Source organism: Sphingomonas sanxanigenens DSM 19645 = NX02, assembly GCF_000512205.2.
Taxonomy (GTDB): Bacteria; Pseudomonadota; Alphaproteobacteria; order Sphingomonadales; family Sphingomonadaceae; genus Sphingomonas_D; species Sphingomonas_D sanxanigenens.
Genome location: NZ_CP006644.1, coordinates 1,748,425 through 1,804,298 on the forward strand (window position 1 = coordinate 1,748,425; position 55,874 = coordinate 1,804,298).

The 55,874-nt window shown below is 67.5% G+C and carries 55 protein-coding genes (1 of these 55 running past the window's edge); 29 read left to right on the forward strand and 26 right to left on the reverse strand.

The genetic code is table 11. From position 1 onward, the window contains the following. Nucleotides 1-51 precede the first annotated feature (51 nt). The 4 genes from NX02_RS08005 (at nt 52) to NX02_RS08020 (ending at nt 2,881) form a co-directional block, all read left to right on the forward strand. Nucleotides 52-942: a branched-chain amino acid aminotransferase gene (locus NX02_RS08005; RefSeq protein WP_025291672.1), complete on the forward strand. Its 891-nt coding sequence runs from the start codon at nt 52-54 to the stop codon at nt 940-942. Nucleotides 943-980: 38 nt separating this feature from the next. Continuing rightward, the gene (locus NX02_RS08010; RefSeq protein WP_053000612.1) at nt 981-1,298 is read left to right on the forward strand and encodes a hypothetical protein; all 318 of its coding nucleotides are present in this window, start codon (nt 981-983) and stop codon (nt 1,296-1,298) included. An 82-nt stretch (nt 1,299-1,380) separates the two neighbouring features. After that, the gene (locus tag NX02_RS08015) at nt 1,381-2,169 is read left to right on the forward strand and encodes a nucleotidyltransferase family protein (protein WP_025291674.1); all 789 of its coding nucleotides are present in this window, start codon (nt 1,381-1,383) and stop codon (nt 2,167-2,169) included. Further along, complete coding sequence (locus NX02_RS08020; RefSeq protein ID WP_025291675.1) at nt 2,153-2,881, forward strand: metallophosphoesterase family protein; 729 nt, start codon at nt 2,153-2,155, stop codon at nt 2,879-2,881. The genes NX02_RS08015 and NX02_RS08020 overlap by 17 nt, the downstream gene beginning before the upstream one ends. On the opposite strand, the gene NX02_RS30635 is transcribed toward NX02_RS08020, so the two are convergent. Next, nucleotides 2,878-3,504: a TetR/AcrR family transcriptional regulator gene (locus NX02_RS30635; protein ID WP_025291676.1), complete on the reverse strand. Its 627-nt coding sequence runs from the start codon at nt 3,502-3,504 to the stop codon at nt 2,878-2,880. The genes NX02_RS08020 and NX02_RS30635 overlap by 4 nt on opposite strands. A 111-nt stretch (nt 3,505-3,615) precedes the next feature. Here NX02_RS30635 and NX02_RS08030 point away from each other — a divergent pair, with 111 nt between their 5' ends. The 10 genes from NX02_RS08030 to trxA all read left to right on the forward strand — a co-directional run bounded on the left by NX02_RS08030 (nt 3,616) and on the right by trxA (nt 18,306). Then, nucleotides 3,616-4,758, forward strand: a complete 1,143-nt coding sequence (locus NX02_RS08030; RefSeq protein WP_025291677.1) for an LLM class flavin-dependent oxidoreductase — start codon at nt 3,616-3,618, stop codon at nt 4,756-4,758. 14 nt (nt 4,759-4,772) lie between these two features. Beyond that, nucleotides 4,773-5,699, forward strand: a complete 927-nt coding sequence (locus NX02_RS08035; protein WP_025291678.1) for an alpha/beta hydrolase — start codon at nt 4,773-4,775, stop codon at nt 5,697-5,699. Then, nucleotides 5,696-6,838, forward strand: a complete 1,143-nt coding sequence (locus NX02_RS08040) for an epoxide hydrolase family protein (protein ID WP_025291679.1) — start codon at nt 5,696-5,698, stop codon at nt 6,836-6,838. The genes NX02_RS08035 and NX02_RS08040 overlap by 4 nt, the downstream gene beginning before the upstream one ends. A gap of 88 nt (nt 6,839-6,926) precedes the next feature. Further along, nucleotides 6,927-9,275, forward strand: a complete 2,349-nt coding sequence (locus NX02_RS08045) for a sensor histidine kinase (protein WP_025291680.1) — start codon at nt 6,927-6,929, stop codon at nt 9,273-9,275. After that, nucleotides 9,272-9,715, forward strand: coding sequence for a tRNA (adenosine(37)-N6)-threonylcarbamoyltransferase complex ATPase subunit type 1 TsaE (gene tsaE, locus NX02_RS08050; protein ID WP_025291681.1), 444 nt, complete (start codon nt 9,272-9,274; stop codon nt 9,713-9,715). Before NX02_RS08045 ends, tsaE begins: the two co-directional genes overlap by 4 nt. After that, a complete protein-coding gene (locus NX02_RS08055; protein WP_025291682.1) occupies nt 9,712-10,704 on the forward strand; it encodes an aminoglycoside phosphotransferase family protein in 993 nt (330 codons plus the stop codon). The genes tsaE and NX02_RS08055 overlap by 4 nt, the downstream gene beginning before the upstream one ends. Continuing rightward, nucleotides 10,701-11,462: a nucleotidyltransferase family protein gene (locus NX02_RS08060; protein ID WP_025291683.1), complete on the forward strand. Its 762-nt coding sequence runs from the start codon at nt 10,701-10,703 to the stop codon at nt 11,460-11,462. The genes NX02_RS08055 and NX02_RS08060 overlap by 4 nt, the downstream gene beginning before the upstream one ends. A gap of 16 nt (nt 11,463-11,478) precedes the next feature. Continuing rightward, nucleotides 11,479-14,448 carry a double-strand break repair protein AddB gene (gene addB, locus NX02_RS08065; RefSeq protein ID WP_025291684.1) on the forward strand — a complete coding sequence of 990 codons (2,970 nt, stop codon included), beginning with the start codon at nt 11,479-11,481 and terminating at the stop codon, nt 14,446-14,448. After that, nucleotides 14,441-17,935, forward strand: a complete 3,495-nt coding sequence (addA, locus tag NX02_RS08070) for a double-strand break repair helicase AddA (RefSeq protein WP_025291685.1) — start codon at nt 14,441-14,443, stop codon at nt 17,933-17,935. Before addB ends, addA begins: the two co-directional genes overlap by 8 nt. 50 nt (nt 17,936-17,985) lie before the next feature. Next, the gene (gene trxA, locus NX02_RS08075) at nt 17,986-18,306 is read left to right on the forward strand and encodes a thioredoxin TrxA (protein WP_025291686.1); all 321 of its coding nucleotides are present in this window, start codon (nt 17,986-17,988) and stop codon (nt 18,304-18,306) included. Nucleotides 18,307-18,364: 58 nt separating this feature from the next. On the opposite strand, the gene NX02_RS08080 is transcribed toward trxA, so the two are convergent. Further along, entirely contained in the window at nt 18,365-18,592 is a 228-nt protein-coding gene (locus NX02_RS08080) for a hypothetical protein (RefSeq protein WP_025291687.1), read from the reverse strand. A gap of 114 nt (nt 18,593-18,706) precedes the next feature. On the opposite strand from NX02_RS08080, the gene NX02_RS08085 reads away from it, so the two are divergent. Next, nucleotides 18,707-19,216, forward strand: coding sequence for a 2'-5' RNA ligase family protein (locus tag NX02_RS08085; protein WP_025291688.1), 510 nt, complete (start codon nt 18,707-18,709; stop codon nt 19,214-19,216). 255 nt (nt 19,217-19,471) lie between these two features. On the opposite strand, the gene NX02_RS08090 is transcribed toward NX02_RS08085, so the two are convergent. The 6 genes from NX02_RS08090 to NX02_RS08115 form a co-directional block, all read right to left on the reverse strand. Continuing rightward, a complete protein-coding gene (locus NX02_RS08090; protein ID WP_025291689.1) occupies nt 19,472-19,876 on the reverse strand; it encodes a VOC family protein in 405 nt (134 codons plus the stop codon). After that, the gene (locus tag NX02_RS08095) at nt 19,873-20,382 is read right to left on the reverse strand and encodes a helix-turn-helix transcriptional regulator (protein WP_245648802.1); all 510 of its coding nucleotides are present in this window, start codon (nt 20,380-20,382) and stop codon (nt 19,873-19,875) included. Before NX02_RS08095 ends, NX02_RS08090 begins: the two co-directional genes overlap by 4 nt. Before the next feature lie 34 nt (nt 20,383-20,416). Continuing rightward, nucleotides 20,417-21,412, reverse strand: coding sequence for a DUF2891 domain-containing protein (locus NX02_RS08100; RefSeq protein WP_025291691.1), 996 nt, complete (start codon nt 21,410-21,412; stop codon nt 20,417-20,419). Further along, entirely contained in the window at nt 21,409-22,353 is a 945-nt protein-coding gene (locus NX02_RS08105) for a DUF979 domain-containing protein (RefSeq protein WP_025291692.1), read from the reverse strand. Before NX02_RS08105 ends, NX02_RS08100 begins: the two co-directional genes overlap by 4 nt. After that, nucleotides 22,350-23,009, reverse strand: a complete 660-nt coding sequence (locus NX02_RS08110) for a DUF969 domain-containing protein (protein ID WP_025291693.1) — start codon at nt 23,007-23,009, stop codon at nt 22,350-22,352. The genes NX02_RS08105 and NX02_RS08110 overlap by 4 nt, the downstream gene beginning before the upstream one ends. Nucleotides 23,010-23,120: 111 nt before the next feature. Then, nucleotides 23,121-23,312 carry a hypothetical protein gene (locus tag NX02_RS08115; RefSeq protein WP_025291694.1) on the reverse strand — a complete coding sequence of 64 codons (192 nt, stop codon included), beginning with the start codon at nt 23,310-23,312 and terminating at the stop codon, nt 23,121-23,123. 188 nt (nt 23,313-23,500) lie between these two features. Between NX02_RS08115 and NX02_RS08120 the strand changes: the two genes are divergently transcribed. The 3 genes from NX02_RS08120 (at nt 23,501) to NX02_RS08130 (ending at nt 25,276) form a co-directional block, all read left to right on the forward strand. After that, on the forward strand, nt 23,501-23,830 hold the full coding sequence (locus NX02_RS08120) for a hypothetical protein (protein WP_025291695.1): 330 nt from the start codon (nt 23,501-23,503) through the stop codon (nt 23,828-23,830). A gap of 63 nt (nt 23,831-23,893) precedes the next feature. Continuing rightward, the gene (locus NX02_RS08125; protein ID WP_025291696.1) at nt 23,894-24,223 is read left to right on the forward strand and encodes a YnfA family protein; all 330 of its coding nucleotides are present in this window, start codon (nt 23,894-23,896) and stop codon (nt 24,221-24,223) included. 498 nt (nt 24,224-24,721) lie between these two features. Next, entirely contained in the window at nt 24,722-25,276 is a 555-nt protein-coding gene (locus NX02_RS08130) for a Ros/MucR family transcriptional regulator (RefSeq protein WP_025291697.1), read from the forward strand. A 150-nt stretch (nt 25,277-25,426) separates the two neighbouring features. Here NX02_RS08130 and NX02_RS08135 read toward each other — a convergent pair whose 3' ends face one another. From NX02_RS08135 to NX02_RS08155, 5 genes are all read right to left on the reverse strand, one after another. After that, complete coding sequence (locus NX02_RS08135; RefSeq protein ID WP_025291698.1) at nt 25,427-27,334, reverse strand: hybrid sensor histidine kinase/response regulator; 1,908 nt, start codon at nt 27,332-27,334, stop codon at nt 25,427-25,429. Between the two features lie 278 nt (nt 27,335-27,612). Beyond that, a complete protein-coding gene (locus NX02_RS08140) occupies nt 27,613-28,182 on the reverse strand; it encodes a TMEM165/GDT1 family protein (RefSeq protein WP_025291699.1) in 570 nt (189 codons plus the stop codon). A gap of 229 nt (nt 28,183-28,411) precedes the next feature. Beyond that, nucleotides 28,412-29,854 (reverse strand): efflux transporter outer membrane subunit, encoded by a 1,443-nt coding sequence (locus tag NX02_RS08145; protein ID WP_025291700.1) that lies wholly within the window; start codon nt 29,852-29,854, stop codon nt 28,412-28,414. After that, nucleotides 29,851-33,039 (reverse strand): efflux RND transporter permease subunit, encoded by a 3,189-nt coding sequence (locus NX02_RS08150; RefSeq protein ID WP_025291701.1) that lies wholly within the window; start codon nt 33,037-33,039, stop codon nt 29,851-29,853. The genes NX02_RS08145 and NX02_RS08150 overlap by 4 nt, the downstream gene beginning before the upstream one ends. A 7-nt stretch (nt 33,040-33,046) precedes the next feature. Beyond that, nucleotides 33,047-34,264: an efflux RND transporter periplasmic adaptor subunit gene (locus NX02_RS08155; RefSeq protein ID WP_025291702.1), complete on the reverse strand. Its 1,218-nt coding sequence runs from the start codon at nt 34,262-34,264 to the stop codon at nt 33,047-33,049. A 248-nt stretch (nt 34,265-34,512) separates the two neighbouring features. On the opposite strand from NX02_RS08155, the gene NX02_RS08160 reads away from it, so the two are divergent. Beyond that, complete coding sequence (locus NX02_RS08160) at nt 34,513-34,845, forward strand: hypothetical protein (RefSeq protein ID WP_025291703.1); 333 nt, start codon at nt 34,513-34,515, stop codon at nt 34,843-34,845. 28 nt (nt 34,846-34,873) lie between these two features. Here NX02_RS08160 and NX02_RS08165 read toward each other — a convergent pair whose 3' ends face one another. Beyond that, nucleotides 34,874-35,206, reverse strand: a complete 333-nt coding sequence (locus tag NX02_RS08165) for a hypothetical protein (protein WP_025291704.1) — start codon at nt 35,204-35,206, stop codon at nt 34,874-34,876. A gap of 155 nt (nt 35,207-35,361) precedes the next feature. On the opposite strand from NX02_RS08165, the gene NX02_RS08170 reads away from it, so the two are divergent. Then, nucleotides 35,362-35,649, forward strand: a complete 288-nt coding sequence (locus tag NX02_RS08170) for a hypothetical protein (protein ID WP_025291705.1) — start codon at nt 35,362-35,364, stop codon at nt 35,647-35,649. Nucleotides 35,650-35,664: 15 nt separating this feature from the next. Here the strand turns inward: NX02_RS08170 and argE are convergent, their stop codons facing one another. From argE to hemN, 3 genes are read right to left on the reverse strand one after another with little or no spacing between them, the layout of a single operon-like run. After that, the gene (gene argE / locus NX02_RS08175; RefSeq protein WP_025291706.1) at nt 35,665-36,852 is read right to left on the reverse strand and encodes an acetylornithine deacetylase; all 1,188 of its coding nucleotides are present in this window, start codon (nt 36,850-36,852) and stop codon (nt 35,665-35,667) included. A gap of 49 nt (nt 36,853-36,901) precedes the next feature. Then, nucleotides 36,902-37,552: a Crp/Fnr family transcriptional regulator gene (locus NX02_RS08180; RefSeq protein ID WP_039997287.1), complete on the reverse strand. Its 651-nt coding sequence runs from the start codon at nt 37,550-37,552 to the stop codon at nt 36,902-36,904. A gap of 43 nt (nt 37,553-37,595) precedes the next feature. After that, nucleotides 37,596-38,918, reverse strand: coding sequence for an oxygen-independent coproporphyrinogen III oxidase (hemN, locus tag NX02_RS08185; protein WP_025291708.1), 1,323 nt, complete (start codon nt 38,916-38,918; stop codon nt 37,596-37,598). Nucleotides 38,919-39,051: 133 nt separating this feature from the next. Between hemN and NX02_RS08190 the strand changes: the two genes are divergently transcribed. Further along, on the forward strand, nt 39,052-39,741 hold the full coding sequence (locus tag NX02_RS08190; protein WP_084717648.1) for an OmpW/AlkL family protein: 690 nt from the start codon (nt 39,052-39,054) through the stop codon (nt 39,739-39,741). Between the two features lie 100 nt (nt 39,742-39,841). Then, nucleotides 39,842-40,243 (forward strand): GFA family protein, encoded by a 402-nt coding sequence (locus NX02_RS08195; RefSeq protein WP_025291710.1) that lies wholly within the window; start codon nt 39,842-39,844, stop codon nt 40,241-40,243. Here the strand turns inward: NX02_RS08195 and NX02_RS08200 are convergent. The 3 genes from NX02_RS08200 to NX02_RS08210 are packed head-to-tail and all read right to left on the reverse strand — an operon-like array spanning nt 40,234 to nt 43,723. After that, complete coding sequence (locus tag NX02_RS08200; RefSeq protein ID WP_025291711.1) at nt 40,234-41,244, reverse strand: aldo/keto reductase; 1,011 nt, start codon at nt 41,242-41,244, stop codon at nt 40,234-40,236. The two genes, NX02_RS08195 and NX02_RS08200, sit on opposite strands and share 10 nt — an antisense overlap. Further along, a complete protein-coding gene (locus tag NX02_RS08205) occupies nt 41,241-42,083 on the reverse strand; it encodes an amidohydrolase family protein (RefSeq protein ID WP_211258304.1) in 843 nt (280 codons plus the stop codon). Before NX02_RS08205 ends, NX02_RS08200 begins: the two co-directional genes overlap by 4 nt. After that, nucleotides 42,080-43,723, reverse strand: a complete 1,644-nt coding sequence (locus tag NX02_RS08210) for a rhamnogalacturonidase (RefSeq protein ID WP_211258305.1) — start codon at nt 43,721-43,723, stop codon at nt 42,080-42,082. The genes NX02_RS08205 and NX02_RS08210 overlap by 4 nt, the downstream gene beginning before the upstream one ends. A gap of 120 nt (nt 43,724-43,843) precedes the next feature. Here NX02_RS08210 and NX02_RS08215 point away from each other — a divergent pair, with 120 nt between their 5' ends. From NX02_RS08215 to NX02_RS08230, 4 genes are all read left to right on the forward strand, one after another. Beyond that, complete coding sequence (locus tag NX02_RS08215; RefSeq protein ID WP_025291714.1) at nt 43,844-44,698, forward strand: fumarylacetoacetate hydrolase family protein; 855 nt, start codon at nt 43,844-43,846, stop codon at nt 44,696-44,698. A 31-nt stretch (nt 44,699-44,729) separates the two neighbouring features. Then, entirely contained in the window at nt 44,730-45,458 is a 729-nt protein-coding gene (locus tag NX02_RS08220) for an SDR family oxidoreductase (protein WP_025291715.1), read from the forward strand. A 176-nt stretch (nt 45,459-45,634) separates the two neighbouring features. After that, complete coding sequence (locus tag NX02_RS08225) at nt 45,635-47,638, forward strand: right-handed parallel beta-helix repeat-containing protein (protein ID WP_025291716.1); 2,004 nt, start codon at nt 45,635-45,637, stop codon at nt 47,636-47,638. Continuing rightward, the gene (locus NX02_RS08230; protein ID WP_025291717.1) at nt 47,635-50,841 is read left to right on the forward strand and encodes an alpha-L-rhamnosidase; all 3,207 of its coding nucleotides are present in this window, start codon (nt 47,635-47,637) and stop codon (nt 50,839-50,841) included. Before NX02_RS08225 ends, NX02_RS08230 begins: the two co-directional genes overlap by 4 nt. Nucleotides 50,842-50,895: 54 nt before the next feature. Here NX02_RS08230 and NX02_RS32295 read toward each other — a convergent pair whose 3' ends face one another. From NX02_RS32295 to NX02_RS08240, 3 genes are all read right to left on the reverse strand, one after another. Further along, a complete protein-coding gene (locus NX02_RS32295; RefSeq protein ID WP_158013961.1) occupies nt 50,896-51,033 on the reverse strand; it encodes a hypothetical protein in 138 nt (45 codons plus the stop codon). A gap of 148 nt (nt 51,034-51,181) precedes the next feature. Beyond that, nucleotides 51,182-51,655, reverse strand: coding sequence for a Cys-tRNA(Pro) deacylase (gene ybaK / locus NX02_RS08235; RefSeq protein ID WP_025291718.1), 474 nt, complete (start codon nt 51,653-51,655; stop codon nt 51,182-51,184). Between the two features lie 226 nt (nt 51,656-51,881). Next, complete coding sequence (locus tag NX02_RS08240) at nt 51,882-52,160, reverse strand: hypothetical protein (protein ID WP_025291719.1); 279 nt, start codon at nt 52,158-52,160, stop codon at nt 51,882-51,884. Between the two features lie 101 nt (nt 52,161-52,261). Here NX02_RS08240 and msrB point away from each other — a divergent pair, with 101 nt between their 5' ends. Next, on the forward strand, nt 52,262-52,711 hold the full coding sequence (msrB, locus tag NX02_RS08245; protein ID WP_025291720.1) for a peptide-methionine (R)-S-oxide reductase MsrB: 450 nt from the start codon (nt 52,262-52,264) through the stop codon (nt 52,709-52,711). Beyond that, nucleotides 52,708-53,211, forward strand: a complete 504-nt coding sequence (gene msrA / locus NX02_RS08250; RefSeq protein ID WP_025291721.1) for a peptide-methionine (S)-S-oxide reductase MsrA — start codon at nt 52,708-52,710, stop codon at nt 53,209-53,211. The genes msrB and msrA overlap by 4 nt, the downstream gene beginning before the upstream one ends. A 10-nt stretch (nt 53,212-53,221) precedes the next feature. Here the strand turns inward: msrA and NX02_RS08255 are convergent, their stop codons facing one another. Continuing rightward, nucleotides 53,222-53,701, reverse strand: a complete 480-nt coding sequence (locus NX02_RS08255; protein ID WP_025291722.1) for a PaaI family thioesterase — start codon at nt 53,699-53,701, stop codon at nt 53,222-53,224. Nucleotides 53,702-53,718: 17 nt separating this feature from the next. After that, the gene (locus NX02_RS08260; RefSeq protein ID WP_025291723.1) at nt 53,719-54,531 is read right to left on the reverse strand and encodes an SDR family NAD(P)-dependent oxidoreductase; all 813 of its coding nucleotides are present in this window, start codon (nt 54,529-54,531) and stop codon (nt 53,719-53,721) included. Nucleotides 54,532-54,599: 68 nt separating this feature from the next. Here NX02_RS08260 and NX02_RS08265 point away from each other — a divergent pair, with 68 nt between their 5' ends. Beyond that, nucleotides 54,600-55,070 (forward strand): winged helix-turn-helix transcriptional regulator, encoded by a 471-nt coding sequence (locus NX02_RS08265; RefSeq protein ID WP_025291724.1) that lies wholly within the window; start codon nt 54,600-54,602, stop codon nt 55,068-55,070. A 166-nt stretch (nt 55,071-55,236) separates the two neighbouring features. On the opposite strand, the gene NX02_RS08270 is transcribed toward NX02_RS08265, so the two are convergent. After that, nucleotides 55,237-55,874, reverse strand: the 3' portion of a protein-coding gene (locus tag NX02_RS08270; protein WP_162232667.1) for a response regulator. The gene runs 871 nt beyond the window's last position; 638 of the gene's 1,509 nt are visible here — the last part of the coding sequence; its start codon lies off the right edge, out of view — the gene reads right to left on this strand; the stop codon is at nt 55,237-55,239.

Consider the following 55,874-nt stretch of genomic DNA (forward strand, 5'->3'; position numbering starts at 1 on the left):
ATCCGCTCAAGCCCGAAACGGGCGCGCATTCGGATTCGGTAAGGATGGACGATGGTCGATACCCGCACCTATGACGACCGTGATGGTTGGATCTGGTTCGACGGCAAGCTCGTGCCGTGGCGGGAGGCGAACATCCACGTACTGACGCATGGGCTGCATTATGCCTCCTCGGTATTCGAGGGGCAACGCGCGTATGGCGGCACCATCTTCGCGCTGGCCAGGCATAGCGAGCGGCTGGTGAATTCGGCGCGCATCCTGGGGTTCGACCTGCCGTGGAGCGTCGCCGAGATCGATGCGGCCTGCATCGCGGTGATGCAGGCGAACGACCTGACCGACTGCTATCTGCGCCCGGTGGCGTGGCGCGGATCGGAGCAGTTGGGCGTCGCCGCGCAGGCGACGAAGCCGCATCTCGCGATCGCAGCGTGGCCATGGGGCGCCTATTTCGGCGAGGATGCGTTGGCGAAGGGGCTGCGGCTCGACATCGCCCCCTGGCGCCGCCCGGCGCCGCACACCGCCCCGGTTCATGCCAAGGCGTCGGGCCTCTACATGATCGCCACCATGTCCAAGCATCATGCCGAGGCGCGCGGCTTCAACGACGCGCTGATGCTCGACTGGCGCGGGCAGGTGGCGGAGGCGACCGGCGCCAACGCCTTCTTCATCCGCGACAATGTGATCCACACGCCGACACCCGATTGTTTTCTGGATGGCATCACCCGCCAGACCGTGATCGAGATCGCGAGGAAGCGGGGCATCGCAGTGCAGGAACGCGCGATCTGGCCGGAGGAACTCGAGACGTTCGAGCAATTCTTCCTGACCGGCAGCGCCGCCGAAATCGCTCCGGTGGGGTCGGCAGGGCCATGGACGTTCGAAGTCGGCGCGCTGACCCGGCAGATCCAGAAGGACTATTCGGATCTCGTCAACGGCCGCGTCTCGAACGGGTAAGCGGGGCACAATCGAAGATGTCGGCCGTTATCGGGTGGATGACCGATGCTCTCGTCCATGTGCCGATCGCGGTCGGCGTGCAGCTTGCAAGCTGGGGCATCGGCCGCGCGATGGGCGTGCCCACCCGCGCCGGGCTGTGGCTCGGCGCCTTTGCCGGTGGCGCGGTGTGCGTCATGCGCGAAATCACCCAGCACGAATATCGCTGGATCGAGGCGTTCGGTGACGGGCGCCGCGCGAACATGGCGGGCTATGAGGGGTTGAAGGTCTGGGACTGGAACCGTCACTCGATCGAGGAGACGGTGCTGGCGGTCGCGGCCGTCGCCGCGGTGGCGCTGGTGGCCGGTCGCGGGCGCTGAGCGGCGCGCGCGGAACAACCGGCCGCTCATTCCCGTTATCCTCGTTCCCGCGCCAAGCAGTCGCGGCAGCCCAGCGAGGATCATGTCGGACCTGCCAGCCCCCATCGACTGCAGCATTTTCGATCCGCCCGAAGACGCCGTCGCATTCTACGCCGAAAGCCTCCGCCTGCTGAACGGCTGGGATGTGCCGTTCCTGCTGTCCGGCACATATGCGCTCACCTGCCACACCGGCGTGATCCGGCCGACCAAGGATATCGACATCTTCTGCAAGGCGGGCGATGCGCCGCGCCTGCTCGCCCATTTCAAGGAAGCCGGTTACCGCATCACCGTCGAGGACGACCGCTGGATCGGCAAGGTGTGGGACGGCGAGAATTTCTTCGACGTCATCTACAACATCTCCTCCGCCTCGATCCCGGTCACCGACAGCTGGTTCACCGAGGTCTATGAGGCGGACGTCTATGATCAGCGCGTGCGGATCACGCCGCCCACCGAATTCATCCTCTCCAAGCTCTTCATCCAGGATCGCTACCGCTATGACGGCGCGGACGTCGCGCATGTGATCCTGCGCAAGCACGACGAGATCGATTGGCAGCGGCTGCTCTCGGCGATGGAGTTGCACTGGGAGGTGCTGCTGATCCATTTGCTGAACTTCCGCTTCATCTACCCCACCGAACGCGATCTGGTGCCGCGCTGGCTGTTCGACACGTTGATCGAGCGCGTCCGCGCGCAGGCGGAATTGCCGCCGGCCAATGTGAAGGTCTGCCGCGGCCGTCTGCTGTCGCCGCGCGACTATGTGGTCGACATCACCAATTGGGGTTTCGCCGATGTCGTCGGCAAGGGCCTGGAGGAAAAGCATGAGCGACATTTCTGAGCCGCTCCGCCTCGCGGCGATCGGCGACCTGCACGTGACCGAGGACTCGCACCAGCGTTATCGCGCGCTGTTCGAGGAGATCTCGGAGAAGGCCGATGTGCTTGCGCTGTGCGGCGATCTCACGAATTTCGGCAAGGCGAGCGAGGCGGAGGTGCTCGCCGAGGATTTGCGCGGCTGCACCATCCCCACCGTGGGCGTCCTCGGCAATCATGATTATGAATGCGGCGCGCCGGAAGAGGTCGTCCGTATCCTCCGGCAGGCGGGCGTGACCATTCTCGACGAGCAGGCGGTCGAGATCCAGGGTGTCGGCTTTGCCGGCGTGAAGGGGTTCGTCGGTGGCTTCGGCCGCGGCGAACTGGGCGGGTTCGGCGAGCGCGCGATCAAGGCGTTCGTCGAGGAATCGGTCAACGAAGCGCGCAAGCTGGAAAACGGCCTGCGCTCGCTGCGCACCGATCGCGCGGTGGCGGTGCTGCATTATGCGCCGATTCCGGAAACCGTGGCGGGCGAGCCGGCGGAGATCTTCCCCTTCCTCGGCTCCTCGCGCCTGGCCGACGCCGTCGATCGGTTCGACAATGTGAAGGCGGTGGTCCACGGCCATGCGCATCGCGGCACCTATGAGGGGCGTACGCGGCGCGGCGTGCCGGTGTTCAACTGCGCGCAGTTCGTGGTGAACGAGCGGTTCGACCGTCCCTACGCGCTGCTGGAAATCTAGGCGACGACCAGCCGGCGGTGCAACGCCGCCAGCGCATCGTCCGCCGCCACCGGCAGTGCGAGCAGCGCAAGGCCGTGCGCAGTGACGGCGCGCCAGCCTTGCGCGTCGATGCGCTGTTCCGACCAGTCGAGCATTGCCCCCGTCAGCAGGTGGACGAAGCAGCGCGCGAACGTCGCGACATTGGCATCCGCGCGGAACCGGCCGCTGGCGTCAGCCGCCGCAACCGCAGTGCGCCAGAAATCGATGCCGGGGTCGGCGTCCGGCTCGGCGTCTCTCTCGTCGGCCGAGGAACGATAGACCGCACCATAAAGCGCGCGATGGAAATGCGGATGGCGATCGAGGTCATCCGCCAGCAGGTCGACCGCGTCGAACAGCCTCAGCAGCGGATCCGCCGACCCGTGCGCGCGCAACCGCGACTCGAAACTCTCGCGCTGGTCCGCATAGAGCGCGGCGATCACACCGCGCTTCGATCCGAACAGATTATAGGGCGTGGCTTCCGCCACGCCCGCCTCTTCGGCCAGCCGCCGCATCGAAATGTCCGACGTCGCGAGGATCCGCCGCGCCGCATCGAGCAATGCCGCCCGCCGCTCGCTCTTCGCCTGTTCGCGCCGGCCCTGATTCATCTGAGTTGCCACGTGGCAACTTTACCCAATCATCGCGCCTTGCAAAATATTATAGCGCGCTATAAAAATATGACGATGCCGGCACAGACCGGCCGCAGGTGGAGAGGGCAGATGAAATTCTCGGCATGTTTCGAGGCGCAGATGGTCGATACCTCGCGTGAGAGCGAGCAACGGACCTTTCATGAAGCAGTGGAGCAGGCGGTCTATGCCGAGGACATGGGCTTGGATGGCATCTGGGCCGTCGAGCACCACGCGCTCACCCAATATTCGCACATGTCCTCGCCGGAGACGTTCCTGGCGTTCGTCGCGGGCAAGACCGATCGGATCCGCATCGGTCATGGCGTGATCTGCCTGCCGCCCGCGATGAACCATCCTGTGAAGGTGGCCGAACGCGTCGCGACGCTGGACATATTGTCGCGCGGACGCGTCAATTTCGGGATCGGCAAGGGCGGCACCCAGCAGGAGGCGGGTACCTTCGGCTATGACTTCGCCGAGCTCCAGCCGATGATCGACGAGGCGATGTATCTGATCCCCAAGATCATGGTCGAGGACGAGATCGAGCATCACGGCAAATATATCGATATTCCGCGCCGGCCGATCCATCCCAAGCCGTGGCAGCAGCCGCACCCGCCGATGTTCATGGCGGCGACCCGCGAGGAATCGTTGATCAACGCCGCGTCGCGCGGGTTGGGCGGCATGATCCTGGGGTTCAGCAAGCCCGACGACACGGCGCGGCTCAACGCCGCCTATCGCGCCGCCTTCGCGCGCCGCGATCCGGCGCAGCAGGTGCCCTATGTCCCCAACGAATATCTCGCGGTCGGCTGCCCGATCATAGTCAGCGACGATCGCGAGAAGGCGCGCCGCATCGGCTTCCGCGGCCAGCGCTTCTTCGCTCAGGCGATCCATTACTGGTATGGCGGCGGCACCAAGCCCGAGGTCGAGGAACTCAGTTCGGAGGAACATGCCGCCGAAGTGAAGAGGGTGGAGGCGGCGACGATCGCCTATCTCAACGAGGCGCAGATCCCGGTCACCCCGGCCGCGACCGACATGTACAATCTCGACCATGCCTATGGCACGCCCGCCGACGCGATCGCGCATATCGAGCGGCTGGAAGCAGCGGGGGCGGACGAGGTGCTGATGCTGATGCAGATGGGCACCGTGCCGCACGAGGCGATCATGGAGACGCTGCGCCACCTGGGCGAGACGATCATTCCGCACTTCAGGGCGAAAGAAGCGCGGGCGAAGGCGGCCTGACGGAGCGCGGCGCGATGTCGCTCACCCCCGCCGCACGCGCGATGCTGGACCAACTCACCGCGCAGAAGATCGACTGGAGCCGGATCGGCGCGGTCGAGTTCCGCCAGATGTCGGCGGCGATGGCCCAGCCAGCCGACCCGGCCGATGGCGTCGAGACGCGGGATCTGGAAGCGGACGGCGTTCCCGTCCGCCTCTATCGCCGAACCGAGGCCGGCGATGCGCCCGAACCCGTGCTGCTGTTCCTCCACGGCGGCGGCTACATCGCCTGCTCGATCGACAGCCATGAGCGGCTGTGCAGCCGGCTTGCGCGGCTGGCGGGCTGCACGATCGTCTCGGTCGAGTATCGGCTCGCGCCCGAGCATGTGTTCCCGGCGGCGGTCGACGATGCGTGGACGGCGCTGAACTGGCTGGCGCGAGAGGCGGTTGCGCTCGGCGTTGATCCGGCGCGCATCGCAGTGGGCGGTGACAGCGCCGGCGGCACCCTGGCGACGGTCGCGGCGATCCGCGCGCGCGACGCGGGCGGGCCGGGACTGGTCCATCAGTTGCTGATCTATCCGGGGGCCGATCTCGTCGAGCAAACCGAATCGCGCCGCGCCTTCGCCGAGGGCTATTTTCTCGACGCCGATTTTTCCGAACTCTGCCTCAACGCGTATCTGCCTCGGCGCGAGGACCGCGCGCACCCCTGGGTGTCGCCGTCACGCACGGCATCGCTCGCCGGGCTGCCGCCGGCGACGATCCTCACCGCCGAATGCGATCCGCTCCGCGACGAAGGGCGGGACTATGGGTTGCGGCTGCGCGCCGCCGGCGTCGCAGTGGATGGCCGGACCTATCCCGGCATGTTCCACGGCTTCGTCAGCATGTTCGGCGTGTTGCCGGAAGCGGATGCGGCGGTGGCCGATGCCGCCGCGGCGCTGGCCCAGGCCTTTGGAGACCGCGCATGACCGTCCGGCCGTTCCGCATCGACATGCCGCAGCAGCGGCTGGACTGGATCACCCGTCGGATCGACGAGGCGGCCTGGCCCGACGAAGCGGCGGGCGATCCGTGGGCGTATGGCACCAGCCCCGCTGCGCTGCGCGACCTCGTCTCCTATTGGCGCGATCATTATGACTGGCGCGCACGCGAGGCGGCGATCAACCGCTTCGATCAGGTGTTGGTCGATGTCGAGGTCGATGGCGAACGCTATAGCGTCCACCTGATCCATGCGGTGGGGAAGGGCCCCGCACCGAAGACCGTGGTGGTCAGCCATGGCTGGCCCGGCTCCTTCGTCGAATTCCTCGACATCATCGGCCCGCTCACCGACCCCGCCGCTTATGGCGGCGATCCTGCGGACGCGATGACGGTGCTGGTGCCGTCGCTGCTCGGCTATGGCTTTTCGTCCAAGCCCAGCCGACCGATCGGCCCGCGCACCATTGCCAGGGCCTTCGACCGCGCCGTCGCCGCGCTCGGCTATACCGATTATGTCGCGCAGGGCGGGGACTGGGGATCGTCGGTCTCGGGCTGGCTCGGCTATGAGGGCGCGGGCTGCTCGGCCATCCACATCAACTTCGCCTTCGGCTGGACCAATCCGGATGCGCAGCCCGAAACCCCCGGAGAGATCGCCGCGATGCAGTCGCTCGGCGAGGTGTGGCGCACCGAGGGCGGCTATATGGTGGTGCAGTCGACCAAGCCGGTCTCGCTGTCCTACGCGATGGCGGACAGTCCGCTGGGCGTGGCGGCGTGGATCCTCGAGAAGTTCCACGGCTGGTCGCAACTGCCCGATGGCGACCTCTGGGCAGTCCATTCGCGCGAACGCATCCTCGACAACATCATGGTCTATCTGGTGACGGACACGTTCGGCACCGCATCCTGGCTTTATCGCGGCGTGCTCGACGAACCGGTGCCGGCGGGTGCGCGCGTGGAAAAACCGGTGTCGGTCGCGAACTTTCCGGGTGAAGGCGCGCTGTTCCCGCGGTCCTGGGTCGAGAAGAGCTACAACGTCGTGCGCTGGACCGAATTGCCGCGCGGCGGCCATTTCGCGGCGATGGAGCAGCCGGGGCTGTTCGTGGAGGATCTGCGGGGGTTCGTGCGAACGCTGCGCTGAACGCCGAACGCGCCGCCTGCTTCTCTCCCTTCCGCTCCCGCACGGCTCCGCCTAGAAGCCGGGCGATGCAAACGACGATGCGGGCGACATGGGCGGAATGACGGCGGAAGTGGCGGCGGTAATCGGTGCCGTCCTGGCCCTGTGGCTTGGGCTCGCGGGCTGGGCGATGTTCAGCGGCATGCGGATGCGCGCGCGGGCACGCGCCGCGGCGTCGCAGGCGGATCGGCTGAAGCTGTTGCTCGACAGCGCGCCGGCGCTGCCGCTGGTGGTGCGTGCCGATGGCCGCGTCGAGGCGCCCGAGCGGCTCGCCGACTGGCTCGGGCTGCCGCGCCTGCCCAGCTTCATCGGCGATATTGCCGGCGACGAGGTCGGCCTCAGCGCCGACGATGCGGCGCTGCTCGTCAAGGATATCTCCACGGCCCAGCGATCGGCGGGCAGCTTCGTGCGCACCGTGCGCGCGCAGGGCTCGACGCGCACCCTGATGATCCGCGGCGCCGCGGCGGGTGCCGGGCTGTCGGCTGCCGGCGGCGTGATATTGTGGTTCTTCGACGCCACCGAGAGCGAGACCGAGATCGGCCGGCTGGGGCGCGAGGCGGCGCGGCTGGCAAGCGCGTTCGACGCCTTGTCAGCGCTGATCGACACCGCGCCGATGCCGATGTGGCACCGTGGCGAGGGGCTGGGGCTGACCCTGGTCAATCAGGCCTATGTCCGCGCCGTCGAGGGCGGCAGCGTCGCCGCGGTGGTCGAACGCGGCATCGAACTGGTCGACAGTGCCGCCGAACTCAGCCCGACCGCGACCGCGGCGACCGCGCGCGACGAGAATCGCACGATCGTCCGCACCGCGCCGGCCACGATCAACGGCGAACGGCGGATGCTGCGCATCGTCGATGTGCCGCTGGGCGACCTCGGCGTTGCCGGCTACGCGATCGACATCGAGGATGAGGAGCAGGCGCGCGGCGCGATGCGGCGCTTTGCCGCGACCCAGCGCGACATGCTCGACCGGCTGTCCGGCGGCGTCGCGCAGTTCGGCCCCGATCGCGCGCTGGTGTTCTCCAACCAGCCGTTCCGCCGCATGTTCAACATGAAGTCCGAATGGCTGGCCGACGCGCCCGAATTCGATCGCGTGCTCGAACGGATGCGCGAGGGCGGGCGCCTGCCCGAAGTGCGCGACTTCCCCGGCTGGAAGGCCGAGCGGCGCGACTGGTTCCGTGCCGCCGACGGCGCGATCGAGGAGAATTGGCTGCTGCCGGCGGGCGCGCATATGCGCGTCGTCGGCCACCCGCTGCCCGATGGCGGGCTGCTGCTGATCTTCGAGGATCGCACCGAGCAGATCCAGCTCGCCAGCGCGCGCGACACGCTGCTGCGGGTACGCGCCGCGACCTTCGACAATCTGTTCGAGGGCGTGGCGGTGTTCGCCGCCGACGGCCGGCTGCAGCTGTGGAACAACCGTTTTCGCGCGATCTGGGGCTTCGACGAACGGCTGCTCGACGCGCATCCGCGGATCGACCAGCTTGCCGATGCGGCGGGGCAGGCACTTGCCAACCCGTCGCGCGCCGGGCTGATCCGCGAACTGGTCCGCGTCGCGACCGTCGAGCGCGGCCAGCGCAGCGGGCGCGTGGCGTTCGCCGATGGACGGCATTTCGATTTCGCCGCGGTGCCGCTGCCCGACGGCAACGCGCTGTTCACGATGCTCGACATCTCCGACAGCCGCCGCATCGAGCAGGCGCTGCGCGACAAGAATGAGGCGCTGGAGGCGGCGGGCAGGGAAAGCGCCGGCTTCATGGGCAATATGAGCTATGAGTTGCGCACCCCGCTGACCGCGATCGCCGGCTTCGCCGAGATGCTCGCGGGCGGCTTCGCCGGCGATCTGCCCGAGGCGGCAGAACCCTATGTCGTCTCGATCCGCTCCGAGGTCGCGCGGCTCGGTACGCTGATCGACAATATGCTCGATCTCGCGCAGCGCGGCGCCGGCGGCATCGCCATCGACAAGGCACCTTTCGATCTCGCGACCGCGATGCAGGCTGTCGCCGAGACGCTCGACATGTCGGCGCGCGCCCGCGCGATCGACCTTGCGGTGCAGACCGAGGAGTCGCTCGGCAGCATCGAGGGGGACGACCGGCGCATCCGCCAGGCGCTCGACCATCTCGTGCGGCTTGCCATCGCGAGCATGCCCGAGGGCGGGCGCGTGCTGCTGCATGGCGATGGCACCCTTGCCGGCGCGCGGCTGATCGTTTCCGACGACGGTCCGGGCATGGACGAGGCCGCGCAGGCGCGCGCGTTCGAACGGCCGGAGGATAACGGCGCGGCCGGCGAGGGTCAGCCCGCGAGCGCGCTGCTGATCGCGCGCGACATCGTCGAGGCGCATGGCGGCACACTCAACCTCGTGTCCGAACCGGGCGAGGGTACAATGATCACGATCGTGCTGCCACGCCGATGAGGCTTGTCGACGCCGAGGCGACCGCGGCGGCGGGGGCGGCGCTCGCCGCGCTGCTGCGCCCGGGCGACATCGTCGCGCTCAGTGGCGGTCTGGGCGCGGGCAAGACCACCTTCGCGCGCGGGCTTTTGTCAGCGCTCGGGCTCGAGGAAGAAGCGCCGAGCCCCAGCTTCGCGATCATCCAGCCCTATGAGCCGCCCGAAGTGCGGCTGCCGGTGCTCCATGTCGACCTTTATCGCCTCGACGCGCCCGAGGAAGCCGAGGAGCTTGGGCTCGACGACGCCCTGCTCGATGGTGCGCTGCTGATCGAGTGGCCCGAGCGGCTGGGGGATCGGCTGTGGCCTGAAACCTTGCGCCTGAGCTTTGCCGTGGAGCCCGATGGCGCGCGACGCTTGACAGCGGAAGTGCCCGGGGCTTGGGAGACGCGATGGCCGCCATCATGACTCCGCCCCCAGCCGCACCCGATTTCCTCCACCGTCATGGCTGGGGAGGGGCGGATATTCGCCCGCTCGCCGGCGATGCCTCGTTCCGGCGCTACTTCCGGGTGATCGAGCCCGGCCGCCAGAGCGTGCTGATGGATGCGCCGCCGCCCAACGAGGATCCGCGCCCCTTCCTGGCGGTTGCCGATCATCTGTTGTCGCTGGGATTCTCGGCGCCGCGCCCGCTCGCGATCGATCTCGACCACGGCCTCGTCCTGCTCGAGGATTTCGGTGATGCGCGGATGCGCGAAGTCGTCGATGCCGCGCCCGAAAGCGAGGCGCGCGTCTACAGCCAGGCGGTCGATCTGCTCGCCGCCCTCCACAGCCACCCGGCCGCGGGCGGCCTGCGCGCCTATGACCGCACCGAGCTGCAGCGCGAAGCCGGGCTGTTGACCGAATGGTTCTGCCCCGCCGCGGGGCTCACCGTCGACATCGACGGCTATCGCGCGGCGTGGGACGAAGTACTCCGGCCGATGCTCGCGGACGGTCATCTGCCCGTCACCGTGCTGCGCGACTACCATGCCGAGAATATCATGCTGCTCGAAGGGCATCAGGGCGTGGCAGGGCTTGGATTGCTGGACTTTCAGGACGCGCTGGCCGGTCACCCCGCCTATGATCTCGTCTCGCTGCTGCAGGATGCGCGGCGTGACGTCGCGCCCGATCTCGAGGCGGCGATGCTGGAGCGCTATCGCGCGGCCGCCAGGCCGATCGCCGGGTTCGACACCGCCTATGCGGTGCTCGGGGCGCAGCGCAACGCCAAGATCGTCGGCATCTTCACCCGGCTGTGGAAGCGCGACGGCAAGCCGCGCTACCTCGCCTTCCTCCCGCGCGTGTGGACCTATCTGGAGCGCGATCTCGCGCATCCGGCGCTGGCGCCCGTCGCACGCTGGTTCGCCGGGAATGTGCCGGCCAAAGCGCGCTGGACGGCGCTTCGCGATTCGGCCGGCGCATGACCCGCAATGCCAAGCCGCTCAGCCTGCGGCCAAACGCCGGTGGGCCGCCGCTGAAGACGGCGATGGTGATGGCCGCCGGGCTCGGCAAGCGCATGCGCCCGCTGACCGCGACGCGCCCAAAACCGCTCGTCGAGGTGGCCGGCCAGCCGCTGATCGATCATGCGCTCGACCGCCTGCGTGCGGCCGGCATCGAACGCGCCATCGTCAACGTCCATTATCGCGCCGACGCGCTCGAGGCGCACCTCAGGGCAAAGGCCGGCGGGCTGGAGATCATCATTTCCGACGAGCGCGACCTGTTGCTGGAAACCGGCGGCGGGCTGGTGAAGGCCGGCCCGCTGATCGAGGACGATCCCTTCCTCGTCGTCAACAGCGACAATCTGTGGGTGGACGGGCCGACCGACGCGATCCGGTTGCTCGCCGCGCGCTGGAACGACGCCGAGATGGATGCGCTGCTGCTGCTGGTGCCGCTGGCGCGCGCGCATTGCCACAACGGCCGCGGCGATTTCCACATGGACGCGCTCGGCAAGATCCGCCGCCGCGCGCATGGCCGCGTCGCGCCCTTCGTCTACACCGGCATCCAGCTGATCAGCCACCGCCTGCTTGCGGATGCGCCGGCCGGGCCCTTTTCCACCAACCTGTTGTGGGACAAGGCGATCGAGGCGGGCCGCTGCTATGGCTTCGTCCATCAGGGGCTGTGGTTCGACGTCGGCACGCCGCCGGCGATCGCGCGGACCGAAACGCTCCTTGCCGACGGCTGAGCAACTTCCCCTCGCATTGAGTGCCGCGGCTCGCCCCGCGGTCTTCACCATCCCCGCGTATCGCGCCTTTGCCGATGCGCTGGCGGCGGGAATCATTGCGCGGTGGGGCGGTTCCCCGCTGGAACTGGCGCGGGGCATCGTCATCCTGCCGAACAACCGCGCGCAGCGGGCGTTGACCGACGCCTTCGTGCGTCGCGCGGAGGGCGGGTTGCTTTTGCCGCGGCTGATCGCGATCGGCGACGATGATCTCGACGAGCGGATCGGGCCGCTGTTCGATCCGGCCGAGGGCGAATCGCCACCGCCGCCGGCGATCGAGCCGCTCGATCGGCAGATGCGCCTGGCGCGGCTGGTGCAGGTGGCGCGACGCGACGCCGGCGTGCCCGTCGATGCGGCAGAGGCGGTGCGCCTCGCCGCCGATCTCGCGCGCACGCTCGACCAACTGATCATCGAGGAGGTCGATCCGCGCCGTCTCCGCGAATTGGAGATCGCGCCCGAACTTTCGGCGCACTGGGCGCGCGCGCTCGATCTGCTGGCGGTCATCCTCGATCGCTGGCCGCGCGAACTTGCGGAGATCGGCCGGATCGACCGCGCGACCCGCCGCAATCTGCTGCTGCGCCAGACCGCCGAGCGCTGGAAGCGGGAAGCGCCGCCGGGTTTCGTCGTGGCCGCGGGCGTGACGGTGGCGGCGCCCGCGGTCGCGGCGCTGCTCAAGAGCATCGCCTGGCTGAAACGGGGCATGGTCGTGCTGCCCGGTTTCGATCAGGCGATGCCCGCGGACGAATGGGAGGCGCTGGGGCCTTTCCCCGCGGACAGCGGCCGCCGCGCGGTGGAGACACACCCGCAGTTCAACCTCAAGCTGCTGCTCGATCGCATGGATATCGCCCCCGGCGAGGTCGAGCGTTGGCGCTGGGGCGGCGGCCATGATGCCAGCGCCGCGCGGGGGCGCGCGGTCAATAACGCGCTCAAGCCCGCGCGCTTCACCGGCAAGTGGCACGAGCTCGAGGCGCCGGAGCGGCTGCTGACCGGGGTGCGCACGCTGGAAGCCGCCACCCCAGCGGAGGAAGCGCAGGCGATTGCCATCGCTTTGCGCGAGGCGCTGGAAACACCCGAACGCACGGCTGCCCTGGTAACGCCCGATCGCGGTCTCGCGCGGCGGGTGTCGGCGCTGCTGCGCCGCTGGGAGATCGCCGCCGACGACAGTGCCGGCGTGCCGCTGTCGATGACGCCGCCGGGCGCCTTGCTGCTCGGTCTGGCGGATGCCGCCGCCCAGCGCCTCGCGCCGCCCGCCTTGCTGGCCGTGCTCAAACATCCGCTGGTGCGCGCGGGAGAGGGGCGGCTCGCTTGGCTGGAGGGCGTGCGCGCGCTCGATCTCGCGCTCCGCGGGCCGCGGCCGGCGGAAGGGAGCGCCGGCCTTGCCGCTTTCCTGCTCGAAGGGGACGCGCGCACGGCGATGCTGCGCGAAAGTGCGCGCCCGTTCTGGGATGAGGCCGCGCCCTTGCTGGCGCCGCTGGAGGCCACGTTCCGCGACGCCGACGGCGGCCGGCTCGAACCGCTGCTCGCGGCGCTGCGCGATGTCGCGACCGCCCTGTGCGGCGACGCGATCTGGTCGGGGCCCGCCGGCCGCGCCGCCGCGGATCTGCTCGCCGACGCCGAGCGCTGCGCCGCCAACGGCCCCCGCGACGTCAGCGCCGAGGGCATCGGTCCCTTGCTTCGCCGGCTGATGGACGATGTCGCGGTGCGTCCGCCACAGGGCGGCCATCCGCGCATCGCGATCTGGGGGCTTATCGAGGCGCGGCTGCAGCAGGCGGACCTGGTGATCCTCGGCGGGCTCAACGAGGGCACCTGGCCCTCGGTGCCGCCGCCGGACCCCTGGTTGGCGCCGCGCATCCGCAGCGAGCTCGGTCTGCCCGGACTCGACCGCCGCATCGGCCTTGCCGCGCACGACTTCGCCGGCGCGCTCGGCGCGCCCGATGTGATCGTCACCCGGGCGCATCGCGACACTGCGCCCACCGTCGCCTCGCGCTTCTGGCTGCGCCTCGCGGCGATCGATCCACCCGACCGCGAGCATCGCCGCGCCGACCGCTTCGTGGCGCTCGCCCGCCGGCTCGACCGCGCATTGCATGAGCCCGCCCGGCGACCCGCCCCGGTGCCCCCGGTCGCCGAGCGGCCGACGCGGATCAGCGTGACCGAGGTCGATCGGCTGAAAGCGGACCCTTACGCGTTCTACGCGCGGCGGATGCTGCGCTTGTTGCCGCTCGACATGATCGATGCCGATCCCACACCGGCTTGGCGCGGCACCGCGATCCACGCGGTGCTCGAAGCCTGGGCGCGTGACGATGCCTGCGCGCCCGAAAAGCTGCGCGACCGCGCCCTGGCGATGCTCGCCGGCCCCGGATCGCATCCGCTGGTCCGCGCGCTCTGGGAACCGCGGCTGATGGAGGCGGTCGGCTGGATCGCGGAGACCATCGTCGAGATGCGAAGCGAGGGGCGCATCGTTGCGACGGTCGAGGCGAAGGGCGCGGTCGAGATCGGCGGCATCACGCTCGACGGCCGTGTGGATCGTATAGACCGGCTCCCCGACGGCAGCCTTGCGATCGTCGACTATAAGACGGGTACGCCACCCAGCGCGCGCGCGGTGCGTGCCGGCTATTCGCTGCAACTGGGGCTGCTCGGGTTGATCGCGGAACGCAGCGGCTTCGGGGAGGTCGGCGGCAAAGCGGGTGCGTTCGAATATTGGTCGATGGCGCGACGCAAGAAGGGGCAAGGGTTCGGCTACATCGAAACCCCCGTCGCGCCCGATGGCGCGCGCGGCAAGATCCCCACCGACCAGTTCGTCGGCATCGCCGCTGCCAATTTCATCGAGGCGGCGGAAAAATGGCTGACGGGCGAGGCGGCCTTCACCGCCAAGCTCCACCCCGAATTCGCGCCCTATGCCGAATATGACCAGTTGATGCGACTGGACGAATGGTATGGCCGCGATGGCTAGATCGATCACCCCGCTCAGCGAACTCAAGGATGCGCAGAAGCTCGCCTCCGATCCACGCGAGCATATCTGGCTCTCCGCCTCGGCGGGCACGGGCAAGACGCACGTGCTTTCCGCGCGCGTGCTGCGGCTGCTGCTGGGCGGCGCGCGGCCCGAATCGATCCTGTGCCTCACCTTCACCAAGGCGGGCGCCGCCGAAATGGCGGAGCGCATCCACGCCCGGCTCGCCTATTGGGTGCGGCTGAGCGAGAAGGAGCTGCGCAAGGAATTGTTCGCGCTGGGCGAGAATCCGCGCGACGACGTGCTCGTCGCCCATGCCCGCACCCTGTTCGCCAGCGTGATCGATGCGCAGGGCGGCGGCCTGCGCATCCAGACGATCCACGCCTTTGCGCAGGCGCTGCTTGCCGGCTTCCCGTTGGAAGCCGGGCTGATCCCCGGCTTCCGGCCGATGGAGGGGCGTGAGGAAGCGGTTCTCCAGCGCCGCGTGCTCGCCGAACTGCTCGTCGAGGCGGAGGCGGGCGTGCTCCCCGGCTTCGTCGCCGCGATCCAGGCGCTGAGCCTGCGGCTGGGCGAGGGCGGGGCGGAGGGTTTCCTCCAGCAATGCGCGCGCGCCCCAGATGCGCTCGAACAACTGCCCACCGGAATCTCCCCCTTCGTCCGACGCGCATTCGAGGTACCGGAAGGCGATATCGAGGCGGCGCTGGCCGAGGCGTGCAGCGACACCATGTTCGACCTTGTCGGATTGCGCCGAATCTCCGCCGCCAATGCGGCCTGGGGCACCAAGACCGCGCTTGCCCATACGGATATCATCGCGGCATGGCTGGGCGCCGCTCCGCCCGGACGCGTCGCCATGCTGCCCGATCTGATGTCGGTGCCCTTCACCGCGAAGGGCGAGCCCCGCAAATATAGCGACAAGCTCATTGCCGCCGAGCCCGACTATTCGGGGCTGGCGCAGCGGCTGGGCGAAGCGTGCCGCGACCTGATCGACCTCAGGACGCGCGCCGCCTTCGTCGCGCTGCTCGGCCCCGCGCTGGAGGCTGGACGCAGCTATGCGCGCGCCTATGCCGAGGCGAAGCGGCGCAGCGGGCTGCTCGATTTCGACGATCTGATCCGTCGCACCGTCGCCCTGCTCCAGACCGAGGGCATGGGGGAATGGATCCGCTACAAGCTCGATCTTTCGACAGACCATGTGCTGGTCGACGAGGCGCAGGATACCAATGCGCAGCAATGGGCGATCGTCCGCGCGCTCGCCGACGAGTTCTTCGCCGGCGAGGGCACGCGCGACGGGCGCATCCGGACGTTGTTCGCGGTGGGCGACTTCAAGCAGGCGATCTACGGTTTCCAGGGCACCAATCCGCTGATGTTCGAGGCGGCGGCGCAGCATTTCGCCCGGCAGGCGGCGGATCCCGCGCATGTCGCGCGGCTGGAGGCGGAGGGCTATCGCCCGCGCCCGCTGCATCGCCTGTCGCTCAACCAGTCCTTCCGTTCGACCGCGCCGGTGCTCGAACTGGTCGACATGCTGATCGACCAGCTCGGCCATGATCAACTCGGCCTGCTCGATCCCGCCGAACCGCACAAGTCTGCCGTTACGGGACCGGGCATCGTCACGCTCTGGCAGCCGATCGCGCCGGCGATCGACAGTGGCGAGGAAGGGGAGGACGCCGAGGGCGAGGAGGAATGGCTGGCGGACAGCACCCGTGCCTTCGCCACGCGCCTCGCCCGCCAGATCCGCGAATGGCTGGCCGAGCCGCTCTGGCTGGAAAGCAAGGGCCGGCCGCTTCGCCCCGAGGACATCATGATCCTCGTGCGCAAGCGCGGTGACCTCGCCTCGCTGATCGTCGCGCGGCTCTATGCGGAGAATGTGCCCGTCGCCGGCGTCGACCGGCTGCGGCTCGATGCGCCGCTTGGTGTCCAGGATCTGCTCGCCGCCGTCCGCTTCGCGCTCCAGCCCGGCGACGATCTCAACCTCGCAGCCTTGCTGGTCTCGCCCCTGATCGGATGGACGCAGGACCAACTCTACGATCATGGCCGTCGCCAGGCGGGCACGACCTTGTTCGAGCGCCTGCGTCAGCAGCAGGCGATGATCGGCGATACGCTCGCGGCGTTATCCGCGATCCTCAACGCCGCCGACTTTTCGACGCCCTATCGCTTTCTCGAGGATATGCTGTCGGGGCCGCTCGATGGGCGCCGCAAGCTGCTCGGGCGGCTGGGCGAGGAGGCGCGCGATCCGATCGAGGAATTGCTCAGCACCGCGCTGGCGTTCGAGGCGGATGCGGTGCCCTCGCTGCAGACCTTCATCGACTGGTTCGATCGCGGCGAGGTGGAGATCAAGCGCGATCCGGCGCAACCGCAGGCTGCGGTGCGGGTGATGACCGCGCATGGCGCCAAGGGCCTGCAGGCGCCGCTGGTCATCCTGGCGGATGCCGCCACCGATCCCGACGCCGCGCCCGCGCGCGCGCTGGCATGGAATGCGGTGGAGGGCGGCGATCCCGTGCCGGTATTCCGCGCGCGCAAGGACGAGATGTGGGGTGGGCTCAAGGCCGATGCCGAGGAACTCGCGAAGCGCGATCGCGAGGAGCATTGGCGGCTGCTCTATGTGGCGCTGACCCGCGCCGAGGAGCGACTGGTGATCGGCGGTGCGCTCGGCCGGCGGGCGAAGAACGGGCCGCCCGAACGGAGCTGGCACGCCGCGGTCGCCGCGGCCATGGATGGGCTCGGCATCGAGCCGGTCGAAGACGTGCTCTGGGGCGGTGCCCAGCATTTCCGAGGCACGAAGCCGGTCGACGCTGCGCGTCGCGCGCCGGACGTGTCCGAGGATTCCAGGGCCGCCGAGGGTCTGCTGCCAGACTGGCTGCTGCGCCCCGCGCCGGAGGAAGCGCGCCCGCCGCGGCCGCTCGCGCCCTCGTCGATCGGCGAGGATCGCGATGCCGATCCGCCGCCCGGCCCGGCGATGCGCGCCGCTGCCGAGCGCGGTCGCCTGCTTCATGCACTGTTCGAGCGGCTGCCAGCGCTGCCGCAGGCGCGGCGAGAGGCGGCGGGGCTCGACTGGCTCGAGGGGGCCGCAGGCGTCGCCGATGCGGACGACCGCAGGAAGCTGGTCGGCGATGTGCTCGCGGTGATCGGCGATCCGCGCTTCGCCCCGCTGTTCGTGCCGGAGGCACTGGCCGAAGCGCCGGTGGCGGCGGTGGTGGATGGCGAGGTGATCGCCGGCACCGTCGACCGGCTGCTGGTCACCGACGCCGATGTGCTGATCGTCGATTTCAAGACCGGTCGGCGCGCGCCCGCGACGGTCGACTCTGCGCCGGTGCATCATCTGCGCCAGATTTCAGCCTATGCCGCGGCGTTGAAAGTGATCTTTCCCGATCGCCAGATCCGCGCCGGCCTGCTCTACACGGCAGCACCCGTGCTGCTGGAACTTACCCCAGCGCTCATTGCGGCGCACAAGCCGCGCTTCGCAGGCACGGAGCAAAGCTTGATCGAGCCCCGTTGAGGCGGAGCGGCGCACATCCTAGATACGTCCCGAAACAAGGAGATTCCCCCATGGCGACCAAGGCGATCAGCGATACCTCGTTCGACAGCGACGTCCTGTCTTCGGACAAGCCGGTGCTCGTCGATTTCTGGGCGGAGTGGTGCGGCCCATGTAAGATGATCGGGCCTGCGCTCGAGGAGATTTCGGAAGAATTGGGCGAACAGGTGACCATCGCCAAACTCAACATCGACGACAATCCCGATGCCCCGGCCAAATATGGCGTACGCGGCATCCCGACGATGATCCTGTTCAAGAATGGCGAACCGGCAGCGACCAAGGTCGGTGCGGCGCCGAAGAGCGTCCTCAAGGGTTGGCTGCAGGGCGAGCTCTGATCCGGTTCGTCGCAACAGGCAGAACGCCCGTAGCGGAAACGCTACGGGCTTTTTTTGGTCAACACGGACGACCGTACCGCGGCCCGCACTGGTTATCGTTGCGATAGTCGCGCTTCGTCTTGCGCAGATCGCGCCGGGCGTCGCGCTGGTCGCGGCGGTCGCCATAGCGCTGGGCATCGCGGACATCGCGGCGTGCCTCGCGCACATCGCCGCGCGAGGTGGTGGCGCAGGCCGAGGTCATCATCGTGGCCGCGGCGAGGCTGGCGAACAGCAGGGCATGTCTCATCGTGCGATCCTTTCTGGTCTGGTTGAGTGCGATGAACGCCTCGAGGCGGCGTAAGGCTCCCCGCCACGGTCAAACGACTTGATCCGACGGGTTTTTGCGGCGCATGCCGCGCCGATGCCCTCGTCCGATCCCCTTATCGTCACCGCGCTGTTCGGCGATCGCGATTTCGCGTGGCTGGATGGTCTGCGCCGGCAACATTTCCCGCCCGAGCGCAACCAGGTGCCCGCGCATCTCACGCTGTTCCATCAGTTGCCACCGATGCTGGCCGAGGAGGTGGCGGCCGTGTTGAAGACGATGGTGCGCACGCACCCGCGTCCGCCCGCGCAGGTCTCGGCGGTGATGCATCTCGGCGGCGGCGTCGCCTTCCGTGTCGAGAGCGATGCGCTGGCCGCGATCCGGGAGGATATCGCCGAGCGCTTCCACGGCCTGCTCACCACGCAGGACCAGCAGGGCTGGCGCGCGCACGTCACCATCCAGAACAAGGTGACCGCAGCCGAGGCGAAACGACTTCAAGCGACGCTGGCGGCGGACTTCGCGCCGCGCCCGCTGGTGATCGCCGGGCTTGCCGCCTGGTGGTATCGCGGCGGACCGTGGGAGAAGCTCAGCGAGGCGCGGTTTCGCTAGGTGCCGAGGCGCATGACGGGCATAGGGCAGCCAGAACAGATAGAGCCCGCTTGCCAATAACAGCGCCAGCGGCAGGAGTGGGGCGTAGACCATCGCCGGCGGCGGTGGTCCGAACGCCATCGCCACGAAGTTGGCGACGACACTCAGCGTCAGGATCATGCCAAGCCAGCGATGCCCCTGCCGGATCCGGTTCGGAAAATTCATAGCGGCCTCCTTCGAAGAACAGCCAGGACGGGATCTGGCACATCGCCGGCCTCAGCGGGCCTGAACCAGCTTCCAGCCATTGCCGGAGGGATCGCGGAAGCTCGCATCGACCGAGCCGTAGCGCGCGATCGGTATCTGGGTGAATTCCACGCCGCGTGCTTGCATCGCGTGATACGCCGCCTGGCAATCATCCACGACAAGCACGAGCGGCGGCATCGAACCCTTGGCGACAGCTTCGAGCAGCGTCTTCGCCGTAACCTCGTCAACTGTCGGCGGCTGGGGTCGGAACAGGCCCAGTTGAAAGCCCGGCTGATCGGGATGCTGCACGGTCAGCCAGCGATAGTCGCCGTTGCGCGCGTCGGTATGGACGCCGAACCCCAGACCGTTGACGTAGAATTGCAGTGCTTCGTCCTGATCGTGGACGTAGATGCCGATGACTTGAACAGCCTGCGTCATGGAACCTCCGTTTCGGTTGGTCCGCTGGTATCGCCATTCTTTCGGCGCCGCTTCTCCGAAACTGCCATTCTGAGGTCGGGACGCTGCGCCGCGCGGATGAAGCAATGCGGTACGCGATCCAGTTCGGCCGGCGTGGCCTGCGTTCTCTGCCGCAGCTCTCCGGGGCTTTCGCCGGTCACGTCCCGAAAGGTCCGTCCGAACGTACCCAGACTGTTCCAGCCCGTCTGAAATGCGATGTCGATTATGGGCAGATCCGTGTCGCGCAACAGCGCGGCGGCGCGTTCGACGCGGCGAGTGAGCAGATAGCGATGAGGCGGGATGCCGAACGCGTCTCGAAACGAGCGGGCGAAATAGGCCGGGGACGTGCCGCTGACCTGTGCCAGCCGCGATACCGGCCATTCCTCATGCGGCGCGGCGTCCATCCGATCCTTGGCGCGCAGGAGGCGGCGGAGCCGCTTCAGGTCCCGATCTGCCGCGCCCATGGCTGTCTTGCTGGCGATGCTCATCGATCCTGCGCCCTCTATCCAGCAATGCCTGGTTCTACGCCTCAAGCGCGAGCAGTGCGAAACTGCACAGCCAGTGGCTGCCCATATAATCATCCGCGACGTGCGGCAGGCTCGCGGTGATATGGCGCACGGCGGCCTCTTCGGCGATCGCGGTCACGCCATGGTCCGCGCCCAGCGCGGCGGCGATGCCGCGCCAGCACCATGCACGCGCGAAATTGAGACCGTCGAGATGGGCGATCTTGCCGTCGGTGCGGTCGGAAACGTGCGCGGGGACGAACAGGGTTTCGGGCTGTCCCGATGCGGCTTCGGGCAGGAACGCATCGAACCAGGCGCGAAAATCGGCCTTGTGCAATATAGTGCTCATCAGCAGCGCCTCGGTCAGTGCCGGTGACAGAAACTCGTCGCCGCAGGGCTCCCAGGCCTGGCAGGCGCGGTCATCGGCGAACCAGCCGATCGCGGTGCGATCGATGAGGCCGGTCAGCGCCGTGTCGCGCGTGAGCGCCCAGCGGCGCGCGTGGAACAGCGAAAAGGCGCTGTTGGCATGGGTGCCGACGCGGATCGGATAGGTGAGGCGGGGGAGATAGTCGGCGAGCCGGTCAGCAAAGGCGCGCGCGAGCGGTGCCAGCGCCTCGGCCCAGCGCTGCTCGTCGTGGCGGGCGAGTTCGTCGTGCAGCGCCAGCAGCCACGCCCAGCCATAAGGGCGCTCGAACCCGCCGGTCATCGGCCGATCGAGATAGGCGCGTTCGCCGGCCACCTTCTCGGGCACCAGCATGGCGTCTGCACGTGCCCGGGCCTGCGCGGCATAAGGCGCGTCGGGGAAGAGGCGGGCGAGGCGCATCACTTGCCACCAGCCATGGACGCAGCTGTGCCAGTCGAAGCTGCCGTGGAAGATCGGGTGAAGGTCGATCGGTGCGGCGACATCGGCGGGGCCGGTCAGCACCTGATCGAGCTTGTACGGCCATTGCCGGCCGAGGTGGCTCAACGTCACCTCGGCAAAACCGGCGGCGATATGTTGCGTAAGATGGGTCATGAACGAAAGCCCAGCACGTAGATCATCAGGATGTTGAAAGCGAGCAGCGGCAGCGCGGTGCCCACCTGCTGGCGGATCACGGCGTTGCGATCGCGCAGTTCGAGCAGCGCCGCCGGCACGAGGTTGAAGTTCGCCGCCATCGGCGTCATCAGCGTGCCGCAGAAGCCGGCAAGCATGCCGATCGCGGCGATCACCGCCGGATCGCCGCCATAATGGCGGATCAGCAGCGGCACGCCGATCGCCGAAGCCATCACCGGGAAGGCGGCGAAGGCATTGCCCATCACGATCGTGAACAGCGCCATGCCGAGGCCATAGACCAGCACCGCCCCGACCAGGCTGCCCTCGGGGATCGCGTGGCCCGCGATGATCCCGACCGCCTCGCCGACGCCGGCAAGTGCGAAGACCGCGCCCAGCGCCGCGAGCATCTGTGGCAGCAGCAGCGCCCAGCCGACCCCGTCGATCAGCCTCCGCCCCTCGTCGTGGGGACGGGCGAGGGACGGGCGCAGCCAGGTGAACAGCACCCCAAGCGCAAGCAATACGCCCAATGTCAGCGCAACCAACGTCGCCTGCTTCGGATCGACGATCGCCGGGATTTCGCGGAAGATCAGCGCGCCGGCGAGCGCCGTTGCCGGAATGATCAGCGCGGGCAGGAACAGCCGGTTGCCGCGCCGCTCCGCCTCGATCCGGCGTTCGTCACCGGTGGTCGTGGCCGCGGCACCACGTCCCATCAGGCCGGTGCCGGCGATGGCGACCAGCGCCAGGACCAGCATGCCATTGCCGAGATTGCCGAGACGATCGCCGGCGAGGAAGCTCAGCGCGATCAACCCGTGGAAGGCGGCGTTGCCGAAGCGCTTCGGGTTGCTGCGATCGCGCAGGCCGAGCAACGCATAGGCAAGGAACGTCAGCCCGGCGATGGCGTAGACGAAATTCAACCCGATCATCGGTGGCGGCCGATCCGGCGGTCCATCAGCCACAGCCGCGTGCCATGGATGAGGAAGGCGGCGATGGCCGTCGGGATCGCCCACATCGACAGGTGGAGCGGCTCGATGATGATCCCATAGCCTTCGAGTACGCCCTTCATCAGCAGGATCGAACCGATCGCGATGAAGATGTCCTCGCCGAAGAACAGGCCGATATTGTCGGTGGCCGCCGCCATAGCCGGCACGCGCTCATCCGCGCGGTCGCGGTCTGGTGCCTGCGCGTCGGCAGCAGCCTCCGCCATGGGGGCGACCAGCGGCCGCACCGTCTGCGCGGGCCCGGCGATCGAGTGCAGGCCAAGCGCCGCGGTGATCTGGCGGAACAGCAGATAGGCGATCAACAGCCGGCCTACAGTGGCCCCGCGCAGCCGCGCGATCATCGTGCGCGCGCGTTCCTGCAGGCCATGGCGTTCCAGCAGCCCGATCACGGGCAGCACGATATAGATCGCGGTGACATAGCGGCTATCGTTGAACGCCTTGCCGAACGCCGCGGTCAGCACGATCGGGTCGATGCCGGCCGCCAGTCCGGTCACGAGTGCGGCGGTGACGACAACGAGCAGCGGATTGAAGCGCAGCAGGAAGCCGGCGACGATCACGCCGATACCGGCCAGCACGAGCATCAGTGGGGCCGGCCGGACGTGGCGCGCGCAGGCGTCTGGATGGTGTGGGGCATCGCCCGATCCTTAGAGGCGCCGCGTGGCCGGAATCAAGCGGTCGAAGGCGGGTTTCGGTCAGTTGGACGAAGGGAAATGCGGCGGCGACGGCGGCGGTTGCTGGCGGCGCGCGATCTCGTCGATCAGCGCATGGATCAACTGGTCGAGTTCGCGCATGCGCGCCTCGCCTGCCGCGAGCATGGCATGCAGCGCGCCATCGTCCTGCTGCCGGAGCAGTTCCCTGAACGTCGCGATCGTCGCAGGATCCATGGGCGGTCCTCCCCGCGCAGATCATAGCAGCGGGGATCGGGCGCCGCGCCGGAAAGGTCCACGATGGAGCAATCTGCCTGATCCGGGTGGATCGGCCGATTGTTACGCCGTGTTCATGTTGGCAACAATGCCGCCGAAGAACATGGCCCGGGTCATGATCGAAGCCGCGGCTTCTGTGGGGCGGTCGAATGGCGGAACGGGTTTACTGGATCAGTTTCAGACTGGCGGATGATGGTGCGGCTGGCGTGCGAGAAGAAGCGCTCGTCGGCGTCGTGCGCAAGCTTGCCGCAACCAGCGGACCTTGCTGGCAGAGCAACCCTTCGTTCCTGATGTTTCGATCGGCCTATCCGTTGGGTACCGTCGCCTCGCGCGTCGCCGGCGCGATCGATCCGTCGCGGGATACGGCAGTGGTCGGCATTGTCGATCAACGCGGCGGCTGGGCGATCGGCGTGCTCGAGGATCGCGACATCCTCGAACTGGTGCCCGGCATGAAGCGCGCGGCGGGCGCCATCAACTGATACGCCCCGGCCAGCAGCGCGGATCTGCTTTCCGGTATCCGCGTTGCGTGCCAGTAGCGTGCAATGCCGTATCTGATCTACTTTGCTGCAGCCTTGGCCGAAATCGGCGGTTGCTTCGCTTTCTGGGCGTGGTTGCGCCTCGGCCGGTCGATCCTGTGGATCCTGCCCGGCATGGTCTGCCTGACGCTGTTCGCGTGGCTGCTGACATTGGTGGACACGCCGGCGGCGGGACGCGCTTATGCAGCCTATGGCGGGATTTATGTGTGTACCGCGCTGCTCTGGATGTGGAGTGTCGAACGGATCCTGCCCGATCGCTGGGATCTAGCCGGCGGTCTTCTGTGCCTTGCGGGCATGTCGCTGATCCTCTTGGCCCCGCGTTCGGCCGGCGCCTGAAGAAAAATCATCGAATGGTGAAAGGCGTGATCTGCAGCACAGCGCTCCGCCTGCGCCGCGGCTAACAAGGCGATGCGACCCGACGGTGGCTTAGCCACCATCCACTAGCGGCCGGAGCTTCCCGCTCCGGCCGCTATTTTTTTAGCAATCGCAACTCTTTGAACGATGTATGCGATATCGATGATTATGGCTGGCACCGGCCCGCACGACAACTCCATCGCACTATTTTATAAAGCGCGATTTCATGGACATACCACGGAAACAAACATGGTTTCGCGCATTGGTTCTGTGCTGATTCAGGAGGGCGCTATTATCGGCAAATCGGGGTTGGTCGCGGCGACCACCGCGAGCCTCTGCCGCGACCGATTCTCACCGTTTGGGTAAGGAATATTCATCCAATGCTAATCCGAAAAAGGGCATTGTAAGATGCTTTATTGATTTCTATCAGGACATTTGGCATTTGGATGTCAAAATGGATCTACTTATTGGAGGAATTGCGTGTCCGACACCTCGACCCTGACCCAACTCACAGCCGACATCGCGGCGGCATTCGTTTCAAACAACCGGGTTGCGGTGGGCGAGATCGGCGGCCTCATCGGCTCGGTGCACGATGCGCTTTCGAAGCTCGGCGGCGAGTCCGCGCCGGCGGAACCGGAATATGTTCCGGCCGTCACCGCCCGCAAGTCGCTCGCTGATCCCACCCGGATCATCAGCATGATCGACGGCAAGCCCTATAGTTCGCTCAAGCGCCATCTGAGCAGCCACGGTCTGACGCCGGAACAGTATCGTCAGCGCTATGCTCTGCCGCCGACCTATCCGATGGTTGCGCCGGCCTATTCGGAACTGCGCAAGACTCTGGCCAAGAAGCTCGGCCTCGGCCGCAAGCCGAAGGCGGTGGAAGCGGCCCCGGCCGAGGTGACGGCGCCTGCGCCGGCTGCCAAGCGCACGCGCAAGCCGCGCGCGGTTGCGGCCGAAGCCGCTGCCACGCCCGCGATCGAGGCGCCTGTGGCGCCGAAGAGCACCCGCAAGCCGCGCGCGAAGAAGGCCGACTAAGCCAGATATCGCGTAAGTATCGGTGCGAATGTGCCGGCACTTTCCAGCCTTCCCCGGAAAGCTGAAAGGTGCCGGCCTTTTCCTTTGCGATGTCGTGTGGGGCGTTGTCGAGTGAGCGTCGCCGCGCCGACATCGCTTTCTATGCAACGATCATGGGGTCAGCACGCCGGCCAGCGCGCGCGACAATGTTTCCCGGCTATAGGGCTTGGCGAGGATGTCGAAGCCGTCCGCATTGCCGCCGGCGATCTCTGCGCTATAGCCCGTCGCAAGCAGGATCGGCAGGTTCGGCCAATGATGCCGCGCCATTCGCGCAAGTGCGATGCCGCCGAGCCCGGGCATGACGATATCGGAGAACAGGAGGTCGGGGCGGGTGCTTTGCATCTGTTCCCAGCCATCTTCGCCGTTCGACGCACGCGTGGTGCGAAAACCCATATGTTCGAGCAGGTCGGCAGCGAAATCGCGCACCTGGTCATTGTCTTCGACGATGAGGATATGTCGCCCGGCGGGCAGCAGTTGGCGTTCGTCGCCAGACGTTGCGATCTCGCTGGTCCGGCCGGTCGAGCGCGGCAGGATAAGGCGTACTGTGGTGCCGATGCCCGCCTGCGAATCGATCTCCGCGCGTCCGCCGGACTGGGCGGCAAAGCCGTGAATTTGCGACAGGCCCAGCCCGGTGCCCTTGCCAATCGCCTTGGTGGTGAAGAAGGGTTCGAACGCGCGTGCGAGCACGTCCGGCGACATGCCGGATCCGGTATCGCTGATCGACAGGCTGACGTTGTCGCCGATACCGTCATCGCCGGGGCGGTTGGCGGTGGCAAGCGTCAATACGCCCCCCTCGGGCATGGCATCACGCGCGTTGAATGCCGCGTTGAGCAACGCGGTTTCGAGTTGCGCGTCGTCGACGTCGATCGCCCAGAGACCATCGGCGAGATCCAGGCGGACGGCGATCCGCGGGTCGAGCGTCCGTGACAGCACCTCGCCTAGCGCGTCGAGCCGGAGGTTGAGATCGATGCGGCGCGGATTGAGCGATTGCCGCCGGCCGAAGGCGAGCAGATGCCCGGTCAGGTCGGACGCGCGATCGACCGTTTCCATGATGGCATCGAGATAGCGCTGACGCTTCGTTGCTGGCAGGTCGACTGTCGACAGCAATTCGGCGGACCCACGGATCACCGTCATCAGATTGTTGAAGTCATGTGCGATGCCACCGGTCAACTCGCCCAGTGCCTGCAGCTTTTGCGCCTGAAACAGGCTGATGCGCGCCTGCTCCAATGCTTCCTGGGCCTCTCGACGTTCGGTGATGTCGCGCGTGATCTTTGCGAAACCGGCGAAACGACCCTCATCGTCGAGGATCGGATCGATGATGACATGCGCGAAGAAGCGAGTGCCATCCTTGCGGACGCGCCACGCCTCGGTTTCATATTTTCCTTCCGACAGCGCCGTGGCGAGCGCGCGGGCGGGCTCGCCCGCGGCGCGATCCTCTTCGGTATAGAAGCGTGAGAAAAGGCTGCCGACGACTTCCTCGGCGCGATAGCCCTTGATCGCTTCGGCACCCGCATTCCAGTTGGTGATGCGGCCCTCGGCGTCGAGCATGTAGATCGCATAGTCACGCACGCCCTGAACGAGCAGGCGGAAGCGCTGCTCGCTCTGATACAGCGCGCGCCCGGCGGCGCGGCGATCGGTGATGTCGCGGGTGACCTTGGCGAAGCCGAGCAACGCGCCATCATCGGCGCGGATCGCGTCGAGAACGGCATTGGCCCAGAAGCGCGTGCCATCCTTGCGCATTCGCCACCCCTCGACCTCGAACCGTCCTTCGGCGGCAGCGGTCGCCAGCGCGCGGGCTGGGGCCGCCGCCGCGCGATCCTCTTCGGTGAAGAACATCTCGAAATGGCGGCCGACGACCTCGCCTGCCTCATAGCCCTTGAAGCGCTGCGCACCGGGGTTCCAACTGGCGATGATGCCGGCCGGATCGAGCATGTAGATCGCATAATCGGTGATCGCGTTGACGAGCAGCCCGAATCGCTGCTCCGCAAGGTCCGTCTGCGGTTGCGCGCCGTCCGCCATTCCCACCCTGCAAATATCGCGTCCCCACGCCGAGACCGCCGATCCTAGCGCCGGACGGGGCAGGCGCAAGCGCGGTGTGATCCGCCGCGGCTGCATCGCAGCGCGGGAAGGCGTCTGCCGAGCGACAGGTATAGCACTGGAAAGCCCTAAAAACTTCATTCGGTGACGCGCAGCACAGCGGCGGACGAGTCGGCCGGCTAATCCGGCTTCGCGACCCGAGGGTGGCTTCGGCCACCGTCCACCTGGGCGGCCGGAGCTTGCTCCGGCCGCCGCTTTGTTCAGAAGATGGCGGCGGTCCGGACGAGCATTCCGACACCCAGGATAAGGAAGGATGCGGCCGCGACGATGCGGATCGCTGCCATCGGTACGCGGCGCAGCACGGCCTCACCCAGCAGGACGGCGGGGACATTCGCAACCATCATGCCGATCGTCGTGCCGACCGTGACCCAAAGCAGGGTGCGAAACTGCGCCGCGAGCACCACCGTGGCGATCTGCGTCTTGTCGCCCATTTCGACGATGAAGAAGGCGATCAGGGTCGTGGCGAACGCGCCGGCGCGGCGGTCCGGCCGGTCGATGCCCTCGTCGCTGTCCGGCACGAGCGTCCAAGCCGCCATGATGACGAACGAGATGGCGATGGCATAACGGAACCAGTCCGCGTCGATCAGCGCGGCCATTTTGCTGCCGACGAGCGCGGCGAGGGCGTGGTTGGCAAGCGTCGCGACGAAGATGCCCGCGATGATCGGCCAAGGGCGCTTGAAGCGGGTGGCAAGCAGGATCGCGAGCAGCTGCGTCTTGTCGCCGATCTCGGCCAACGAGACGACCATCGCGGAGGTGAGCAGAGCTTCCAAAAAACGGTCTCCGGGCCGGGCGACAGCGAATCCAACGACATCGCAAATCCCGCCCGGCCCGAGCGGAGATGCGATGTCATTGGTCTCGCCCGAACGGTGCCCCCGTTCCCGCTGCGCCACGGCCTCTCGACCGAGTATGTTGACGCGGCAGCCCGGCGTGATGCGCCGGTCGGCTACTCCCCAGATGACCTGGCGGGGGTAGGCAAGGCGGCCCGGGTTGGCAAGCGCCTTATGGTTGCGCCGCTGCTTCCTGCGGACCGCGGTCGGTAACGGTGAGCAGCGCATCGCCGCCCAGCGCGCGATAGAGTGCGACGCGGTTGCTGGCGCCGGTCAGCCGCACATTCGCCAGCGCCTGCCGCGCCGAATAGAGCGTGCGCTGGGCATCGAGGCTCTGGAGGAAGGAGTCGATGCCGCCGCGATAGCGGGCATCGGCCAATATGTAGGTGTCGGACGCCGCCGCTACCTGACGCTCATTGGCACCGACCTGCGCCTCGATGGTGCCGCGCCGCGCGAGCGCATCAGAGACTTCGCGAAACGCGATCTGGATCGCGCGCTCATAGGCGGCGAGCGCGGCGTCGCGCTGCGCCTTGCTCAGTGCGACGCCCGCACGGCCGGCGCCGGCGCGGAAGATCGGGTAGTTGGCATCGGCGCCTGCGGACCAGGCGAAGGAGCCGCTGTCGAACAGCGAGGAGAGCGCGTTGCTCGCGAAACCGAGCAGGCCGGTCAGCGAGATCGTCGGGAACAGGGCTGCGCGCGCCGCGCCGATCTCGGCATTGGCGGCGCGCAGTTCATATTCGGCCTGAACGACGTCGGGCCGGCGCAGCAGGATATGCGAATCGAGCCCCGCCGGCAGAACGCCGATCGTCGTCGCGGCTTCCTCGATCGACTTCGGCAGAAGAGCCGGATCGATCGGCGCGCCGATGAGAAGTTGCAGCGCATTGACGTCCTGCGCGAGTGCAGTGGTCTGCTGCGCGATATCCGCGCGGGCGGTTTCGAGTATCTGTTCGGCCTGCCGCACGTCCGATCGCGGGGCAATGCCGCCCTGCAGCCGCGCGCGGGTCAGCCCCACGCTGCGCTCCGCATTGGCGGCGGTATCCGTCGCGATCGCGAGCAGGCTGGCGTCGGCGCCATAGGCCAGCCAGGCGTCGGCGATATCTCCGACCAGGGTCAGCCGCGTCGCGCGCGCTGCCGCTTCGGTCGCGAAATAGCGGTTCTGCTCGGCGCGGCTCAGCGAAGCGAGGCGGCCGAACAGGTCGACCTCGAACGCATTGATGCCGGCATTGGCCGAATAGCTGCTGCGCGGGCCGCTGTTGACCTGAATATTGTTGTTGCCGCCATTGTCGCTGCGCGTCACCCCGCCGCCGACATCCAGCTGTGGAAAGCGCGCGGCGCGCTGGATGCGATACTGCGCGCGTGCGGCGGCAATGTTGGCGGCAGCGATGCGCAGGTCGCGATTGTTGATCAGCGCCTGTTCGACAAGGCCCTGCAAGCGCGTGTCGGTGAAGATCTGGCGATAGCTGATGGTGGGCAGTGCCGCCTCGCTCTCGCGCAGATACGCGTCGCCTGCGGGCCATGACGGCGGGACCGGCGCTTCGGGCGTTACATAATGTGGCGCCATCGAGCAGCCGGCTGCGAGCAGGGCAGCGGCGAGGGCGAACGAACGGCGGATCATGCCGACGCCTCCGCGGCGGGCTTTCTGCGCCAGCGCGCGAATGCATCTCGTGCGGTGCGGCGTACGATCACGAAGAAGAGCGGGATGTAGAAAATGGCGAGCAGGGTCGCGGTCAGCATGCCGCCGATCACCGCAGTGCCGATCGCGACGCGGCTGTTGGCACCGGCGCCGGTGGAGATCGCCAGCGGCAGGACGCCGAAGATGAAGGCCAGGCTCGTCATCAGGATCGGGCGCAAGCGGATCCGCGCCGCCGCGATCGCAGCCTCGATCACCCGCTTGCCCTTGCGTTCCTCTTGCTCGGCGAATTCGATCATCAGGATCGCATTTTTGGCGGCGAGACCCATCGTCGTCAGCAGGCCGATCTGCAGATAGACGTCGTTTTCCAACCCACGCAGCGTGACCGCGAAGATCGCGCCGACCAGGCCGAGCGGAATGATCAGCAGCACCGCGATCGGGATGCTCCAGCTTTCATAGAGCGCGGCAAGGCACAGGAAGACGACGAGGATCGAGAGGCCGTAGAGCAGGGGCGCCTGACCCGAGGACAGCCGCTCCTGATAGGAAAGGCCGGACCAGGCGACGCTGGTGCCTGGTATCTCGGCAGCGAGTTGCGCCATCCGGTCCATGGCGTCACCCGAGCTGTAACCGTCCGCCGCCTGCCCCTGGAATTCGAACGAGGGCAGGCCCTGGAAGCGCGAAAGCGTGCTGGGCGCGGTCGACCAGGAGGTGCGCGCGAACGCGGAGAAAGGAGCCATGCCGCCGCTGCTATTGCGCACGAACCACTGGTCGATGTCCGAAGGCTCGTTGCGATAGGGCGCGTCCCCTTGCACGAACACGCGCTTCACGCGACCGCGATCGACGAAATCATTCACGTAGCGGCCGCCCCAGGCGGTTGAGAGCGTGGAGTTGACGTCCCCCTGCGCGAGGCCGAGCACCGCCAGCTTCTGATGATCGACATCGACCTTCAGCGTCGGATTGTCCGGCAGTTCGCTGAGACGGACATTGCTGAGCATCGGATCGCGCGAGGCGGCGGCGAGCAGCTTTTCGCGCGCTGCGATGAAATCCTCGGTGGACATGGAACTGGCATTTTGCAGCTGCATCGAGAAGCCGTTGGACTGGCCGAGGCCGCGGATCGCCGGCGGCACCAGCGCGAAGACCTGCGCATCGCGGAAGCCGCGGAACGCCGCCGAGGCGCGCGCGACGATCGCGTCCGCGCCGTTCTTCGCGCCCTTGCGCTCGGCCCAGTCAGTGAAGTTGATGAAGCCCTGGCCGGTGTTCTGGCCGGCCGCGGCACCGCCGCCGCCGCCCGAGACGGTGAACAGCGTCTGGATATTCTTCGCTTCATTCTCGCTGAAATAATTCTCGACCTGGCGCGCGACCTCGTTGGTGCGGCCCAGCGTCGAGCCCGGTGGCAGGCGGATCTGCAGCGAGGCTGCGCCCTGGTCCTCGGTGGGCAGGAAGCCGGTGGGCAGCCGCAGGAACAGAACCACCAGAAGCGCGACGATCGCTGCATAGACGAGCAGGAACAGCCATTTGCGCTCGACGGTGACGGCGACCGCGCGGGTATAGCGCGCGACGCCCTGATCGAAGCGGTGGTTGAAGCCGTCGCGCAGGCGCGTCGTCCACTGGCCGACGCGGGGGAAACGGCGTTCTATCCAGCCGTCGCCGGTCTCGCCTTCCTTCACGCGGCGCTTGAGCATCGTCGCGGTCAGCGCCGGGCTGAGGATCAGCGCAACGAGCACGGACAGCACCATCGCCGCAACGATCGTCAACGAAAATTGCTTGTAGATGACGCCCGTCGAGCCGCCGAAGAAGGCCATCGGCATAAACACCGCCGACAGCACCAGCGCGATCGCGACCAGCGCCACCTGGATTTCCTTCATCGATTCGATCGTCGCCTCGCGCGGCGTCATCTCGGGATTTTCGTCGAGAAGCCGCTCGACATTCTCGACGACGACGATCGCGTCGTCGACGAGCAGGCCGATCGCCAGCACCAGCCCGAACAGGGTCAGCGTGTTGATCGAGAAGCCCACGAGATAGAAGATCGCGAAGGTGCCGAGGAGCACCACCGGGACCGCGATCGCCGGGATCAAGGTCGCGCGCCAGCTTTGCAGGAAGATGAACATCACGATCACGACGAGGATGATCGCCTCGATCAGCGTGTGCACGACCTCATCGATGGAGAGGCGGATGAAGGCGGTGGTGTCGTTGGCGTAGCCGTGCTTGAGGCCCGGCGGGAAATTCTTGGAGAAACGGTCGATCTCGGCCTTCACCAACTCCGACGTCGCAAGGGCGTCGGCACCCGGCGCGGTCGAAATGGCGATGCCGGCGCCAGGGTGGCGGTTGAAGCGGGTGAAGGTCGAGTAATTCTCCGCGCCGAGCTCGACATTGGAAACATCCTTCAGCTTCACGACGGCGCCATCGCTCTGCGATTTGAGGACGATGTTCGCAAATTGATCGGGCGTCTGGAGCCGCGACTGCGCGGTCACCGTCGCGTTGAGCATCTGTTCCAGAGGCTGCGGCTGGCCGCCGACCTCGCCCGCCGCGACCTCGGTGTTCTGGTTCTGGATCGCGGTGATCACGTCCGACGGCATCAATGCATAGCTCGCGAGCCGATCGGGGTTCAGCCAGATGCGCATCGCATAGGGCGCGCCGAACACGTTGGTATCGCCCACGCCCGGAATGCGGGCGAGCGAATCCTGCAGGTTCGACGAGAGATAGTCCGACACGTCCCGATTGGTCATCGTGTCGGTCTCGTCATACACCGACACGATCATCAGGAAGTCAGGGTTGGACTTGGTGACGCGCAGCCCTTGCTGCTGCACCTGCTGCGGCAGGCGGGTCAGCGACTGCTGCACCTGGTTCTGGACCTGCACCTGCGCGATGTCGGGGTCGGTACCCTTCTCGAAGGTGGCGCTGATCGTCACCTGGCCGCGCGAGCTGGACGTCGAACTGAAATAAAGCAGCCCGTCGATGCCGGTCAGCGTCTGCTCGATGATCTGGGTGACGCTGTTCTGGATGGTTTCGGCCGACGCGCCCGGATAGGTCGCACGGATATTGACCTGCGGCGGCGCGACGTCCGGATATTGTGCCTTGGGCAACAGCATCAGCGCGCCGATGCCGGCAAGCATCACGATGATCGCCAGCACCCAGGCGAAGATCGGCCGATCGATGAAAATGCGTGACATCGCTCCGTCAGCCGCCCTGTGCCCGGCCGCCGGCGGCCTTTGCGCCATCGCCTTTCGGTGGGGCGATGCGCTGCGGCGCCGATGCCGGCACCGGCTTGATCGGCGCGTTGGGACGCAGCTTGTTGATGCCCTGCGTGATCACCTTGTCGCCGGGGTTCAGGCCGCTGGTCACGACCCAGTCGGTGCCCTGGGTCTGCACGGCCTTCACCAGCTTTTGCGTCGCGACATTGTTCGGACCGACGACATAGACCGTGGCCTGGCCTTTGGCATCGCGCGCGAGCGCCTGTTGCGGCACGAGGAAGGCGCGGGTGTCGATCGACTGCGCGAAGCGTGCGCGCACGAACATGCCGGGCAGGAGCAATCCATCCGGATTGGGGAAGCGCGCGCGCAGCGTGACGGTGCCGGTGTCGGGATCGACCATCACCTCGGTGAATTCGACCGTGCCCGGGCGCGAATATTGGCTGCCGTCTTCCAGCGAGATCGTTACCTGCGCACTCCCCGGTGCGGTGCCGCCATCCGCGAGCGAGCGGCGCAGCGCGACCAGTTCTGCGCTCGACTGCTGGATGTCGACGAAGATCGGATCGAGCTGCTGGATGACCGCGAGCGGATCGGCCTGGTTCGCGGTGACGAGCGCCCCGACCGTGAACAGCGACCGCCCGATGCGGCCGGTGATCGGCGCAGGGACGGTGGTGAAGCCGAGATTGACGTTGGCAGTGGCGAGCTGTGCCGATGTCTGCGCGACCGAGGCCTGCGCCTGCCGTGCGGCAGCTGCGGCATCGGTATAATCCTGCGCCGCGACGGCCTCCATCTCTGCAAGCGGCTTCAGCCGCTCGGCGCGTAGCCGGGTCGCGTCCGCATTGGCGCGCGCGCTCTGCACATTGGCGCGCGCTTCATCCGCCGCGGCGCGATAGAGCCGCTGGTCGATCTGGTAGAGCGTCTGCCCGGCACGCACGATGGTGCCTTCGGTAAACAAGCGGCGCTGCAGCACGCCCGAGACCTGCGGACGGACCTGCGAGACCTGAAACGGATTGACACGGCCGGTCAGTTCGGTGGTGAGCGGCACGCTCGTCGGCTGGATGGTGACGAAGCCGACTTCGACCGGCCCGCCGGCGTCGCGCCGCTGATCCTCCTGCTCGCCACCGCTGGAGCAGGCGGAAAGGCAAAGCGCGGCGATGAGAACCCGCCAACGGACGCGGCGGCTGCACGGCAGACAGCGATGATTCATCAATTCCCTACGACCGGTCTAGGAGCCGGTCGAATACGCCGGCGGTTGGATCTGATCGCTGCCATGATCCGCCGTGCCCCCAGCGTCGATCCATGGTGCGCTGCAACGGCTTAGACCAGATTTTCGTGCAAGCCAATCGCAGCGTGCATCAAAGGGATATGGAAATGTCGGCGTTGCAATAAGCCATCCTGCAGATGCGAAATAGCAAGGCGTTCCGGTCGCATCACCGATGCGCTAGGGGCGGGTTTATGCTCGATGGCTATCGTGAGATCATAATCTGGATCAAACATGGATCAGGACTCAGCGATCCGGTCCTGCATTTTCATGCCGGGATGCTGGTTCTTGTCGCCGCGCGCGTCTTCTGGCGACGGCCGCTTGCCAGCTTCGTGCCATTAGCGGTGACGATCGCGGCGGCGCTGGCCAATGAGGCGCTCGATCGCATCATCCTGGGGTCGTGGCGCTGGACGGACACGCGCGGCGACCTGTTCCATACGCTGGTCTGGCCTGCGCTGCTGAGCCTCGGCGCGTGGTTGAAGTCACGCTGGCCCGCGCTTGGCCGGCCCCGCCGCAGGCGACGCTGACCCGCGGGCGGGTTGGGCGTGGCCGCGCTCAGCGCGCAGGAGGGTCGCTTGCGGGGAAGGATTCATCGGAGGCTTCGTCGGCGGCGTCCCAATCGCCGACATCGCCGTCGCGCATCGCGGCCGGGCCGGCGTTGCGCGTCTGATCGAGATTCTCGGCGTCAGTCTCGCCATCGGCGAAGGCCGCGCCATGCTCGCCCCGTTTCGGCGCGCGGCGCAACAGGCCCTTGGCCGCGCCGACGATGCGGCCGCCATACCAGGCCAGCGCAATGCCCGCGCCGATGCCCGCCGCGATGCCGGCGGCGGTACCGATGCCGATCCGCGTCCTGGCGTCCGCCTCGTCCGAGGTCTGCTTCTTCACCATGTCCGCTCTGCCTCCCGTTAACGGTGTCTGTTCGGCTGGTGGGCCTCCTCTGCCGCACCCGCGTCGAATCGGCCAGCGCCGAGGTTGCCCAGGGTGTTAGCGCTGCGCTAGGGAAAGAGCATGGCTTTTCCGATGCACGCCGGCCGCCGCCGGGCATGACTCCGCTTCTCATCGGAACCGCGCTGATCGCCTTCATCGTCGGCACCGTCGCGGCGCTGCTGTCCCTGTCGGACCGGCAGCGCGGGCGCACCTGGATGTGGTTCATCCCGCTCTGGTCGGCGCCGATCGTGCTGACCTTGATCATCGTCCTGCGCGCGACCTTGGGCGATGTGCCATCCGGCGACGACGCGCGCGTGACCTTCGCCTTCCTGCTGAGCATCGTCTGGGTGCCGGCGGCGCTGGTCGGGTGGACGTTCGGCCGCGGCATCTGGCGCCCGAACTGACGCGGCACGCCTGCCTCAGCGCGCGAGGAGGTCTGCCAGGCGTAGCATGAAGGCCGCGCCGCGTTCGATCTGCGCGATGTCGACATATTCGTCGGGCTGGTGCGCCTGTTCGATCGATCCGGGGCCGCACAGGATGGTGGGAAAGCCTGCCTGCTGGAACTGCCCGGCTTCGGCGGCATAGGCGACCGCGCGCAGCGGACCATTGTCACCGGCCAGCCCGCGCGCGAGCCGTTCGGCGGCACCGTCCGGATCGGGCGCCATCGCCGGCGTCCCCGACAGCCGCTCGACCTTGACGCCGGTTCCGGGGAAGCGTGCGCGGAGATCCCGGTCGGCGGCGTCCGCCTCGGCGAGGAAGGGGGCGAGCAGCGCCGCGGCATCCTGCCCGGGCAGGGTGCGCAGGTCGAAAACGAAGCTGCAGCGGCGTGCAAGGATGTTGACCGCGGTGCCGCCCTCGATCATCCCAACCGTCAACGTCGCATGCGGCGGCGTGAAGGGTGAACCCGGATCGCCGGCGGCCTGCAGCTCTGCGGCCAGCTGGGCCAGCCGTGCCATCAGCCCGATCGCGACCATGTTCGCCGACACGCCGAGATGGGTGAGGCTGGAATGCGCCTCATGCCCGGTCACCGTCACGCGCCACGCCGAAATGCCCTTGTGCGCGCCGACCACCTGCATGCTCGTCGGTTCGCCGACGATCGCGGCGGCGGGGCGGGGCAGCGTTTCGGCGATCCGCTCGATCATCGCGGGCGCGCCGAGGCAGCCGACTTCCTCGTCATAGGAAAACGCCAGGATCACCGGGCGCTTCAGTCGGCCAGGCTCGGCGAACAGCGGGGCCGCGGCGAGCGCGAGCGCGAGGAAGCCCTTCATGTCGCAGGTGCCGCGGCCGAACAGCCGCTCGCCGCGGCGGGTGAGCGCGAACGGGTCGCTCGACCAGTCCTGCCCGGCCACCGGCACCACGTCGGTATGGCCGGAAAGCACGACGCCGCCCTCTTCGGCAGGGCCGATCAGCGCGAAGAGATTGGCCTTGGCGCCGGTCGCATCGGCAACGCGCGTCGAAGCGATACCGAGCGCGGCGAGCTTCGTCTCGACATAGCCGATCAGTGCGAGGTTGGAGTGGCGCGACGTGGTGTCGAAACCGACCAGATCGGCGAGGAGCGCCGTGGCGTCGGCGGCGAGGCGGGTGGCGTCGGGCAGGGCGTTGGTCATGGGGTTCACCCTAGGGACGAAGCGTGGCCGACGGAAGCGGGAGCGCCGATCAGCCGGCCAGCGCCCGCAGCCCGTCCCGGTCCTTGAGCTGCACCGCGCGCCCGCCGGGCAGCCCGATCAGCCCGGCGCGCGCCAGCGCGGTCATCTGCCGGCTGACCGTTTCGATCGTCAGCCCCAGTAGTTCGCCGATCTCGCTGCGGCCCATCGGCAGCATCAGCATATCGTCGCCCGCGCGGGTGGTGCGTCCGGCCATGTCGAGCAGGAAGCCGGCGACCTTCTCGCGCGCATCCCGCCTGGCGAGCATCAGCATGAAGCGGCGCGCATCGTTGAGCGTGTCGAACGCGCGGCGCAGCAACTGGCGCACAGCGGCGGGATGATCGTCGAGCAAGGTGGCGAGCGCCTCGCGCGGATAGACGCACAGCTCAGCGTCGGAAAGGACGATGATCGTATCGCGCGCGCCGGGCTCGAACGGCTCGCCGACCAGATCGCCCGGGAAAAGCAGCCCGGCGATATGCGATCGGCCCGCCGCATCGTCCCTGACGATCTTGAGGACGCCGCTGACGACGGTGGCGCAGATCGCGGCGGGATCGCCCGCCCAGGTCAGGATCTGGCCCGCGCGCGCCATGCGCTGGCGGGCGATGGCGTGGAGCGGGGCGATCTCGCTGTCGGAGAACGCGGCGCACAGCCCGGTATCGCGCACGACGCACGCGCTGCAGCGCGTCGGCGCGCTGGGCGCGTGCCCGTCACACCGCGGTGCTGAACCGTCCTGCATCTGTCTGCCGATAGCGATCGAAGGTGGCGGCGATGGTGCGCGCATAAGGGCGCGCATCGTCGGCGAGGATCAGCCGGGACCCCTGCCAGCGCACCAGCCCTGCGGCCTCGAATGCGCGCAGTCGATGGCGGGCCGTGGCGGGCGTTTCGATGTCGGCGACGTCGGCCGTTCCATGGGATAGGATCGCGGCGATCGTACGGCCTTCGCGCTGCTCGGCGGCGCAGCGGTGCAGTCCGCGCGCGATGGGCAGGCGGCCGGCGGCGATGTGCGCGCGGTAGAGCCCGCTGTTCTTCTCGTTCTGCAACAGCCGATCCGGGAACGCGCTGATCGCGCTGGCGCCCATGCCGATCAGCACCTCCGCCGCATCCTCGGTGAAGCCCTGGAAGTTGCGGCCCAATGTGCCGGCGGCGGCGGCGCGCGCGAGCGCATCGTCGGGTCGCGCGAAATGATCGAAGCCGACCGCCACATAGCCCGCATCGACCAGCATCGCATGCGCGCGTTCGGCCTGGCGGAAACGGGTGCGCGCATCGGGCAATGCTGTCGCGTCGATGCGGCGCTGGCGTGGCACCATATGCGGCACATGCGCATAGCCGAACACCGCGAGCCTTTCCGGGGCGAGCGCGATCGCGGTCTCCAACGTTGCCCTGAGGCTGGCGTCGGTCTGCCCGGGCAGGCCGTACATGAGGTCGACATTGATCGATCCGATCCCGGCATCGCGCAACATCCGCACCGCTTCCGCGACCAACGCCGTCGGCTGGACGCGGCCGATCGCGGCCTGGATCGCGGGATCGAAGGTCTGCACGCCAAGGCTGGCGCGCGAGACGCCGCTTGCCGCCAGCGCGGCGGCGAAATCGGCATCGAAGCCGCGCGGATCGAGTTCGACCGAGAGCACCGGCGCATCGCAGGTGAAAGATGTTCGCACTTTTTCGACGAGCGCGCTGAAGGTGGCTGCGGGCACGACATCGGGGCTGCCGCCGCCGAACGCGATCCGCGTCACCCGGCCGCGTCCGCCAAGCCGGCCTGCGATCATGTCGACCTCGTCGGCCAGCGCATCGAGATAGGCGGAGAGGCGCGCGGTGCGGTTGGCGGCGCCGGTGTTGCAGCCGCAATACCAGCAGATCTCGCGGCAATACGGAACATGCAGATAGAGCGAGACGGCATCGTCGGCGCCGATCGCGTCGAGCGCCCCCGCCATGTCCGCCGGGCCGACGCGATCGTGGAATTCCACCGCCGTCGGATAGCTGGTGTAGCGCGGCACCGGGCGCGCCAGCAGATCTTCATGATAGGTCCACATGCCACGTGGCGTGCCCGCTTATGCCACGGGATACCTTGACCGGCGTCAAATCCGCGGCCGGCATCGGTCAATGCCGGCGGGCGGGCCGACTCCTATCGCCACATCTGTTCTGACGAGGAAGGGAAGAGAACAGATGAAACATGCAGCCGCAGCCGGCATAATCGGGGCCATGCTGGCGGCCATCGCCGCGTCGCCCGCCGCCGCCCAGTCGGAAGAACGCACCGGCATCCAGGCCGGCGACGTGCTGCTGCGCGCCCGCGCGATCATCGTCGCCCCCAACGAAACATCGGGCAGCGTGCTGCCGGGCTTCCCCGGCGAGAAGGTGAGCGTCGACAACAGCGTGATGCCCGAGGTGGACATCACCTGGATGGCAACCGACGCGATCGGCTTCGAGTTGATCGCCTCCACCACCAAGCACAGCGCCAGCGGGCGCACCGGCACGACCGGATCGATCGGCAAGCTCGCCTCCACATGGGTACTGCCGCCGACCCTGACCGCGCAATATCACTTCAACCCCAAGGGCCCTGTGCGGCCCTATGTGGGGGCCGGCGTGAACTACACGATCTTCTGGAACGAGAAGGCGTCGAGCGGGCTCGAGGCGGCGGTCGGCAAAACGCGCGTCCACATGAAGGACAGCTTCGGCTGGGCGGCACAGGCGGGCATCGACATCGATCTATCGCCCCGGGTGTTCGTGAATGCCGATGTCAAATATATCGATATCGACACCACCGCGCGGCTCGATACCACCGCGGCCGGCGCGCAGCGGGTGAAACTTCATCTCGATCCGCTGGTGTTCGGCATCGGCGTCGGCATCCGGCTTTAAGAGCAATTGGCATCGCCCGGAACAACCGCTAGGAGCCGCACCAGCCGCGTCCCATCAAATGGGATGCGGCTGGTGTGGTCGTTCTGGGGAAGGGGTTGTCATGGGCTTGACCGGGGGGTGCCAGTGCGGCGCGATCCGCTATGAGGTCGAAGGCGATCCGCTGACCCACGCGCTGTGCCACTGTATCGATTGCCGCCGCTCGGCGGGGGCGCCGATGGTGGCATGGACGATGTTCCCCACCGAGGCGATCCGCATCACCGGCGCGCCAACCACCTATGCCTCGTCGACGCATGGTCGCCGGATGTTCTGCAGCACCTGCGGCACCGGGCTGTTCTACACCAACGACCAGAACCTGCCCGGCATCACCGACATCCAGAGCGCGACCTTCGACGATCCGGATGCGGTCCCCGCGCAGGCGCATGTCCAGACCGCCGACCGGATCGGCTGGATGGAAAATGCGCACGAACTGCCCAGCTTCGAGCGCTACCCACCTCAGGACTGAGCGGCGGGGAGCGGCGCGTCGGCAGGCAGCAGTGCCTCGGCGACCATCGCCGCCCAGAACGCCTCCGGAATCTCTTCTTCCACCATCGCCAGCGCATCGGCCACCTGCGAAGGGCGCGCCATGCCGGGGATGACGCTGTCGACCACCGGATGCGCGAGCGGGAATTGCAGCGCGGCGGCGCGCAACGAGACGCCGAAGCGCGCGCACAGATCCTCGATGCGGCCGACGCGCTCGACGATCTCGGCGGGCGGCGGGCCATAGTCGAAATGGGCGACGCGGCCCGAGCGGACGCCGGTGGCGAGGATGCCCGAGTTATAGGCGCCGCCGATCACCAGCTTCACCCCGCGCGCATCGCACAGCGGAAACAGGCTGGCGAGCGGGGACTGGTCGAGCAGCGAATAGCGGCCGGCGAGCAGGATGACGTCGAGATCGCCATGCGCCAGCATTTCCTCGCACACCGCGACCTCGTTGACGCCGAGGCCGATCGCCGAGACCGCGCCGCCATCGCGCAACTCACGCATCGCGCGATAGCCGCCGTCGAGGAAGGTGCGGAACAGGCTCGCATGCTGCGCGCCATGCGCGAAACTGCCGATGTCGTGCGCGTAGAGGATGTCGATGCGCGTGCGCTGCAGCCGCTTGAGGCTGCTCTCATAGGAGCGCATTACCGCGTCATAGCTGTAATCGAACACGCTCTCATAGGGCTCGGGCGAGACGAACGCCTGGCGCGGCTGGGTGAGGTCGGTACCTGGCGCGACCGGATCGAGGCGGCGGCCGATCTTGGTAGAGATGATCGCTCTCTGCTCCGGATCGAGCTTTGCCAGCGCCGCGCCGAGGCGTTTCTCGCTATGGCCGAAGCCGTAATGCGGCGCGGTGTCGAAATAGCGGATGCCGGCGTCCCATGCCGCGGTCACCACCGCTTCGGCGTCGGCATCGGAGACGGCGCGATAGAGATTGCCGATGCCGCCGGCACCGAAGCCGAGGCGGCTGAGAGAAAATGTCACGCGGTCTGCTCCAATCCGTAGAAATCATTGGCGGCGCCGAAGAACAGGCGCTCCGCGGCGTTTCTATCGAGCGCGGCGAGGGCGTGGACGGTGGCGATCCAGTCCGCATAGCTGTCCCCGGCATGGAGCAGCACCGGCCAGTCGCTGCCGAACATCAGCTTGCTGCCGAAGCTCTCGATCAGATGCGAAACATAGGGCGCGAGTTCGGCGGGGGGCTGGTCGGGCGCCTGTTCGGTTCGCAGGCCGGAAAGCTTGCACCAGACATTGGGGCGTGCAGCGAGCGCAGCGATGCCTTCGGCCCACGGTTCGAACTGGTTGTTGCGCGCTGCCGGCTTGGCGCCGTGGTCGATCACGATCGGCAGGTTGGGCCAGCGATCGGCGAAGGTCGCGATGGCCGGCAGGTGGCGCGGCTGGATCAGCGCGTCGAAGCGCAGCCCGCCCGCGATCATCGCCTCGATCGCGGGATCGAGCGCAGGCTTCAGGATCCAGTCGGTATCGTCGATGCCCTGCAGCATCGGCCTGAGCCCGACCAGCTTGGGACGGGCGGCGAGGGTGGCGATGCGCTGCGACGCGTCCGCCGCATCCAGCGCCGCCCAGCCGACGATGCCGAGCACCAGATCATCTTCGGCGGCGGTCGCCTGCATCCAGTCCGTATCGCGATCGTCGGGCTGCGACTGGACCAGCACCGCGCCGGCGAGCGCGGTGTCGGCGGCGGCGGCGCGCAGATCGGCGGGCAGGAAGTCCCGATGGATCGCCGGCCAGTCGGCGTCCGGCCAGCTATGGCCGGGGCCGCCGATCGTCCAGAAATGGACGTGCGAGTCGATGATCCGCAATGTCATGCCGCGCTGGTTCCCTTGGTTTCGGTGGTGACGAGGCTGCCGATGGTTACGTCCTTGCTGGCGCGCGCGTCGACGGTGCGGTCACGCGGCGAGGGCGATGCGATGCCGTCTACGATCGCGCCATCGACGTTGCGCAGCGCGATTGCCGGCCGGGCATCGGGCGTGTCGGTGCGGAAGCTGCAATCGTCGAGCCGCAACCGGCGGGCGTGGCGCGCATAGAAGCCATAGGCCGGCAAGGCACCGAGATAGCTGACCTCAAGGCTGGTCTCGCGGCGATATTCGGGCTCGCGCGCCGCGTCTGCCGCGGTGCCGCCGCCCTCGGCGACGACCTCGATGCCGGTGAAGCTGACATCCTCGACCGGCCCGTCCGCCACGCCCTCGACGCCGCAGGGAAAGCGCTTGTCAGCGCCGGTGACGAGCACATCATCGAACCGTACGCCGCGGATGCGGCCGAGCGGCGTGCCCTTGGGCGCGCGCATCCGGGCGCCATGGTGGACGAACAGGGGATGGTTGACCGGCCGGCGCATGACGATGCCCGAGACCGATACATTCTCCAATGTGCCGCCATCGACCACGCCCATCAGAATGCCGCGCGTGTGGGTGCACACGCAATCGCTGATCCGGATGTTGCGGAAGCCGCCATTGCTCTCGGTCCCCAGCTTGATCCGGCCGAGCGGACCGAGTTTGTCCGGGGCAGGATAGTCGGACGGGCGATAGGTGCCGTCGAGCAGCGAGCCCATCAGGAACCCGCTTGTGCGGCAACCTTGCACGATGATGTCCTGGCAGGGCACCGCGCGGCCGAGCGCATAGCTGCTCTTGAGCACGATCGCGTCATCCTTGGGCGCGTTGACCATGCAATTGACGACGCGCACGTCGCGGCAGGCGTCGATGTCGATGCCGTCGCGGTCGGTGTCGATCACCACGCCCTCGATCTGCAGGTTGGTGCAGCCATGCGCGATGATACCGAAATGGCCCGCCTGCAATATGGTGAAGCCGGTCAGCCGCACGTTGCGGCAGTTCATCAGCCCGATCGTCTTGTTGGCGCGGCCGACCTGCGCCTGTTCCTTGGCGTCGCGCAGCGCGAGTTCGCGCGGGGAGACGCCGAGCGCTGCCGCCGATTGCCAGCCGGCGCGCGCATGCCAGCGATCCCCCGGCCCCTCGCGGTCGAGCCCCAGCCCATGGAGCATGCCGGGCCCGGTGATGCTGGCATTCCTCACGCCGTCGCCGCTGATCAGGCTGTTGCGGACATGGGTGATGCCGAAATCCTGGAACTGTTCCTCCAGATAGTTTTCGGGTGGGTCATAGTTGGCGCCGTGCGCGTCGGGATCCGCGGCGACGATCACGGCGCCCGCCGACAGCATCAGTTCGATATCGTCGCGCAGGCGGATCGAGAAGCAGAGATAGCGGCCCGGCGGCACCAGCACCGTGCCGCCGCCGCGCTTCGAGGCAGCATCGATCGCGCGGTTGATGGCGGGACTGTCGATCGCCTTTCCGTCCCCGCGCGCGCCGTGTTTGCGGACATCCTCGAAGCTGCCGGGGGGCAGCGCGGCGAGCGCGGGGCCGGCCGCCAGCAGCGCCGCCGTTCCGCCCATCATGGTTCGTCGCGTGCAGGCGAGACCGCCCTCATGATCGATTGTCAACGCGACCTCTCCTTCGATACCGTTCGACAAAGCGCCTTGCACAGGCGCAAGACGTAATACATAGTATGTTTGACTGCGGCGGCTGTCTACCGCTGGACGAACGTTGATGGAGGGAAGATCGTGCGACTATGCCGTTATGGCGAAGCCGGGCAAGAGCGTCCGGGCCTGATCGATGCCGAAGGCAGGATTCGTGCGCTTTCCGATCATCTGACCGATATCGATGCCGACGCGATCGGGCCAGACGGGCTTGCGAAGCTGGCGGCGATCGATCCGGAAACGCTGCCGCTGGTCGAAGAGCCGGTGCGCTATGGCCCGCCGGTGACCGGCACCCGCCAGTTCGTCGCGGTCGGCCTCAACTATGCCGATCATGCCGCCGAATCCAACCTGCCGATCCCCGAAGAGCCGGTGGTGTTCAACAAGTGGGTCAGCTGCATCCAGGGCCCGAACGACGATGTCGTCGTGCCGACAGGATCGCGCAAGACCGACTGGGAAGTCGAACTGGGCGTGATCATCGGCACCCGCGCCTGGCGTGTGTCGCAGGAGAATGCGCTGAGCCATGTCGCCGGCTTCTGCGTGGTCAACGATGTGTCCGAGCGCGAATGGCAGGCGGAGCGCGGCGCCACGTGGGACAAGGGCAAGGGCTTCCCGACCTTCGGGCCGGTCGGTCCGTGGCTGGTCACCACCGACGAGGTCGGCGATCCGCAGGCGCTATCGATGTGGCTCGACGTCAATGGCCGCCGCGTGCAGGACGGCAGCACCGCAACGATGATCTTCCCGGTCGCCGAACTGGTCGCCTATATCAGCAATTTCATGACGCTGCTGCCGGGCGATATCATCACCACCGGCACGCCGCCGGGCGTCGGCCTCGGCCAGCGGCCGGAGCCCTGGTATCTCAAGGCGGGTGACGAGGTCGTGTTGGGCATCGCCGGTCTCGGCGAGCAGCGCCAGACGTTCGTCGCGGAAACTGCGGCCTGAGCGCCATCGGTTCGATCAATAAGAGGATTTTATGGGGCGTCTTGAGGGGAAGACCGCGCTGGTGACGGCGGCGGGGCAGGGCATCGGCCGTGCGACGGTGGAGGCCTTCCTGCGCGAGGGTGCGCAGGTGATCGCGACGGATATCCGCGCCGAGGCAATGGACGGGCTGGAGGGCGCGACCTGCCGCCAGCTCGACGTGACCGATGCGGCGGCGGTGGCAGCGATCGCAGCAGACTATCCCGCGCTCGATGTGCTCTATAATTGCGCCGGATATGTCCATGCCGGCACCATCCTCGATTGCGACGAGGCGGCGTGGGACTTCTCCAATGCGCTCAACGTCACCGCGCAATATCGCATGATCCGTGCCGTGCTGCCGGGGATGATCGCGCGGGGTGGCGGATCGATCATCAACATGTCGTCCGTCTGCTCCAGCATCAAGGCGGTCGCGAACCGCTTCGCCTATGGCGCCACCAAGGCGGCTGTGATCGGTCTCACCAAGTCGGTCGCGATCGATTTCGTGACCAAGGGCATCCGCTGCAATGCGATCTGCCCGGGCACCGTGGAGACGCCGTCGCTGATCCAGCGGCTGCACGACACCGGCGATTTCGAGAAGGCCTATGCCGAGTTCACCGCGCGCCAGGCGATGGGCCGCTTCGGCCGCCCGACCGAGCTTGCCGCGCTCGCGGTCTATCTTGCGTCCGACGAGTCGGCCTTCACCACCGGCACGATCAACGTGATCGACGGTGGCTGGGTGAACTGAACCGTGGAGATGCCTCACACCCGTTCGCCCTGAGTAGCGGTTGAGCTTGTCGAAATGGCGTATCGAAGGGCCATGCTCCGAGCCAGTCCTTCGATACGGACCTTCGCCAGGCTCAGTCCCTGCTCAGGACGAACGGTGGGAGGGGAAAGAACAATATTACAAACGGAGAGTATCGGATGATCGGCAAGCTTCGAACCGCCCGGTTGATGATCGCGGCGCTGCTGGCGGGCGCCAGCGTCCAGGCGCTTGCCGAGCCGGTGACGATCCACGTCGCCCCCAATGGCGACGATCGCGCGCCCGGCAGCGCCGGCCGGCCGGTGCGCTCGCTTGCGCGCGCGCAGGCACTGGTCCGTGCTGCCAACGTCCGTGACGACGTGGCCGTCGAGCTTGCCGATGGCACCTACACGCTCGCCAGGCCGCTGGTGTTCCGCGCTGCCGATGGCGGCCAGAACGGCCACAAGGTGGAGTGGCGCGCCGCCGCGGGCGCGAAGCCGGTGCTGTCCGGCGGGCTCGCCATTTCGGGCTTCACAGTGTTCGATGCGGAGCGGCGGATCTATGTCGCGGATACGCCCAAGGGGCTCGACGCGCGCCAGCTCTGGGTGAACGACACGCTCGCGGAGCGGCCGTGGATCGAGGTGAAGCGCGCCGACGTGAAGTTCGGCGCCACCGGTTTCGAGATCGTCAAGCCCGCGCTTGCCTATATCGGCACGCTCAAGCGGCCCGACCGGCTGGAGGTGGAAGCGACGGGCTTCTTCACCGACCGCTTTTCGCCGGTAAAGTCGATCAGCGGCACCACGGTGACGATGCAGCAGCCGGCGTGGGACAACAACAGCTGGGGCTATGACACGATCACCAAGCCGATCTTCCCCGAAGACAGCCGGATGTTCCTCGTCAACGCGCTCGAATTCATCGGCAAGACCAACGACTGGCACGCCAAGCCCTATCAGTGGGTGCTGGATCCGGAAGCGGGCAAGCTCTACCTGCGCATCGCCCAGGATGACGACATCAAGGATCTGAAGGTCGTTTTGCCGACGCTGGAGACGCTGGTGTCGATCAGCGGCACGCCGGCGGCGCCGGTCGAGAAGCTCAGCTTCAAGGGGCTGCGCTTCTCCTACAGCTCATGGCTCGGGCCGTCGAAGCCGACCGGCTATGCCAACCAGCAGAGCGGCGCCTTCCTCTACGAGACCTCGCCGATCCGGCCGAAGGATGCCTGGGAGAGCTGCGGCTGGGGCTGCGTGGAATTCGAGTCGATGCGCCAGCGTTGGCACCAGATGCCGGCCGCGGTCCAGGTTTCGGCGGCGCGCGACATAACCTTCGAGCGCAACCATTTCACCCAGCTCGGCCAGATCGGCCTCGGCATCGGCAATGACGCCAATGCGCACCTCACCGGCGTCGGCCTCGCCACGCAGGGCATCCGCGTGACGCGCAACCATTTCGCGGTGCTTTCCGGCAGCGCGATCATGGCGGGCGGCATCCGCGTGGAGGCGCATCACCCGGAGGACGCGAAGCTCGTCAACCGCGACCTCGCGATCGAGGACAATGTCGTCGCCACCGTCTCGCAGGAATATCGCGACAATGCCGCGATCCTCACCACCTACATCGCCGGCGCGCGGATCGCGCACAACGACATCAGCGACGCGCCCTACGACGCGATCGCGGTCGGCTGGGGCTGGGGCTACAACGATGTCGGCGGCAACCCGAACTATGACGAGAACCAGAAGGGCTACGTCCACAACGTCAAATATACGACGCCGACGGTGCTCGGGGACACGCTGATCGAGGGCAATCGTATTCATGGCGTGAAGACGTGGTTCATGGATGGCGGCGCGATCTACAACCTTTCCGCCAACCCGAATTCGGTGATCCGCGGCAATCACATCTTCGATATCGGTGGTAAGATCGCGCTTTATCTCGATGAAGGCAGCAAGCATTTCCAGGTAACCGGCAATGTCATCGACACCCGCGGCAAATGGCTGAACATCAATACCGCGGGCAAGATGTTCCGCCGCCGCATCTCGACCGACAATCTCGCCACCGGCAACTGGCACAATTCGATGGCCACCGGCGGGCGCTGGCTCGACGAGATCGGCAATGTCGAGAAGGATAATTTCCTCGTGCCGGATCGGGACTGGCCGGCCGAGGCGCAGGCGGTGATCGCCGCCGCGGGGATACGCAAGTGAGTGGCGTCTCGCGGCGCTCGCTGCTGCAGGGTGCGGGTGTGGCGGGTGCGCTGGTGGCGGCGCCGCGGCCCGCGCTGGCGACGGAGGGCGATCTGAAGATCGTCGACCTGCGCGCGGAATCGCTTGTCGATCCGATCGGGCTGGAGGCAGAGGGCGTCCGCCTGTCGTGGCGGATCGAGGCGGATGCGCGCGGTGTGATGCAGGCGCGCTGCGCGATCGAGGCGGCGTCGAGCAAAGCACTGCTCGAAGCGGGCAAGGCGGATCTGTGGAAAGCAGGCGAGGTGCTGGCGGACAAGGCGGTCGACATCGCCTGGGCGGGCCGGCCGTTGCGCTCGCGGGATGTCGTCTACTGGCGCGTGACCGTGCAGGACTCGCGCGGGATCCGGGTGACCAGCCCGACTGCGCGGTTCGAGATGGGGCTGATCGAGCCCTCGGACTGGACCGCGAAATGGGTCGCGGTTGAGAGCGAGCGGGACGCGGCGGATCGCGCCGCAGGGCTGCGTTGGATGCGCGGCGACCGCACGCGGGATGGCAGCCCGCGCGCGTTCCGCCTATCGTTCGATGTGGCGGCGGCGGGCCCTGCGACCTTGTTCAGCATCGCCAATTTCGATTCCGAGCAGTGGCTCGACGGCCAGCCGGTCGATCGCGGCCCCAAATCGCAACACCGCTTCGGCACCGAGCCGATCGCGGTGACGACTCACCAGCTTGCCGCCGGCCGCCATGTGCTCGCCGTCGAGGTGCAGGACGCGACCGGCTTCAACTCGCCCAAGATCCATGAGATCGCCTGCGCGGCGATGGTACGGTTGGAGGGCGGCGGCAAGCCCGTGCGGATCACCTCGGAAGGGATGCGCACCGCAGTGAAGCCGGGCGGCGGCTGGCAACAGCCGACCTTCGACGATGCGCGCTGGGCAGCGGCGACGCCCTCCGCCAATCAGCAACAGGCCTGGCCGCGCGACGGAGCGCATCTGTTGCGCCGTGAATTCAGCATCGACAAGCCGGTGATGCGCGCACGGCTCTATGCCACCGCGCTCGGCGCCTATGTTGCGGAAATCAACGGCAAGCGTGTCGGCGATGCGCTGATGTCACCCGAGAGCAGCGATTTCCGCGAGGCGGTGCTCTACCAGACGCACGATGTGACCGCGCATGTCCGCAAGGGCGCCAATGCGATCGGCGCCATGGTGGGGGAGGGCTGGTATGGCAGCTATCACGCCCCCGCCGGCCGTTATGCGTTCGGTGATCCGCCGCTGCGCTTCCTGGCCCAGCTCGAGATCGAGCACCCCGACGGCACCCGCACGACGATCACCACCGACGATCGCTGGCAACAGTCGTCCTCGCCGATCACGCAGGCCGAAATCTATCATGGCGAGGATTATGACGCGCGGCTGGAGCAGCCCGGCTGGTCCTCGCCCGGCCTCTCCGCCCCGGACTGGCGGCGCGCCGCGATCGGCAAGACGCCACCCTGCCGGCTGCGCGCGCAGGTGTCGCCGCCACTGCGCGCGGTCGAGCGGCTGAGGGCGAAGACGATCCGCAGCTTCCCCGGCGATCGTCATGTCGTCGATTTCGGCCAGAACTTCGCGGGCTGGGTGCATCTGCAGGCGAAGGCGGAGGCCGGGCACACCGCCACCTTGCGCTTCGCCGAGATCCTGACTCCCGAGGGCATGATCGACCAGGCGAACCTGCGCGCCGCGCGCGCCGCCTGTACCTATGTCTTCCGTGGCGATCCCGCGGGCGAGAGCTATGAGCCGCGCTTCAGCTATTTCGGCTTCCGCTATGTCGAGGTCAGTGGCTTCGGCCGCGCGCCGACGCCGGACGAGGTGGAGGGCGTGGTCGTCACCAGCGATCTGCCGCGCAGCGGCTGGCTGCTGGTCGATAACCCGATCGTGCAGGGGCTGTGGCACAACGGTTTCTGGAGCCAGCGCTCCAACTTCTTCGGCGTGCCGACCGACTGCCCGCAGCGGGACGAGCGGCTGGGCTGGACGGGCGACGCCAACGTGTTCTGGGATGCCGCCGCGTTCAACATGGATGTCGGCGCGTTCACCCGCCGCTTCATGGGCGACATGCGCGACGGGCAGGGGCCGCGCGGCGAGTTTCCGGACTATGCGCCGGCGGGCTGGCGCGATCTTCAGCTCGGCGCCTCGCCGGGCTGGGCGGACGCCGGCATCATCCTGCCATGGACGGTGTGGCAGCGCTATGGCGACACCGGGGTGGTCGACCGCAACTGGCCGGCGATGAAGCACTATCTGGCGTTCATCCTCGAACAGAATCCCGACCTCGTCTGGCGCAACGGCCGCGGCTACGACTATGGCGACTGGGTGGCGCTCGACGCCAAGGAACCGGGCGACGAAACCACGCCCAAGGCGCTGATCGCGACCGCGATGTGGAAACGCTCGGCCGACGCGATGGCGGATATGGCCAAGGGCTCGGGCCGCCAGCCCGAGGCGGAACGCTATCGCGCACTCTCCGCGGACATCGGCCGCGCTTTCGCGGCCGCGTTCGTCAAGCCGGACGGCAGCGTCGGCAATGGATCGCAATGCGGGTATATTCTCGCGCTCCGCTTCGGGCTGGTGCCCGAGCCCCAGCGCGCGGCGGCGACACGGCTGCTGGTGGCGGACATCAAGCGGCGCGGCGGATTGCTCTCCACCGGCTTCCTCGGCACGCCGTTCAGCCTCGATGCGCTCGCCGATCGAGGCGAGACGAAGCTCGTCTATGACCTGCTGTTGCGCACCGCCTTCCCCTCATGGGGCTATATGATCGCCAAGGGCGCGACGACGATCTGGGAGCGGTGGAACGCCGACATGGTCGATGCCGCGATGAACAGCTACAACCATTATGCGCTGGGGGCGGTGAGCGGTTTCGTCTATCGGCGCATCGCCGGCATCGATCCGCTCGCCCCCGGCTTCCAGCGCTTCCGCTTCGCGCCCGTGCTCGACGGCCGGGTGACCCGGGGCGGCGCGCGCTACGAAAGCGTGCTCGGCCGGATCGAAACCAAATGGCAGCAGACGCCCGGGGGCTTCGAGGCGGAACTGACCGTTCCGGCCAACGCCCGCGCCGAACTGCTCCTGCCGGCCGCGGCGCCCGACCGCATCAGCGAGGGTGGGCTGCCGCTGGCGAAGGCCGCCGGCGTCACCGTGCTGGGGCAGGCGGGAGATCGCGTCACGCTCGAGATCGGATCGGGCCGTTACCGCTTCCAGACGCGCAGCTGAGGCCGCAACATTCCTCCCCACTGGGCCGTCCGCGGTGCGGGCGGCTTTTTTTTGTCAGGCGAGGATGGTGGAAGCCGGCCGCACGTCGTTGCAGGCGATGGTGAACTGGCTCTTTGCCGGAGGTGCGGAGAGCGTCATTGCCAGTGCCAGCACCAAGCCGGCGATCGTCACCAGGATCGGGGCCGTTCGCATCGTCATCATCATCGCGTCCTGTCATGGGCACCGCGGGACGGCATCTTCCGTACCTGGAAACGCGACGCCGCCCGCGGCTGGTGGCCGAATAGCCATCGGCGCCCGGCATGGATTGGACGGAAACGACATGACGTCCGTAACATGGGGATCAGACGATCAGCGCCGCCTCGATCGCGTCCGTCGCCCGTGCCGCGTCGGCGGGCGCCAGCCGCACCTGCAGGCCGCGCTGCCCGCCATTGATATAGACCAGCGCATGCGCCAGCGCCTCGGCCTCGATCGCCGTCGGGACCTTGCGCATCTGGCCGAACGGGCTGATCCCGCCGACCTTGTAGCCCGAAATGCGTTCGGCCTGCGGCACCTTCATCATCTCGGCATGTTTGCCGCCGAACGCCGCTGCGAGCTTCTTCATCGCGACCTCCTTGTCGGATGGCACGATCGCGCAGACCGGCTTGCCGTCGACGAGGGCCATCAACGTCTTGAGCACCCGCGCCGGATCCTCGCCGAGCGCTTCCGCCGCCTGCAGGCCGACGCGCTCGGCATTCGCGTCATACGCATATTCGTGCACGCTGAAGGCAATTTTCAAGGCCTGCAGGGTTTTCGTCGCGCGTGTCGTCTTCGCCATTCGTCAGCCTCCGTCCGCCGGCCTATTCCTCGAACCGGCGTCGTTCGTCGAGATCCCCGCGCGCGGCGGTGGTGTTGCTGGCGGCATCGAAGGCCAGCGTGAGCTGCCTCGCGGTGCCGGAGATGAGCGTCGTCAAAGCGCAGAATCGCTCGATCGCGAAGACCTATCTTCTCCGTATTTGATCAATTTGGCCGCAGTGCGACGAATGGTGGCAATGCCGGAACGCCTACGGATCCGCGCGCGGCGCCGCCGCTTCTTCGGTCAGTTCCACGACCTCGAAGTCATAACGCGTCCAGCCCCGCTGTCGTGCGGCGTCGGCAGTGGCAGCCTTCTTGCTGGTCGCCTCGCGCAGCGACTTGCTGTGTCCCCAGAACACTTCGGTTCCTCCGTCGCCGATATGCGCGACGATCCGCCAGTAGTGCGTGAAGGGCGCGTCGGTGGGGCCGATGCGCTTCACATAGCCATCGGGCATCGTCGCGATCAGATAGCGTCGTCGCTTCGCCATGCCGATGGCTGTTAGCGGAATTTCCGTTGATGCACAGTACGGCCGGCATATGGACGGAGGCGCCCCGCATCCCCACATTGCGCATGAGAATGGAGATGCGCATGACCGAATATCGCAAGACCGATGCCGCCATCGCTGCCCTCAGCCCCGAGGAGCGTTGGGTGACGCAGGAAAGCGGCACCGAGCGGCCCGGCACCGGCAAATATCTCTACAACAAGGAACCCGGCATCTACGTGGACATCGTCTCGGGTGAGCCGCTGTTCGCTTCTGCCGACAAATATGAGTCCGGCTGCGGCTGGCCGAGCTTCACCAAGCCGATCGAGCCCGCCAACGTCGCCGAACTGCGCGATGCAAGCCACGGCATGGTCCGCATCGAGGTGCGCTCGGCGCATGGCGACAGCCATCTCGGCCATGTCTTCCCCGACGGTCCGCGCGACCGTGGCGGGCTGCGTTACTGCATCAACTCGGCGTCGCTGCGCTTCGTCCACCGCGACGACATGGCGGACGAGGGCTATGGCGCCTATCTCGATCAGGTGGAGGACGTGGCATGAGCCAGGACATCGCGATTCTCGCCGGCGGTTGCTTCTGGGGCATGCAGGATCTGATCCGCCGCATGCCCGGCGTGCTTTCCACGCGCGTCGGCTATTCGGGGGGCGACGTGCCCAACGCCACCTATCGCAACCATGGCACTCATGCCGAAGCGATCGAGATCGTCTTCGATCCGGAAGCGATCAGCTATCGCACCCTGTTGGAATTCTTCTTTCAGATCCACGATCCGAGCACGAAGAACCGTCAGGGCAATGATCGTGGCGCCAGCTACCGTTCGGCGATCTACTACACCAGCGACGAGCAGCGCCGCGTGGCGGAAGACACGATCGCCGATGTCGACGCCTCCGGGCTGTGGCCGGGCAAGGTGGTGACCGAAGTCGAACCCGCCGGCGACTTCTGGGAGGCGGAGCCGGAGCACCAGGATTATCTGGAGCGGATTCCCAACGGCTACACCTGCCATTTCGTAAGGCCGGGCTGGAAACTGCCCAAGCGGGCGGCCTGACTCGCGGGGCTCACGCCTCCAGCGGCAACACCAGCAACGTCGATGTCGCCGAGGCGCAGAGCCGGCCGGCGGCATCGACCAGCTTGGCTTCGGCAAAGGCCGTGCGCCGGCCCATCGTAAGCACCCGGCCCTCGGCGCGGACGGGGCCGCTCTCGTCGCTCAGCGCACGATGATAGGCGACCTTGAGTTCCAGCGTCGTATAGCCCTGATCGGCGCTGAGCTGCGAATGGACCGCGCAGCCGCAGGCGCTGTCGAGCAGGGTCGCGGCATAGCCGCCATGAACGGTGCCGATCGGGTTGTAGACGCGCCTGCCGGGCGTGCCTTCGAACACCGCCCGGCCACGCTCTATTTCCACCAGCGCGAAGTCCATCGTCTCGCCGATCGGCGGTCGCCGCCCCGCATCCATCAGCGCCCGAAGCTGCCCGAGGCCATCGCGTCGTTCGGGATTGTCGGTCAGCGCGTTGAAGGGCGGGGTGGCGACGTCGGTCATGGCGGCGGTTCTCCGGTTCAGGCGGTGACGGGTTCGGCGACGGTCGCAGCATAGCGCGGCGCGACGCGGCTCTTCGACAGATTTGGTCCCATCGCCAGCCGAGCCGCCTGCATGGCGGTCCACTGCGCGTCGTCGGGCAGGGGTGGGATGGTGACGGTTTCACGCCGGTCGAAGCCGATCAGCGCCGCATCCACCAGATCATCCACTTCCATCACGAAATCGGGCGGGAAGGTGTTCACATCCTTGCCGCTCTTCGCCCAGATCTCGGTGCGGGTGGCGCCGGGCAGCACCACCTGCGTGTAGACGCCCTTGTCGGCGAGCTGCGCCGCCATCGCCTGGCTGAGGTTGAGCAGGAACGCCTTGGTGCCGCTGTAGATGCCGTCGAACATCTCTGGGGCCAGCGCGAGGACGGAGGCGATGTTGATGATTGCGCCGTGACCACTCGCGACAAAGGCCTGCGCTGCCGCGGCGGCAAGGCGGGCAGGGGTGGCGATATTGAGCGTTACGATGTCGGCAATTTCCGCCGGGCCATTGTCGAGGATGCTGCCGGCGAGCGAGCGGCCGGCATTGTTGACGAGCAGACTGACATCCTCCGCGGCAATCCGCGCTTCGACGCGCGCGACATCCTCATTGCGCGTCAGGTCGGCGGGTAGAATTTCGATCGCGACGCCGGTTTCGGCCTGCAGCCGTTCGGCGAGCGCCGCCAGGCGTATGCGATCGCGCGCGACGAGAACCAGATCATAGCCGCGCCGCGCCAGCCGATCGGCATAGACCGCGCCGATACCGCCGGATGCGCCCGTGACGAGCGCCGTGCCCTGCTTGCTGCTCATTGAATATGTCCTTCAATCCGTGACCCGATGTCACTTGCAAAAGAATAGTAACTCGCTATTCTTTTGCAATGGACATCGAAAAATATGGTTCGGGGCCCTGCCCGGTCGGGCGGGCGCTCCTGCGAATCGGGGATGCATGGAGCCTGCTGATCCTGCGCGATGCGGGCTATGGCGCGACGCGCTTCGAGCAGTTTCGGGCCAGCCTGGGCATAGCGCCCAACATTCTGACCCGTCGGCTGACCGCGCTCGTCGCGGAAAAGTTGCTCACGAAGCACCGTTACAGCACGCATCCGCCGCGCGACGAATATGTGCTTACCGAGAAGGGCCGCGAGGTGCTGCCGATCCTCGCGGCGATCGGTGCGTGGGGACGCAGATATCATGGCGAGGGCGGCACGAGCTTTCTCGTGAATGAGGAAACCGGCGGACGGATCGAACCCATTGTGGTGGATGCGGCGACGGGCAAGCCGCTGTCCGACCTTCGCACGCGGCTGGTGCGGCCGGCCGCGACCAATCACGCAGCTGGCCCGCAATCGCCCTAGATCCGGCCCGCGCCGAGGACGCTAGAGGACGCTATGCGGTGGTCAATGCGCGGCTCGGCGATGAGCTGGCAGGCGCGGTTTTACGGGGCGTTGGTGCGAGAATATGACGGAAAAGCATGTTGCGGGCGGATGGCATGACGGGCGCGAAATCCGAGGATGATGCGATCTACGCGTCCACGACCGCGTCGCGATCGCACACTCGCTGCAAGGCCTCGGCCAATTCTCCGAGCCCGAACGGCTTGTTGAGCCGTGGTATATCGGCGATCGGGTCGACCGCACCCGTGTAGCCGGAGATCAGCAGCATCGGCATGTCTGGCCGCTCCGCGCGGATTCGTTCGGCGAGTTCGGCGCCATCCATTCCCGGCATCTTGTAATCGGTGATCACGAGCTCGATTTCGTGCGGGGCGGCCATCAGCATGCGAAGCGCCTCGGCACCGCCGCTGGCTTCGGCAACCCGGTGACCCAGGATGCGAAGCATGTCCGCGGTGCCATTGCGGACGAGCTCCTCATCGTCCACGACGAGGATCCCAAGCGGCGTGTTCGATACGGCCTGCGGCGGGCGTGATATCGGTGCCTCGGCGTTGCTTTGGCTGGTCGCGATCGGCAGGTAGAGCGCGGCGGCGGTGCCGCGCCCCAGTTCGCTGTCGAGCATGAAGGCGCCACCGAGCTGCGCCATCAGGCCATGCACCATCGATAGCCCGAGCCCCGTACCGCGTCCGATTTCCTTGGTGGTGAAGAAGGGCTCTACGGCGCGCGCCAGTGTTGCCGTATCCATGCCGGTGCCGCTGTCGCGAACCGACAGCC

Excerpts from the sequence above, each read along its gene's own strand:
- NX02_RS30635 (WP_025291676.1), bottom strand. The coding sequence starts at position 3,504 with ATGAATCAGGGCCGGCGCGAACAGGCGAAGAGCGAGCGGCGGGCGGCA.
- msrB (WP_025291720.1), top strand. The coding sequence starts at position 52,262 with ATGACCGAATATCGCAAGACCGATGCCGCCATCGCTGCCCTCAGCCCC.
- NX02_RS08255 (WP_025291722.1), bottom strand. The coding sequence starts at position 53,701 with ATGACCGACGTCGCCACCCCGCCCTTCAACGCGCTGACCGACAATCCC.
- NX02_RS08045 (WP_025291680.1), top strand. The coding sequence starts at position 6,927 with ATGGGCGGAATGACGGCGGAAGTGGCGGCGGTAATCGGTGCCGTCCTG.
- NX02_RS08010 (WP_053000612.1), top strand. The coding sequence starts at position 981 with ATGACCGATGCTCTCGTCCATGTGCCGATCGCGGTCGGCGTGCAGCTT.
- NX02_RS08145 (WP_025291700.1), bottom strand. The coding sequence starts at position 29,854 with ATGATCCGCCGTTCGTTCGCCCTCGCCGCTGCCCTGCTCGCAGCCGGC.
- NX02_RS08160 (WP_025291703.1), top strand. The coding sequence starts at position 34,513 with ATGCTCGATGGCTATCGTGAGATCATAATCTGGATCAAACATGGATCA.
- NX02_RS08040 (WP_025291679.1), top strand. The coding sequence starts at position 5,696 with ATGACCGTCCGGCCGTTCCGCATCGACATGCCGCAGCAGCGGCTGGAC.
- trxA (WP_025291686.1), top strand. The coding sequence starts at position 17,986 with ATGGCGACCAAGGCGATCAGCGATACCTCGTTCGACAGCGACGTCCTG.
- NX02_RS08170 (WP_025291705.1), top strand. The coding sequence starts at position 35,362 with ATGACTCCGCTTCTCATCGGAACCGCGCTGATCGCCTTCATCGTCGGC.
- NX02_RS08030 (WP_025291677.1), top strand. The coding sequence starts at position 3,616 with ATGAAATTCTCGGCATGTTTCGAGGCGCAGATGGTCGATACCTCGCGT.
- NX02_RS08035 (WP_025291678.1), top strand. The coding sequence starts at position 4,773 with ATGTCGCTCACCCCCGCCGCACGCGCGATGCTGGACCAACTCACCGCG.
- NX02_RS08265 (WP_025291724.1), top strand. The coding sequence starts at position 54,600 with ATGGACATCGAAAAATATGGTTCGGGGCCCTGCCCGGTCGGGCGGGCG.
- NX02_RS08115 (WP_025291694.1), bottom strand. The coding sequence starts at position 23,312 with ATGGATCCTGCGACGATCGCGACGTTCAGGGAACTGCTCCGGCAGCAG.
- NX02_RS08150 (WP_025291701.1), bottom strand. The coding sequence starts at position 33,039 with ATGTCACGCATTTTCATCGATCGGCCGATCTTCGCCTGGGTGCTGGCG.
- argE (WP_025291706.1), bottom strand. The coding sequence starts at position 36,852 with ATGACCAACGCCCTGCCCGACGCCACCCGCCTCGCCGCCGACGCCACG.
- NX02_RS08225 (WP_025291716.1), top strand. The coding sequence starts at position 45,635 with ATGATCGGCAAGCTTCGAACCGCCCGGTTGATGATCGCGGCGCTGCTG.
- NX02_RS08155 (WP_025291702.1), bottom strand. The coding sequence starts at position 34,264 with ATGAATCATCGCTGTCTGCCGTGCAGCCGCCGCGTCCGTTGGCGGGTT.
- NX02_RS08105 (WP_025291692.1), bottom strand. The coding sequence starts at position 22,353 with ATGATCGGGTTGAATTTCGTCTACGCCATCGCCGGGCTGACGTTCCTT.
- NX02_RS08195 (WP_025291710.1), top strand. The coding sequence starts at position 39,842 with ATGGGCTTGACCGGGGGGTGCCAGTGCGGCGCGATCCGCTATGAGGTC.
- NX02_RS08060 (WP_025291683.1), top strand. The coding sequence starts at position 10,701 with ATGACCCGCAATGCCAAGCCGCTCAGCCTGCGGCCAAACGCCGGTGGG.
- ybaK (WP_025291718.1), bottom strand. The coding sequence starts at position 51,655 with ATGGCGAAGACGACACGCGCGACGAAAACCCTGCAGGCCTTGAAAATT.
- NX02_RS08120 (WP_025291695.1), top strand. The coding sequence starts at position 23,501 with ATGGCGGAACGGGTTTACTGGATCAGTTTCAGACTGGCGGATGATGGT.
- msrA (WP_025291721.1), top strand. The coding sequence starts at position 52,708 with ATGAGCCAGGACATCGCGATTCTCGCCGGCGGTTGCTTCTGGGGCATG.
- tsaE (WP_025291681.1), top strand. The coding sequence starts at position 9,272 with ATGAGGCTTGTCGACGCCGAGGCGACCGCGGCGGCGGGGGCGGCGCTC.
- NX02_RS08100 (WP_025291691.1), bottom strand. The coding sequence starts at position 21,412 with ATGACCCATCTTACGCAACATATCGCCGCCGGTTTTGCCGAGGTGACG.
- NX02_RS08125 (WP_025291696.1), top strand. The coding sequence starts at position 23,894 with ATGCCGTATCTGATCTACTTTGCTGCAGCCTTGGCCGAAATCGGCGGT.
- NX02_RS08080 (WP_025291687.1), bottom strand. The coding sequence starts at position 18,592 with ATGAGACATGCCCTGCTGTTCGCCAGCCTCGCCGCGGCCACGATGATG.
- NX02_RS08015 (WP_025291674.1), top strand. The coding sequence starts at position 1,381 with ATGTCGGACCTGCCAGCCCCCATCGACTGCAGCATTTTCGATCCGCCC.
- NX02_RS08165 (WP_025291704.1), bottom strand. The coding sequence starts at position 35,206 with ATGGTGAAGAAGCAGACCTCGGACGAGGCGGACGCCAGGACGCGGATC.
- addA (WP_025291685.1), top strand. The coding sequence starts at position 14,441 with ATGGCTAGATCGATCACCCCGCTCAGCGAACTCAAGGATGCGCAGAAG.
- NX02_RS08095 (WP_245648802.1), bottom strand. The coding sequence starts at position 20,382 with ATGAGCATCGCCAGCAAGACAGCCATGGGCGCGGCAGATCGGGACCTG.
- NX02_RS08240 (WP_025291719.1), bottom strand. The coding sequence starts at position 52,160 with ATGGCGAAGCGACGACGCTATCTGATCGCGACGATGCCCGATGGCTAT.
- NX02_RS08055 (WP_025291682.1), top strand. The coding sequence starts at position 9,712 with ATGACTCCGCCCCCAGCCGCACCCGATTTCCTCCACCGTCATGGCTGG.
- NX02_RS08190 (WP_084717648.1), top strand. The coding sequence starts at position 39,052 with ATGAAACATGCAGCCGCAGCCGGCATAATCGGGGCCATGCTGGCGGCC.
- NX02_RS08020 (WP_025291675.1), top strand. The coding sequence starts at position 2,153 with ATGAGCGACATTTCTGAGCCGCTCCGCCTCGCGGCGATCGGCGACCTG.
- hemN (WP_025291708.1), bottom strand. The coding sequence starts at position 38,918 with ATGTGGACCTATCATGAAGATCTGCTGGCGCGCCCGGTGCCGCGCTAC.
- NX02_RS08110 (WP_025291693.1), bottom strand. The coding sequence starts at position 23,009 with ATGCTCGTGCTGGCCGGTATCGGCGTGATCGTCGCCGGCTTCCTGCTG.
- NX02_RS32295 (WP_158013961.1), bottom strand. The coding sequence starts at position 51,033 with ATGCGAACGGCCCCGATCCTGGTGACGATCGCCGGCTTGGTGCTGGCA.
- NX02_RS08135 (WP_025291698.1), bottom strand. The coding sequence starts at position 27,334 with ATGGCGGACGGCGCGCAACCGCAGACGGACCTTGCGGAGCAGCGATTC.
- NX02_RS08090 (WP_025291689.1), bottom strand. The coding sequence starts at position 19,876 with ATGACGCAGGCTGTTCAAGTCATCGGCATCTACGTCCACGATCAGGAC.
- NX02_RS08205 (WP_211258304.1), bottom strand. The coding sequence starts at position 42,083 with ATGACATTGCGGATCATCGACTCGCACGTCCATTTCTGGACGATCGGC.
- NX02_RS08085 (WP_025291688.1), top strand. The coding sequence starts at position 18,707 with ATGCCCTCGTCCGATCCCCTTATCGTCACCGCGCTGTTCGGCGATCGC.
- NX02_RS08005 (WP_025291672.1), top strand. The coding sequence starts at position 52 with ATGGTCGATACCCGCACCTATGACGACCGTGATGGTTGGATCTGGTTC.
- NX02_RS08260 (WP_025291723.1), bottom strand. The coding sequence starts at position 54,531 with ATGAGCAGCAAGCAGGGCACGGCGCTCGTCACGGGCGCATCCGGCGGT.
- NX02_RS08220 (WP_025291715.1), top strand. The coding sequence starts at position 44,730 with ATGGGGCGTCTTGAGGGGAAGACCGCGCTGGTGACGGCGGCGGGGCAG.